General features: G+C 73.0%; 57 protein-coding genes (1 of these 57 only partly in view). 20 read left to right on the forward strand and 37 right to left on the reverse strand.

The annotated features are described in order from the left end of the window. The coding region (locus tag ABT048_RS35130; protein WP_350525660.1) for an N-acetylglucosamine-6-phosphate deacetylase at positions 1 to 615 on the forward strand (615 nt) is incomplete at its 5' end. Positions 616 to 723: 108 nt separating this feature from the next. Here the strand turns inward: ABT048_RS35130 and ABT048_RS35135 are convergent. Both ABT048_RS35135 and ABT048_RS35140 read right to left on the reverse strand, forming a co-directional pair. Next, complete coding sequence (locus tag ABT048_RS35135) at positions 724 to 1,725, reverse strand: hypothetical protein (RefSeq protein WP_350525661.1); 1,002 nt, start codon at positions 1,723 to 1,725, stop codon at positions 724 to 726. Positions 1,726 to 1,915: 190 nt separating this feature from the next. Further along, complete coding sequence (locus ABT048_RS35140; protein WP_350525662.1) at positions 1,916 to 3,715, reverse strand: GGDEF domain-containing protein; 1,800 nt, start codon at positions 3,713 to 3,715, stop codon at positions 1,916 to 1,918. Between the two features lie 363 nt (positions 3,716 to 4,078). On the opposite strand from ABT048_RS35140, the gene ABT048_RS35145 reads away from it, so the two are divergent. After that, a complete protein-coding gene (locus ABT048_RS35145; RefSeq protein WP_396549438.1) occupies positions 4,079 to 4,615 on the forward strand; it encodes a flavin reductase family protein in 537 nt (178 codons plus the stop codon). Between the two features lie 35 nt (positions 4,616 to 4,650). Here ABT048_RS35145 and arfB read toward each other — a convergent pair whose 3' ends face one another. Beyond that, positions 4,651 to 5,085 carry an alternative ribosome rescue aminoacyl-tRNA hydrolase ArfB gene (gene arfB / locus ABT048_RS35150; protein WP_350525664.1) on the reverse strand — a complete coding sequence of 145 codons (435 nt, stop codon included), beginning with the start codon at positions 5,083 to 5,085 and terminating at the stop codon, positions 4,651 to 4,653. A 141-nt stretch (positions 5,086 to 5,226) separates the two neighbouring features. On the opposite strand from arfB, the gene ABT048_RS35155 reads away from it, so the two are divergent. Further along, positions 5,227 to 5,724, forward strand: a complete 498-nt coding sequence (locus ABT048_RS35155) for a hypothetical protein (protein WP_402807475.1) — start codon at positions 5,227 to 5,229, stop codon at positions 5,722 to 5,724. Positions 5,725 to 5,860: 136 nt separating this feature from the next. Further along, entirely contained in the window at positions 5,861 to 6,436 is a 576-nt protein-coding gene (locus ABT048_RS35160; RefSeq protein ID WP_350525666.1) for a TerD family protein, read from the forward strand. A 79-nt stretch (positions 6,437 to 6,515) separates the two neighbouring features. On the opposite strand, the gene ABT048_RS35165 is transcribed toward ABT048_RS35160, so the two are convergent. The 7 genes from ABT048_RS35165 to ABT048_RS35195 all read right to left on the reverse strand — a co-directional run bounded on the left by ABT048_RS35165 (position 6,516) and on the right by ABT048_RS35195 (position 13,080). Then, positions 6,516 to 7,676 (reverse strand): hypothetical protein, encoded by a 1,161-nt coding sequence (locus ABT048_RS35165; protein WP_350525667.1) that lies wholly within the window; start codon positions 7,674 to 7,676, stop codon positions 6,516 to 6,518. Positions 7,677 to 7,798: 122 nt separating this feature from the next. Then, positions 7,799 to 8,287: a DUF3180 domain-containing protein gene (locus tag ABT048_RS35170; RefSeq protein WP_350525668.1), complete on the reverse strand. Its 489-nt coding sequence runs from the start codon at positions 8,285 to 8,287 to the stop codon at positions 7,799 to 7,801. A gap of 176 nt (positions 8,288 to 8,463) precedes the next feature. Beyond that, positions 8,464 to 9,063, reverse strand: a complete 600-nt coding sequence (folK, locus tag ABT048_RS35175) for a 2-amino-4-hydroxy-6-hydroxymethyldihydropteridine diphosphokinase (protein WP_350525669.1) — start codon at positions 9,061 to 9,063, stop codon at positions 8,464 to 8,466. Between the two features lie 43 nt (positions 9,064 to 9,106). Next, a complete protein-coding gene (gene folB / locus ABT048_RS35180) occupies positions 9,107 to 9,466 on the reverse strand; it encodes a dihydroneopterin aldolase (RefSeq protein WP_030059580.1) in 360 nt (119 codons plus the stop codon). 245 nt (positions 9,467 to 9,711) lie between these two features. Beyond that, complete coding sequence (locus ABT048_RS35185; RefSeq protein ID WP_350525670.1) at positions 9,712 to 10,209, reverse strand: nuclear transport factor 2 family protein; 498 nt, start codon at positions 10,207 to 10,209, stop codon at positions 9,712 to 9,714. A 10-nt stretch (positions 10,210 to 10,219) separates the two neighbouring features. After that, positions 10,220 to 11,092: a dihydropteroate synthase gene (folP, locus tag ABT048_RS35190; RefSeq protein ID WP_350525671.1), complete on the reverse strand. Its 873-nt coding sequence runs from the start codon at positions 11,090 to 11,092 to the stop codon at positions 10,220 to 10,222. A gap of 146 nt (positions 11,093 to 11,238) precedes the next feature. Further along, positions 11,239 to 13,080, reverse strand: coding sequence for a phosphatidylglycerol lysyltransferase domain-containing protein (locus ABT048_RS35195; protein ID WP_350525672.1), 1,842 nt, complete (start codon positions 13,078 to 13,080; stop codon positions 11,239 to 11,241). A gap of 396 nt (positions 13,081 to 13,476) precedes the next feature. On the opposite strand from ABT048_RS35195, the gene ABT048_RS35200 reads away from it, so the two are divergent. Both ABT048_RS35200 and ABT048_RS35205 read left to right on the forward strand, forming a co-directional pair. After that, positions 13,477 to 14,631: an alpha/beta hydrolase gene (locus ABT048_RS35200; protein WP_350525673.1), complete on the forward strand. Its 1,155-nt coding sequence runs from the start codon at positions 13,477 to 13,479 to the stop codon at positions 14,629 to 14,631. Positions 14,632 to 14,750: 119 nt separating this feature from the next. After that, positions 14,751 to 15,539 (forward strand): ferritin-like domain-containing protein, encoded by a 789-nt coding sequence (locus tag ABT048_RS35205; RefSeq protein ID WP_350525674.1) that lies wholly within the window; start codon positions 14,751 to 14,753, stop codon positions 15,537 to 15,539. A 37-nt stretch (positions 15,540 to 15,576) separates the two neighbouring features. Here ABT048_RS35205 and folE read toward each other — a convergent pair whose 3' ends face one another. The 6 genes from folE to dacB form a co-directional block, all read right to left on the reverse strand. Beyond that, on the reverse strand, positions 15,577 to 16,182 hold the full coding sequence (gene folE, locus ABT048_RS35210; protein WP_350525675.1) for a GTP cyclohydrolase I FolE: 606 nt from the start codon (positions 16,180 to 16,182) through the stop codon (positions 15,577 to 15,579). 107 nt (positions 16,183 to 16,289) lie between these two features. Further along, on the reverse strand, positions 16,290 to 18,344 hold the full coding sequence (ftsH, locus tag ABT048_RS35215) for an ATP-dependent zinc metalloprotease FtsH (RefSeq protein WP_350525676.1): 2,055 nt from the start codon (positions 18,342 to 18,344) through the stop codon (positions 16,290 to 16,292). 227 nt (positions 18,345 to 18,571) lie between these two features. Next, a complete protein-coding gene (gene hpt / locus ABT048_RS35220; protein ID WP_030059589.1) occupies positions 18,572 to 19,126 on the reverse strand; it encodes a hypoxanthine phosphoribosyltransferase in 555 nt (184 codons plus the stop codon). Positions 19,127 to 19,197: 71 nt separating this feature from the next. Beyond that, complete coding sequence (tilS, locus tag ABT048_RS35225; RefSeq protein ID WP_350525677.1) at positions 19,198 to 20,325, reverse strand: tRNA lysidine(34) synthetase TilS; 1,128 nt, start codon at positions 20,323 to 20,325, stop codon at positions 19,198 to 19,200. Positions 20,326 to 20,605: 280 nt separating this feature from the next. Beyond that, positions 20,606 to 21,775 (reverse strand): Rv3626c family coenzyme F420 biosynthesis-associated protein, encoded by a 1,170-nt coding sequence (locus tag ABT048_RS35230; protein WP_350525678.1) that lies wholly within the window; start codon positions 21,773 to 21,775, stop codon positions 20,606 to 20,608. Between the two features lie 312 nt (positions 21,776 to 22,087). Next, on the reverse strand, positions 22,088 to 23,704 hold the full coding sequence (gene dacB, locus ABT048_RS35235; protein ID WP_350525679.1) for a D-alanyl-D-alanine carboxypeptidase/D-alanyl-D-alanine endopeptidase: 1,617 nt from the start codon (positions 23,702 to 23,704) through the stop codon (positions 22,088 to 22,090). Between the two features lie 76 nt (positions 23,705 to 23,780). Between dacB and ABT048_RS35240 the strand changes: the two genes are divergently transcribed. Then, complete coding sequence (locus ABT048_RS35240; protein WP_030244505.1) at positions 23,781 to 24,272, forward strand: inorganic diphosphatase; 492 nt, start codon at positions 23,781 to 23,783, stop codon at positions 24,270 to 24,272. A 287-nt stretch (positions 24,273 to 24,559) separates the two neighbouring features. Beyond that, positions 24,560 to 25,228, forward strand: coding sequence for a biliverdin-producing heme oxygenase (locus ABT048_RS35245; RefSeq protein WP_350525680.1), 669 nt, complete (start codon positions 24,560 to 24,562; stop codon positions 25,226 to 25,228). Positions 25,229 to 25,425: 197 nt separating this feature from the next. Here the strand turns inward: ABT048_RS35245 and ABT048_RS35250 are convergent, their stop codons facing one another. The 3 genes from ABT048_RS35250 to ABT048_RS35260 all read right to left on the reverse strand — a co-directional run bounded on the left by ABT048_RS35250 (position 25,426) and on the right by ABT048_RS35260 (position 27,489). Then, a complete protein-coding gene (locus tag ABT048_RS35250; RefSeq protein WP_350525681.1) occupies positions 25,426 to 25,635 on the reverse strand; it encodes a dodecin in 210 nt (69 codons plus the stop codon). 202 nt (positions 25,636 to 25,837) lie between these two features. Continuing rightward, entirely contained in the window at positions 25,838 to 26,797 is a 960-nt protein-coding gene (locus ABT048_RS35255; protein WP_350525682.1) for an asparaginase, read from the reverse strand. Between the two features lie 74 nt (positions 26,798 to 26,871). Then, positions 26,872 to 27,489, reverse strand: a complete 618-nt coding sequence (locus ABT048_RS35260; protein WP_350525683.1) for an RsiG family protein — start codon at positions 27,487 to 27,489, stop codon at positions 26,872 to 26,874. A gap of 644 nt (positions 27,490 to 28,133) precedes the next feature. Here ABT048_RS35260 and dtd point away from each other — a divergent pair. Continuing rightward, positions 28,134 to 28,574, forward strand: a complete 441-nt coding sequence (dtd, locus tag ABT048_RS35265) for a D-aminoacyl-tRNA deacylase (RefSeq protein ID WP_350525684.1) — start codon at positions 28,134 to 28,136, stop codon at positions 28,572 to 28,574. A gap of 45 nt (positions 28,575 to 28,619) precedes the next feature. Here dtd and ygfZ read toward each other — a convergent pair whose 3' ends face one another. The 3 genes from ygfZ to ABT048_RS35280 all read right to left on the reverse strand — a co-directional run bounded on the left by ygfZ (position 28,620) and on the right by ABT048_RS35280 (position 30,800). After that, complete coding sequence (gene ygfZ, locus ABT048_RS35270) at positions 28,620 to 29,582, reverse strand: CAF17-like 4Fe-4S cluster assembly/insertion protein YgfZ (protein ID WP_350525719.1); 963 nt, start codon at positions 29,580 to 29,582, stop codon at positions 28,620 to 28,622. 19 nt (positions 29,583 to 29,601) lie between these two features. Beyond that, complete coding sequence (locus ABT048_RS35275; RefSeq protein WP_350525685.1) at positions 29,602 to 30,084, reverse strand: Fur family transcriptional regulator; 483 nt, start codon at positions 30,082 to 30,084, stop codon at positions 29,602 to 29,604. A gap of 113 nt (positions 30,085 to 30,197) precedes the next feature. Next, positions 30,198 to 30,800: a heme-binding beta-barrel domain-containing protein gene (locus ABT048_RS35280; RefSeq protein WP_350525686.1), complete on the reverse strand. Its 603-nt coding sequence runs from the start codon at positions 30,798 to 30,800 to the stop codon at positions 30,198 to 30,200. A 348-nt stretch (positions 30,801 to 31,148) separates the two neighbouring features. Here ABT048_RS35280 and ABT048_RS35285 point away from each other — a divergent pair, with 348 nt between their 5' ends. Further along, complete coding sequence (locus tag ABT048_RS35285; protein WP_350525687.1) at positions 31,149 to 31,511, forward strand: DsrE family protein; 363 nt, start codon at positions 31,149 to 31,151, stop codon at positions 31,509 to 31,511. Positions 31,512 to 31,548: 37 nt separating this feature from the next. Here the strand turns inward: ABT048_RS35285 and ABT048_RS35290 are convergent, their stop codons facing one another. The 7 genes from ABT048_RS35290 to ABT048_RS35320 form a co-directional block, all read right to left on the reverse strand. Then, complete coding sequence (locus ABT048_RS35290; RefSeq protein ID WP_350525688.1) at positions 31,549 to 31,821, reverse strand: DUF3099 domain-containing protein; 273 nt, start codon at positions 31,819 to 31,821, stop codon at positions 31,549 to 31,551. Positions 31,822 to 31,944: 123 nt separating this feature from the next. Next, positions 31,945 to 32,235, reverse strand: a complete 291-nt coding sequence (locus ABT048_RS35295) for a DUF1416 domain-containing protein (protein ID WP_030059605.1) — start codon at positions 32,233 to 32,235, stop codon at positions 31,945 to 31,947. 37 nt (positions 32,236 to 32,272) lie between these two features. Then, on the reverse strand, positions 32,273 to 33,106 hold the full coding sequence (locus ABT048_RS35300; RefSeq protein WP_350525689.1) for a sulfurtransferase: 834 nt from the start codon (positions 33,104 to 33,106) through the stop codon (positions 32,273 to 32,275). Positions 33,107 to 33,340: 234 nt separating this feature from the next. Beyond that, positions 33,341 to 33,421, reverse strand: a complete 81-nt coding sequence (locus ABT048_RS35305; RefSeq protein ID WP_350517234.1) for an Ms5788A family Cys-rich leader peptide — start codon at positions 33,419 to 33,421, stop codon at positions 33,341 to 33,343. A 310-nt stretch (positions 33,422 to 33,731) separates the two neighbouring features. Then, positions 33,732 to 34,466, reverse strand: a complete 735-nt coding sequence (locus ABT048_RS35310; RefSeq protein WP_350525690.1) for an LmeA family phospholipid-binding protein — start codon at positions 34,464 to 34,466, stop codon at positions 33,732 to 33,734. A 220-nt stretch (positions 34,467 to 34,686) separates the two neighbouring features. Next, positions 34,687 to 36,150 carry a hypothetical protein gene (locus ABT048_RS35315; protein ID WP_350525691.1) on the reverse strand — a complete coding sequence of 488 codons (1,464 nt, stop codon included), beginning with the start codon at positions 36,148 to 36,150 and terminating at the stop codon, positions 34,687 to 34,689. A gap of 5 nt (positions 36,151 to 36,155) precedes the next feature. Beyond that, on the reverse strand, positions 36,156 to 36,449 hold the full coding sequence (locus ABT048_RS35320; RefSeq protein ID WP_350525692.1) for a MoaD/ThiS family protein: 294 nt from the start codon (positions 36,447 to 36,449) through the stop codon (positions 36,156 to 36,158). A gap of 708 nt (positions 36,450 to 37,157) precedes the next feature. Between ABT048_RS35320 and ABT048_RS35325 the strand changes: the two genes are divergently transcribed. The 5 genes from ABT048_RS35325 (at position 37,158) to ABT048_RS35345 (ending at position 42,798) form a co-directional block, all read left to right on the forward strand. Beyond that, complete coding sequence (locus ABT048_RS35325; protein ID WP_350525693.1) at positions 37,158 to 37,889, forward strand: response regulator transcription factor; 732 nt, start codon at positions 37,158 to 37,160, stop codon at positions 37,887 to 37,889. A gap of 125 nt (positions 37,890 to 38,014) precedes the next feature. After that, the gene (locus ABT048_RS35330; RefSeq protein ID WP_350525694.1) at positions 38,015 to 39,076 is read left to right on the forward strand and encodes a LacI family DNA-binding transcriptional regulator; all 1,062 of its coding nucleotides are present in this window, start codon (positions 38,015 to 38,017) and stop codon (positions 39,074 to 39,076) included. A gap of 184 nt (positions 39,077 to 39,260) precedes the next feature. Next, a complete protein-coding gene (locus ABT048_RS35335) occupies positions 39,261 to 40,415 on the forward strand; it encodes a S1C family serine protease (protein WP_350525695.1) in 1,155 nt (384 codons plus the stop codon). Between the two features lie 68 nt (positions 40,416 to 40,483). Continuing rightward, complete coding sequence (locus ABT048_RS35340; RefSeq protein ID WP_350525696.1) at positions 40,484 to 41,254, forward strand: response regulator transcription factor; 771 nt, start codon at positions 40,484 to 40,486, stop codon at positions 41,252 to 41,254. Continuing rightward, positions 41,251 to 42,798 carry a sensor histidine kinase gene (locus tag ABT048_RS35345; protein ID WP_350525697.1) on the forward strand — a complete coding sequence of 516 codons (1,548 nt, stop codon included), beginning with the start codon at positions 41,251 to 41,253 and terminating at the stop codon, positions 42,796 to 42,798. The genes ABT048_RS35340 and ABT048_RS35345 overlap by 4 nt, the downstream gene beginning before the upstream one ends. 92 nt (positions 42,799 to 42,890) lie before the next feature. On the opposite strand, the gene ABT048_RS35350 is transcribed toward ABT048_RS35345, so the two are convergent. From ABT048_RS35350 to ABT048_RS35375, 6 genes are all read right to left on the reverse strand, one after another. Continuing rightward, positions 42,891 to 44,690 (reverse strand): bifunctional metallophosphatase/5'-nucleotidase, encoded by a 1,800-nt coding sequence (locus ABT048_RS35350; RefSeq protein ID WP_350525698.1) that lies wholly within the window; start codon positions 44,688 to 44,690, stop codon positions 42,891 to 42,893. Between the two features lie 186 nt (positions 44,691 to 44,876). Next, positions 44,877 to 46,226 (reverse strand): ATP-binding protein, encoded by a 1,350-nt coding sequence (locus tag ABT048_RS35355; RefSeq protein WP_350525699.1) that lies wholly within the window; start codon positions 46,224 to 46,226, stop codon positions 44,877 to 44,879. An 85-nt stretch (positions 46,227 to 46,311) separates the two neighbouring features. Then, complete coding sequence (locus tag ABT048_RS35360) at positions 46,312 to 47,886, reverse strand: SCO6880 family protein (protein ID WP_350525700.1); 1,575 nt, start codon at positions 47,884 to 47,886, stop codon at positions 46,312 to 46,314. A 7-nt stretch (positions 47,887 to 47,893) separates the two neighbouring features. Further along, positions 47,894 to 49,192, reverse strand: a complete 1,299-nt coding sequence (locus ABT048_RS35365; protein WP_502894111.1) for a hypothetical protein — start codon at positions 49,190 to 49,192, stop codon at positions 47,894 to 47,896. After that, the gene (locus ABT048_RS35370) at positions 49,182 to 50,000 is read right to left on the reverse strand and encodes a DUF8175 domain-containg protein (protein WP_350525701.1); all 819 of its coding nucleotides are present in this window, start codon (positions 49,998 to 50,000) and stop codon (positions 49,182 to 49,184) included. The genes ABT048_RS35365 and ABT048_RS35370 overlap by 11 nt, the downstream gene beginning before the upstream one ends. 167 nt (positions 50,001 to 50,167) lie before the next feature. After that, positions 50,168 to 50,518, reverse strand: a complete 351-nt coding sequence (locus tag ABT048_RS35375; RefSeq protein WP_350525702.1) for a DUF8827 family protein — start codon at positions 50,516 to 50,518, stop codon at positions 50,168 to 50,170. Positions 50,519 to 50,766: 248 nt separating this feature from the next. Here ABT048_RS35375 and ABT048_RS35380 point away from each other — a divergent pair, with 248 nt between their 5' ends. Both ABT048_RS35380 and ABT048_RS35385 read left to right on the forward strand, forming a co-directional pair. Next, positions 50,767 to 51,945 (forward strand): C40 family peptidase, encoded by a 1,179-nt coding sequence (locus ABT048_RS35380; RefSeq protein WP_350525703.1) that lies wholly within the window; start codon positions 50,767 to 50,769, stop codon positions 51,943 to 51,945. Between the two features lie 194 nt (positions 51,946 to 52,139). Continuing rightward, positions 52,140 to 52,862 (forward strand): phosphatase PAP2 family protein, encoded by a 723-nt coding sequence (locus ABT048_RS35385; protein ID WP_350525704.1) that lies wholly within the window; start codon positions 52,140 to 52,142, stop codon positions 52,860 to 52,862. A gap of 115 nt (positions 52,863 to 52,977) precedes the next feature. On the opposite strand, the gene ABT048_RS35390 is transcribed toward ABT048_RS35385, so the two are convergent. Then, entirely contained in the window at positions 52,978 to 53,166 is a 189-nt protein-coding gene (locus ABT048_RS35390) for a hypothetical protein (protein ID WP_350525705.1), read from the reverse strand. Positions 53,167 to 53,329: 163 nt separating this feature from the next. On the opposite strand from ABT048_RS35390, the gene ABT048_RS35395 reads away from it, so the two are divergent. Together ABT048_RS35395 and ABT048_RS35400 are read left to right on the forward strand one after the other, a co-directional pair. Beyond that, a complete protein-coding gene (locus ABT048_RS35395) occupies positions 53,330 to 54,226 on the forward strand; it encodes an SCO4651 family lipoprotein (RefSeq protein ID WP_350525706.1) in 897 nt (298 codons plus the stop codon). A 196-nt stretch (positions 54,227 to 54,422) separates the two neighbouring features. Continuing rightward, positions 54,423 to 54,611, forward strand: coding sequence for a hypothetical protein (locus ABT048_RS35400; RefSeq protein ID WP_350525707.1), 189 nt, complete (start codon positions 54,423 to 54,425; stop codon positions 54,609 to 54,611). A gap of 59 nt (positions 54,612 to 54,670) precedes the next feature. Here ABT048_RS35400 and ABT048_RS35405 read toward each other — a convergent pair whose 3' ends face one another. Further along, the gene (locus ABT048_RS35405) at positions 54,671 to 55,060 is read right to left on the reverse strand and encodes a metal-sensitive transcriptional regulator (protein ID WP_350525708.1); all 390 of its coding nucleotides are present in this window, start codon (positions 55,058 to 55,060) and stop codon (positions 54,671 to 54,673) included. 360 nt (positions 55,061 to 55,420) lie between these two features. On the opposite strand from ABT048_RS35405, the gene ABT048_RS35410 reads away from it, so the two are divergent. Next, on the forward strand, positions 55,421 to 55,710 hold the beginning of the coding sequence (locus ABT048_RS35410; RefSeq protein WP_350525709.1) for a DUF47 domain-containing protein. 331 nt of this gene lie beyond the right edge of the window; only the first 290 of its 621 coding nucleotides appear in the window; its start codon is at positions 55,421 to 55,423; its stop codon lies beyond the right edge, outside the window.

Below are 55,710 nucleotides of genomic sequence, written 5' to 3' on the forward strand. Positions count from 1 at the left end.
GCCGCCGTCGGCCACACCGACTCCGACTACGCCACCACCCTGCAGGCCATCGACGCCGGCGCCACCGTCGCCACCCACCTCTTCAACGCCATGCCCGCCATCGCCCACCGCGCCCCCGGCCCGATCGTCGCCCTGCTGGAGGACGAGCGGGTCACCGTCGAGCTGATCAACGACGGCGTGCACCTGCACCCCTCCGTCCTCGACCTCGCCCACCGCACCGCCGGCCCCCACCGCGTCGCCCTGATCACCGACGCCATGGGCGCCGCCGGCATGGGCGACGGCCTCTACCCCCTCGGCCCCCTCCAGGTCCGGGTCAGGGACGGCGTGGCCCGGCTGGTCGAGGGCGGCGCGATCGCCGGCTCCACCCTCACCCTGGACGTCGCGTTCCGGCGCTCGGTGACGGTCAACGGCCTGACCCTGAACCAGACCGTCGAGTCGCTGTCCGCCACCCCGGCCCGGCTGCTCGGCCTCGACGACCGCATCGGCTCGCTGGAGACCGGCAAGCTCGCCGACCTCGTGGTGGTCGACTCCGAGAGCTTCGAGCTGGTCGCCGTCATGCGCCGCGGCCGCTGGGTCGTGGGCGCCGACCGGTTCTCCACCGTGAAGCCGGCCTGACCGAGGCCTCCCGGGCGAACTGCCTGAAGGAGGCGCCCGGACAAAGCCGACGGCCGCCCTCCCCGCTGCGGGGAGGGCGGCCGTGGTGCGTCCGGAGGGCGGTCGGGCTCAGCCGCCCGGTTCGATGGTGATCTGGTCGATCAGGATCGACGCCCCGGCGGGCCCCGTGAAGGTCACCGAGTTCTGGCCGGCCTGGAACTGCGGCAGTATCCAGGTGGTGTACCAGGCCGACGCCTGGTCCTTGGGAGCGGGACCGTAGATCTTGTAGGTCACCCCGCTCGGCCAGTCCTTGCCGTTCACCGCGGCCGTGCCCTTGAGGTCGCCGCCCGAGTAGTTGTAGTGCACCGTCAGCTTGTACGTCCCGGCCGTGGCGATCTCACCGCTCCACGTCACCGAGCCGCCCGGCTGGAGGGTCAGGTAGCTGCCGTCGGCCGACTTGGCGCCCTTGACGGTGTTGCCGGAGGGCGCGTTCTGCGCCTGCAGCTGGCTCGCGTCCACGGTCGACGGGCCGGTGATCGGGGTGGCGCTCGCCGAGGGGCCGCCGCCGGCGGTCGAGGCGGTCGACCCCGGGGTGGCGGGGCCGGGCGCGGCGGTGGTGGCGGCGCCGCCCTTGGCGTTCTTGTCGCCGCCGTCCGGGTCGCCGCCCGTGGAGAGCGCTATCCCGGCGCCGATCGCGATGGCCGCGACCACGGCGACCGCGCCGATCACCGCGCCCTTGCTCCGGCCGCTGCTCGGCCGCTCGTCCCCCGGCTGCGGCCGGGAGTGCTCGGCGTAGCGGTTCTGCTGGGTGGGCGCGCCGCCGTACTCGGCCTGCTGCGGCACGCCGGGCTGACCGTACGGGGCCTGCGGCTGACCGCCCGGGTACCCCTGCTGCGGCATGCCCTGCTGGCCGTACGGCTGCTGCTGCCGCGGCGGGTAGCCGTAGCCGTACTGGGCGCGCCCGACCTCCATCGGCCGGTTGTAGGACGTGCGGGGAACACCCTGCTGCGGCTCGGCCGGCTGCCCGGTGGAGCCGTCGGCCGGGCGGTAGAGGTAGCCGAACGGGTCGTCGTCCTGCGGGGCACCGCCCCCCTGGCCCTCGGGCACTCCGTTGCTGCCGGCGGTCGTCACGGTGGTCTGTTCCCCCATCCGGTGCGCGCCGCCGGGCTGCGGGCGGCGCAGATCATGGACGCTGTCGTACCGGGCACCCTACCTGCCGCACGTGACAGCAGGAAAAGAACCCTTGACAACTCGCGGGTAACCGGGAACCCACCTGCGGTGTCGGGGGCGCCGGGGCCGTGTCGTCCGCCCGCGTCCGGTCTCAGCCCGCGCGCCGGTGCGAGCGCTCTCCGCGCGCCCCGCGCACCGCCCCGCCGCGGGCGCGCTTCTCGTCGTACATCCGCTCGTCGGCGGTCTGCAGCACCTCCTCGATGCTCATCCCGCAGCCCGCCCAGCCGATCCCGAGGCTCACTCCCACGCGCATCGCCCGGCCGTCGATCCGCATCGGCGGGATGATCGCGTTGCGCAGCCGGTGGGCGAGGTCCTTGGCCTCCTCGCGGCCGATGCCGTCGGCCAGCACCACGAACTCGTCGCCGCCGAGCCTGGCCACCGTGTCGCCGTCCCGGACGGCCTGGCTCAGCCGCCGGGCGACCTCGACCAGCACCGCGTCGCCCGCGTTGTGGCCGAACCGGTCATTGATCGACTTGAAGCCGTCGAGGTCGCAGAAGAGCACCGCGAGCCCCTTGTCCACCGCGGCCGCGCCGCCGGAGCGGAACGGGGCGGACCAGGCGTCGCCGCCCGGCCCGTGGTCGGCCGGGACGACCGCGTGCACGTGCTCCCCGTAGCCCTGGCCGAGGCCGGGCGGCGGGACGCCCTCGGGCAGCCCGTAGCCGTGCACCGCCCCGGCGTACGGGTCCGCGCCCTCCAGCCCGTCGTGGGCCGCGTGGGCGCTGTAGGAGCTGTAGGAGTCGGCCGGGTAGCCGTACGACGGCGAGTAGGCCGCCTCGGCGGGGCCGGGCGCGGCGCCGACCGGCTGCGGCTGGGCGCAGAGCCGGCGGGCCAGCCGGGCCTTGAGCTCGGCGCCGTTGGGCAGGCCGGTGAGCGCGTCGTGGCTGGCCCGGTGGGCGAGCTGGAACTCGTGCCGCTTGCGGTCCTCGATGTCCTCGACGTGGGTGAGCAGGAAGCTGGGCCCCTCGGCCGCGTCCGCCACGATCGAGTTGCGCAGGCAGACCCACTGGTAGCCGCCGTCCCGCCGGGACAGCCGCAGCTCCGCCCGGCCGCTCTCGGCGCTGGTGCGCTCCAGCAGGGCCCGGTCCTCGGGGTGGACGAGGTCGGCGAAGCTCTGCTGGCGCAGCACCGCGCGGGGGCGGCCGAGCAGCCGGCAGAGCGCGTCGTTGACCCTGGTCAGCTGGCCGCGCCCGGCGCCGTGCAGCTCGGTGATGGCCATCCCGCTGGGCGCGTACTCGAACGCCTGGCGGAAGCTCTCCTCGCTGGCCCGCAGCGCCTGCTGCTCCTTCTCCAGGCGGGCCAGCGCGCGTTGCATCTCGGCCCGCAGCCGGGCGTTGCCGATCGCGATCGAGGCCTGCAGCGAGAACATCTCCAGCGCCTCGCGGGTCCATGCGCCGGGGCGCTTGCCGCTGCGTGGGCGGTCCACCGAGAGCACCCCGAGCAGGTCGCCGCCGGCGCTGTACATCGGGGCGAGCAGCCCGTCGGCGGGGTGCCAGTCGTTGGCGTACACCGGCAGCGGGCCGTCCCCGATCCAGCGCGGGATGTCGCTGGCGACGGCCCAGCCGCGGTCGAACGGCAGGAAGCGCAGGGTGCCCCAGTGGTCGCTGACGCCGAGCAGCCGGTCCCAGGACTCCCGGGAGCCGACCTGGCCGAGCAGCACGGAGGGGCCGCCCATCGGGCTCTCCTCCAGCTCCCAGACGGCCGCCACCACGAGGTCGCCGTCCGGGCGGACCAGGCTGACCGCGGCGGCGTCGAAGCCGAGCCCGTGCACCGCGCCCTCGACGACGGCCTGCAGCGTGCCCGCCAGGCTGCGGGCAGCGTTGAGGTCCGCCACGACCCGGTGCAAGGTGCGGAGGGTCGCGAGACGGACGTACGGCTCCGACTCGGCTTCCATGCGGGGGCTCCCCGGCTGCTTCGGATAGTTCTTGATTGGTTATCGTCCGATTGCCAGAAGAACTGAATCACAGGGAGCACAGCGTTCGGCACGCTCGGTCAGCAATAGGGCGCCACTTGTGACTTAAATCACACGACACTAATGCGCCCGTAATCAGTTCATCCGCCCCATAACGGGACACAAAGTTCCATCCGGACCTTTTCTCCTGGTCGACCGCACCGGCCGCGAGCTGAAGCCGGCTGCACCCGCCGGTCCGTCCGCTTCACTCCTGCGGGTGAGTCCGACCGGCGACCGCGACCCCGCGGGCGCGCCGCCGGTCCTACGACCAAGGCCCGATGCCGTTTCCCGCGGGTGACGACTACCGTGCGGTACGTGTACCCGTCCCCGCAGCCCGAAGCTGCCCCCCACGCCACGCCCGACGAGTTCCGGGCAGCACTCTCCCAGCTCGCCGCCGGCGTGAGCCTGGTGACCGTCCACGACCCGGAGGACGGCGAGGACATCGGCATGACCGCGACGTCCTTCCTCTCCGTGTCGCTGGAGCCGCCGCTGGTGCTGATCTCGGTCCGCGAGGACTCCCGGATGGACGAGGTGCTCTCCCGGGTCGACACCTGGGCGGTCTCGGTGCTGACCGAGGGACAGAAGACGCTCGGCTCGCGCTTCGCCATGAAGGGCCGGCTCAGCGACCGGCTGCTGTTCGCGGACACCGCGCACCACCGCGGCCCGCGCACCGGCGCCCCGCTGGTCGAGGGCGCGCTGGCCACCGTCGAGTGCCGCACCGAACAGCGGATACCCGCGGGCGACCACACCCTGCTGCTCGGCCGCGTGCTGGAGGCCGTGGTGCCCGACCCCGGCGGCCGTCCGCTGCTCTACTTCCGCGGCGGCTACCGCACCCTGGGCTGAGCTGCGCCGAACCGGGCCGGGCCGAGCGGGCCTGGCTACTCGCCGCCCCGCGGCACCCGGCGGCCCTGCTTGACCTCGGAGCGGTGCCGCTTGTTGAACAGCCGGCGCTCGACCATCCCCCGGCTCGGCTTGGTCGCCCGCCGGGTCTTCGGCGGCGGCGCGCACGCCTCGGTCAGCAGCGCCGACAGCCGGGCCGCGGCCGCCTCCCGGTTGCGCCACTGCGAGCGGAACTCCGAAGCCTGGACCACCAGCACCCGGCCGTCCACCAGCCGCCCGGCCAGCCGCTCCAGGGCGCGCTCGCGCCACACCTCGGGCAGCGCCCCGGTGGACGCCACGTCGAAGCGCAGCTCGACCTTGGAGTCGGAGGTGTTGACGTGCTGGCCACCGGGGCCGGAGGAACGCGAGAAGCGCCAGACGAGCTCGGCGTCGGGGACGACCACCGACCCCCGTACGCGGATGGGCTCGGGCATGCGCCCATCATCCCGCGCTCGGCCGTCCGGGTCACCCGGTTAATCAGGCCCGCCTCCCCGGGCCCGGCACCCGGGCCGGGCACCCTGGTCGGGCACCCTGGCCGGGCACCCGGTTACCCGCACACGCCGCGAGCCCCGACAATGGCGTACGTGATCGAGCTCGGCTACTCCCTCTCCAACCGCTTCCCCGACCCCCCGCAGACGGACTACCGCACCGCGTCCGTGCACGCCCTGCGCTACGACCTGTTCTGCGGCGACGTCTACCTGGACGCCGAGGGCGCCGAGCTGTCCACCGCCTGGGGCTGGGTGCCGGTGCTCGACTTCGCCTGGGCGCTGTGCGACATCGCCGAGCACCTGGACCGCGACCCGGACGGCAGCCGGGCCGCCCGGGTGCAGACCGCCGACCTCGACTTCACCCAGAACACCGAGCTGCTGCGCTTCGCCCGCCGCTTCAACTGGGTCGAGGTCACCGCGACCTGGCTGCCGGACGAGCCGCCGGCCGTGGTCCGCCACAGCGACCTGCGGCGCGAGGCCCGGGACTTCCTCCAGGACACCCTCGCCGACCTGTTCGACATGCACCCCGACCTGGCCGACAATCCGAACGTCTGGTCGCTGCAGGGCCGGTTCCGCCGGATCTGACGGCCGTCTTTGCCAGGGCTTTGCCCCCGTGAATCACCCGCGCGAAGAATTCACGGACCCTGCGGAACCAAGCCGCCCGGGTATTGCGTTGTCCCGGGGAAAAGCGCACGAAGCGAACGAAGGGACAGCAAACGCCATGCCAGTGAGCCTCTCCAAGGGTGGCAACGTCTCGCTGACCAAGGAGGCCCCCGGCCTGTCCGCGGTCACCGTCGGCCTGGGCTGGGACGTCCGCACCACGACCGGCGCCGAATTCGACCTCGACGCCAGCGCGATCGTCCTGAACGCGGACGGCAAGGTGCTCTCCAACGCCCACTTCGTCTTCTTCAACAACACCAGCACGCCGGACAACACCGTCGTGCACACCGGTGACAACCGCACCGGCGAGGGCGCGGGCGACGACGAGTCGATCAACGTCAACCTGGCCGGTCTGCCGGCCGAGGCCACGAAGATCACCTTCCCGGTCACCATCTACGACGGCACCGCCCGCGGCCAGAGCTTCGGCCAGGTCCGCAACGCCTACATCCGCGTGGTGAACGCCGCCGGCGGCGCCGAGATCGCCCGCTACGACCTCTCCGAGGACGCCGCCACCGAGACCGCGATGATCTTCGGCGAGCTCTACCGCAACGGCAGCGAGTGGAAGTTCCGCGCCGTCGGCCAGGGCTACGCCTCCGGCCTGGCCGGCATCGCCCAGGACTTCGGCGTGCAGATCTGACGCACCCCTCCTGACAACGCCGCGGCGCGGGAAGCCGGTCCGTCCGACTTCCCGCGCCGCGGCGTTCGTGCGACCGGGCTCAGCGCGAGGCGCGCAGCTCCGGCAGCTGGATCAGCTCGGTCTCGTCCTCCGGCGTCAGGTCCACCACGGTCGGCTCGCCCTGCTCCGGCTCCCGCGCGTCCCCGCGCACCGCGGTCGACTCCGCCGCCCGGGCCTCGGCCTCGGCCTTCGCGGCCACGGCCTCGTCGCCCACCACGTCCGCCAGGTCGGCCCGCTCCCCGAGTTCGGCGACGCTGCCCACCGCCGACACCGGAGCCGCCGGGCGGCCAGGAGCGCCCGCGCCGCGGCCGAAGAAGCTGAACCCCTGCCCGCGCGCCTGCCCCGGCTGCGCCGGCCGCGGCCGCTGCCGCTCCGCCGGTACGGGCGCGGCGGCCGGCGCGGTCTGCGCGCCGCCGAGCTGACCGACCGTCGCCGTCAGCGCCGGACGCAGCGGAGCGGGCCGCACCGCCGGCTCGGCCACCGGCGCCGAGGCCGGCGCCGGGGCCGGAGTGGGCACCGCGGGCGCCACCGGGGCGGGCACGGCGACCGGCGCGGGCGCCGGCGCGGCCTGGCCCACCGGGGCGGCCGGGCGGATCCGCGACGGAGCCGCGGAGGCCCGCAGCGCGACCTCCGCACCCGCCGTCCGCGCCCGCTGCGCCTCCTGCTCCGCCGCGCGGCGCTCCAGCAGCCGCAGCACGGCCGCAGCCCGCACGTAGGCGGCCGGGCTGGCCGGGTACTTGGGACGGCTCGCGGCGAGCGCCCGCTGGGCCGCCTCGGCCTCCTTGAGCGCCTGCTCGGCCACCGTCACGGCCCGCTCCCGCAGCAGCCGGGCGATCTCGGTCTCCGCCTTGGCCAGCCGCGACTTCTCCGCGGTCAGCCGGCGCCCGAAGCGGGTGGCCCGCTCCTCGGCGACCTCGGCCGCGTACTCGGCCTCCGCCAGCTGCTCCTCGAACCGCTCCTCGGCCCGCATCCGCTGCGCCGCGGACATCTCGGCGGCCGCCCGGGCCGCCTTGTCCCGCTGACGCAGCAACAGCGCGAACCCGAGCGTGGCGATCAGTGCGGCGATGCCCACCGACCGCACCAGGATGGTGTCCTGACTGAAAAGCAGAGCGGCCAGAGCGGCTACCAGCAGTACGCCGGCGGCGGTGGGGGGAAAGACCCGGCCGAGGACGGAGGAATGACGGTGGCGTCCGCGAGACATGCCAAGAAACTAGCGTGCGAATTGGGGCTCTGTCAGCCCAGGGTCCCCTTCCGCCCTTGACAGGGGGCGGTTTTTACCGCACGTGCCCGGATTCTCACTCAAGATCACGAAGAAAGCCCTGCTCAGCGGTGGGACGCCGCCGGACCGCTCGGACCGTCGTGATTCTCGGGCAACTTGCAGACGTGCTGGAGCCAGAGCGCCGCGGCGATCACCGCGATCCCCGCCAGCACCGCGAAGCCCGCCGTGACGGCCTGGTCCTGGCGGGCCGGCACGTCCAACTCCCCCAGCAGGTAGATCCCGGTGCCCGCGTAGATGCCGGTGACGACCGCGGAGACCAGCGCGCTGGCCTGCCCCAGCACCAGCGCCCGGGCCGCGAGCAGCGGGTCGACCCCCTTCGCGCCGGGCTGGCGCTCGCGCGCCGCCTTCAGCCGGGAGCGCAGGGACAGCGCGGTCGCCAGCAGGATCACCGCCACCGCCGCCAGCACCACCGGCGCCGCGCCCGGCACCGCCGGCAGCGTGTCCAGGGAGGCCCACAGCTTGGAGCCGGCCCAGGCCAGCGCCGTCGTGGCGGCCGTGATGCCGATCAGCAGGCGGAGGCGAAGCAGCTTCACTCGGAGGAGGTCCTTCCCGGGGTTCCAGAGCCGGCCGACCGCCCGGTGACCCGACGCGGCGGCGCCAGGCCACCGTACCGGGCCCGGCCGGACGGACACCCGCGCGAACGGCGGACACCTACTGGTACGGCCGGGCCCCCGGTCGAGTTCCCTGATCAACGGCCCCGGGGGGGGGCCTACTCCGGCAGCGTCAGCCGGATGTCCTCGCGGCGCTTCACGCCCTGCGCGTCCGGGCCGCCGAGCGCCGCCAGCAGCGCGTCGACCCGCCCGTGCCCGGGCACCTCGGCCTCCGGCTGCGCGTCCAGCCACGGGGCGAGCACGAAGGCCCGCTCGTGCGAGCGCGGGTGCGGCAGCAGCAGCTGCGGGTCGTCGCTGAGCTCGCCCTCGTAGGACAGGATGTCGACGTCCAGGGTGCGCGGCCCCCAGTGGACCGTCCGCACCCGCCCGAAGGCGTCCTCGATCGCGTTGCCGCGCTCCAGGAGGTCCCGCGGGGGCAGCGAGGTGCGCAGCACGACGACGGCGTTGTAGTAGTTGGGCTGCTCCTCGGGGCCGCCGACGGCCTCGGTCTCGTAGACCGCGGAGACGGCCTTGATCTTCAGCCCGGGGGTGTCGGCGAGCGCGTCCACGGCGCCCTGCAGGGTGTCCAGCCGGTTGCCCAGGTTGCTGCCGAGCGCGACCACCGCGCAGCGCTGGCTGTGCAGTGTGGTGTCAGCGGAGTCCACCCGGCTCTCCAGGTCGAACGCGTTCGGCGTGGCGGTCGGGTCGCTGCTACTCATCGAAGTCTTCCCTCTGCATCGGATACCGGGCGCGCGGTGGGGGTCACGCGCGGCCCCGGTGGATGGTCACGGTCACGTCGTCGAACGGCACGGTGATCGGGGCGTCCGGCTTGTGCACCGTGACCTCGACCTCCTCGACCGCTTCGTGCTTGAGGCACTGGTCGGCGATGCGCTGGGCCAGGGTCTCGATCAGGTCGACCGGCTCCCCGGCGATGATCGCGGTGACCTCCTCGGCCACGATGCCGTAGTGCGCCGTGCGGGTGAGGTCGTCTCCGGACGCGGCGGGGCGGGTGTCCAGGTACAGCACGAGGTCGACGACGAAGGTCTGCCCCTCGACGCGCTCGCGCTCGAAGACGCCGTGGTGGCCCCGGGCTCGCAGCCCCCGCAGGGTGACGCGGTCCAGCAAACGAATCACTGCTCCCAGTCGGACGGGCCCCACCCGGAGAAAGGCATGGACGGGCAGGGCGAAGGCGGGCAGCGCCCGCCACTCCGTTTCGAATCTACCCGCGAGCACGGACAACGCCTGACCGTCCTACCCGGCAGGAAACGGCGCCACGCGCACCGGAATGGCGATTGACGTGAACGTTCGGTGACCACTCCGGAATTCCCGGGCGACGAACCGCCACCGCATTTCCGCAGCGGTCGGAATCAACTCTCGTCGTCCTCGTCGCCGCTGGTCAGAACGGGTGAACCGTGGTGCGACCAGAGCTTCCACCCGGCCGGGGTACGGCGGAACAGATTCGTCGACACGACCTTTCCGCCGACCAGCGGTCCGAGTTCGCCCTCCTCCTCCGCCTCGCCCCCGGACAGGATGTTCTCGGTGCACGTGACAAGGGCCACATCACCGTGGACCTCGGCCTCGACATCGGTCAGGAAGAACTGGATGTACTCCGTGTTCATCATGATCAGCATGTACGAACGGGTCACCTGGGCCCGCCCGCGCAACACCGGCCAGCCCGGGTGCACGCACACCACGCCGCCCTTGTCGTCGGCGTCCGCGGCGCCCAGCCAGGCGTCCTCGACCGCCTCCAGGTCCCCCCGTTCCAGCGCCTCGTAGAGCGCCCGGTTCGCCGCCAGCACGGCCTCCAGGTCCGCCTCGCGCGCCTGCCCGGCCGTTCCGCCGCTCAACCTGCCGTCACCCGTCACAGACCCTCCCTCACCCCAACCGCGCCGCGTGCTGCCACGCCGCGACGACCCGTACGGCGTCCGCCGTGCCGGCCACGTCGTGCACCCGCACCGCCCAGGCTCCGGCCCGGGCCGACAGCACCGACACCGCGGCCGTCGCGTCGTCGCGCTCCCGGGCCGGGCGCAGTTCCCCGGTTGCCGGGTCGGCGAGCAGCGTACCCAGGAACCGCTTGCGCGAAGCGGCCACGAGGACGGGACGGCCGAGCGCGGTGAGCGCGTCCAGCCGGGCGAGCAGCGCCCAGTTGTGCTCGGCGGTCTTGGCGAAGCCGAGCCCCGGGTCGAGGATCAGCTGGTCCTCCTTGACCCCGGCCGCCAGCAGCGCGTCCACCCGGGCGGTGAGCTCGGCGACCACGTCCCGCACCACGTCGTCGTAGACGGCCAGCCGGTCCATGTCGGCGGACTGCCCGCGCCAGTGCATCACCACGAAGGGCGCGCCGGTCTCGGCGACCACCCGGGCCATCGCCGGATCCGCCAGCCCGCCGGAGACGTCGTTGACGATCGCGGCGCCGGCCTCGACGGCCCGCTCGGCGACCGAGGCGCGCATGGTGTCGACGGAGACGGTCACCCCGGCGTCGGCGAGCTCGCGCACCACCGGGACCACCCGGCGCAGCTCCTCCTCCTCGGGCACCCGCTGCGAGCCCGGCCGGGTGGACTCGCCGCCGACGTCCACCAGGTCCGCGCCGCGGGCCCGCAGGGCGAGCCCGTGCGCGATCGCCTTGGCGGGGTCGTGCCAGAGCCCGCCGTCCGAGAAGGAGTCGGGCGTGACGTTGACCACGCCCATCACGGCGCAGCGTTCGAGCCGCGGCAGACCGACCGGGAGGGAGAAGGACGGTGTCTCGCTCATGCGCCCGCCCCGTTCCGCTCGGCAGGGGCCTGGGCCCGTGCGCGCCGTCCGGTGATCCGCTCGCTGCGCTCGCTCATGCTCCCCATTATCGAACGAGGCCCCCGCCGGGGATTCCCGGCGGGGGCCTCGTGCACGGCTGCGGTGCCTCAGGCGGCCTCGGTGACCTCTCGGGTCGACGGGACCGGCATCAGGCCCTCCCGCTGGCGCTTGCGGCCGAAGCGCGGCATGCCGAGGGTGATGAAGGCCTCCGCCTGCATCGCGGCGAAGCCGATCCGCGGCAGGTCCCGGGTGTTCGGGAAGACCAGGAAGCGCGGCTCCCACTCGGGCTGGAACTTGGCGTTGAACTTGTACAGCGACTCGATCTGGAACCAGCGCGACAGGAACACCAGCAGTCCGCGCCAGGCGCGCAGCACCGGGCCCGCGCCGATCCGCTCGCCGCGGGCCAGGGCCGAGCGGAACATCGCGAAGTTGAGCGACACCCGGCGGACGCCCAGCGCGGGCACCGCCTGGAGGGCGGCGACGATCAGCAGCTCGTTGAGGCCGGGGTCGGCGGCGCGGTCGCGGCGCATCAGCTCCAGCGAGATGCCGTCCGGGCCCCAGGGCACGAAGTGCAGCACGGCCTTCAGGTCGTCGCCGCTCTCGCCCTCCTCGGGGTCCTTGTGGGCGGTGACCACCACGCAGTCGTCGTCCAGCGGGTCGCCGAAGCGGCCCAGCGCCATCGAGAAGCCGCGCTCGGTGTCCGTGCCGCGCCAACGGGCGGCGGCGTCGGCGATCCGGTACTTCTCCTCCGCGGTGAGCTCGGAGACCCGGCGGACCTTGCAGGAGTAGCCGTTGCGCTCGATGCGCTTGACCATCTGGCGGACGTTGCGCATCGCCCGGCCGGCGAGCGAGAAGGTCGAGGTGTCGACGATCGCCTCGTCGCCCAGCTCCAGCGCGTCCAGGCCCGCCTCGCGGGTCCAGACCTCGCCGCCGACCTCGCTGCAGCCCATCACGGCCGGCACCCAGGCGTGCTCGCGGGCCTCGGCCATGAACACCTTGATCGCGCCCGGCCAGGCCTCGACGTCGCCGACCGGGTCGCCGGAGGCCAGCATCACGCCGGAGACCACCCGGTAGGAGATCGCGGCCTTGCCGGTGGGCGAGAACAGCACGCTCTTGTCGCGGCGCAGCGCGAAGTAGCCGAGCGAGTCGCGCTCGCCGTGCCGCGCGAGCAGCTCGCGGACCTTCTCCTCGTCCTCCGCGGTGAGCTCGGGCTTCGGCTTGCCCGGGCGCAGCGCCAGGTAGGCGGTGGTGAAGGCGGTCAGCAGCCCGAGCCCGCCGAGCAGGTAGGCGACCAGGTCGGACATCCGGATGTTGGTGTACCGGATCGGGCCCTCGAAGCCGAGGAGTCCGTAGCCGACGTGCTCCAGGCGCTGGGCCAGGCCCGGGTGGCCGATCTCGTACTTGGCCCGGGTGCTCACGATCAGCAGGCCGAGCAGCACGCTGAGGACGCCCATGACGACCAGGTTGGCCAGCGCCCGCCAGCGGGTGCGCGGGTCGGCCTTGGCGTAGAACTCGCGCCGGTGGAGGAGCATCACGGCGAGGACGACCAGCGAGACGACCGCCGGGCCGACCTGGTGCCAGCGCACGATGTGCAGCGCCGCGCTGAGCGGCAGCAGCACGCAGACCACCCGCCAGGCCCGACGCTTGCGACGGCGCAGCGCGTGGGCGAGCGGCACCAGCAGGATGCCGACCATCAGCGTGCCGACCGCGGCCAGGCTGGTGGTGCCGCCCGGCAGCTGCCCGGCGACCGTGTGCATCTTGGTGTGCCGGAGCTTGGGGAACACCGCGCTGGCGATGTCCACCAGCCCGATCAGCAGACAGGCGTAGCCGACCGCGCCCGGGAGCCAGGCCCTCGGAACAGCGGCTGCCTGGGTGCGCAGCGTCTGCAGGCCGCGGCGACGGCGCGGCGGCTGCTCGGGGCTCGGCTCAACGGACACGGGAACGCTCATGGAAGCTCAGCGTAGAGGCTGCGGTGCGGTGTCCCGTCACTCCGGGGGAGGACGCGTGATGGACCTTCATGCCTATTCCTTCATCAGGCAATGCGCATACCAAGGACCCGGAAACGGTCGGTAAACCGGGGCCGTGGACGCGCTGCGGGGTTGAGCCGGCGGTGGGAGCGGGGGGGTCGCCGCAGCGTGGCGCGGCAGCACCCCCCGGGACGCGTTACGTACGGTGGACGCCGCATTCTAGGGCGCCGGTTGCCTGCGACTTCCCCCCGCCCTTCCGGCCCCCGACCTTCCGGCCCCCGCCCGGGCGCCCGGACAGCCTAGCTGCGGTGGCCCGATCTGATGGGCCGCCAGACGATGAAGCCTGCCCCGCCAGTGTCCCACCGGAAGGCCGACCGCATGGAACTGACCAGCGACGCGTTGATGAACTCGCTGCTCGCACTCGGGACCGCGGCCCTGGTCACCACCCTGTGGGTCTGGCCCCGGTTGGCCAGACAGCGCCCCCTGCCCGTGCTCGGCCGGATCGGCCTGCTGACGGTCGTTCAAGTCTCGATCGTGGCCGTGCTCGCGCTGTCGGTGAACAACTCCTTCGGGTTCTACACGTCCTGGAACGACCTGCTCGGCCACAGCGGCGCCAAGCTCGCCCTGACCAGCAACGAGAACCACAAGGGCGGCACCCCGGTCGCCGACGCGCTGATCCAGCCCACCACCGAGGGCGGCCTGGAGACCGTCACCAACCTGCCGAAGGGCACCCCCGAGGAGGTCGGCAAGGTCGAGTCGGTCCAGGTCAGCGGCAAGGAGACGGGCTTCTCCGACCAGATGTTCGTCTACCTGCCGCCCGAGTACTTCGACCCGAAGTTCGCCCTGGTCCGCTTCCCCGTCCTGCTGGCCATCGCGGGCTACCCGGGCACGGCACTGAACCTGGTCAAGGACCTCTCCCTCCCCCAGACGGCGTACGAGCTGGAGCGCTCCGGCAAGATGCCGCCGACCGTCCTGGTGATGGTCCGCCCGGGGGTGGTCCCGTCCCGGGACACCGAGTGCGTGGACGTCCCCGGCGGGCCGCGCACCGAGGCCTGGTTCGCCAAGGACGTCCCGGAGGCCGTCCTGAGCACCTACCGGGTCGGCCGCACGGCCGGCTCCTGGGCCACCTTCGGCTACTCCACCGGGGGCAGCTGCGCGCTGCGCCTGGCGATGCGCTTCCCGAACGTCTTCGGCACCGCGGCCAGCCTGCACGGCGACTTCACCGTGCGCCAGGACGGCTACACCGGCGGCGACCTCTTCAACGGCGACAAGGCGCTGACCCAGCAGCACGACCTCGGCTGGCGGCTTCAGAACCTGCCGGTGCCGACGCTCAACGTCCTGGTGGTCTCCACCCGCAAGGAGTCGGACTACCCGCAGACCGTCCAGTTCGTCGACCAGGCCACCCAGGTCGCGGCGGCCAACCCGCAGTTCAAGGTCGACTCGCTCTACCTGGAGGACGGCGGGCACAACATCGACAGCTGGACCAAGGAGCTGCCGGCCTCGCTCGAATGGCTGGGCACGCACCTCGGCTAGCGCGTGTGAGTGATTACCCGCCGGTCGGCCCGGGCGGCCGACGGCCGGGGGGAACGCATCGAGGCCGTCCCGCCCGCCGCCCAGGCGCGCGGACGTCCCGGATCCGCGCAGGAGGCGCAGTGCTGAGCACCCGATCGCTCTTCAACGAGATCTACCGGAACGACCAGGCCTACCAGCTGTTCTGCAGCATCGCGGCCGGTGGTGAGGACCAGGGCGGCTGGGAGAACGAGCGGATCACCACGCTCACGCGGGACCCGGTCCTCGCCCCGAAGGTCGCCCGGCACGGCGCCGACGAGCGCAAGCACGGCCGGATCTTCACCCAGCTGCTGGCCAAGCGCGGCCTGCCCAAGGTGCCGGTCCCGGACGAGGCCGACTACTGCATGCTGCTGGAGCGCCAGGGCGTCGGCCTCTCCCACGAGCGGCTGAACAGCGACCTCCCGCTGACCGAGCGCGAGATCATCACCTACCTCGCGCACAGCCGGGTCACCGAGCAGCGCGCCGCCGAGCAGATGCGCCAGCTGGTCAAGGTGTACGGGGACAACCCCGACCTCGGCCGGGCGATGAGGATGATCTCCGCCGACGAGGACAACCACCTGGCGTACTGCCACGAGGAGCTGCTGCGGCTCCGGGCCGAGGGGCACGGCCCGTACATCCGGCACACCCTGGAGACCAGCGCCCGCGGCGAGATCCGCACCCACCGGGACGTCGGCCTCGCAGTCACCTCCCGGATGGCCCGGATCCTGCGCTGGCCGCGCTGGCAGCTGGCCCTGGTCACCCTCGGGGTGCACGCGCTGTACCTGTACGACCGCGCCTACGGCTGGCGCCGGATGGTCACGCTGCGGATGCCCGAGCGCCGCAACGCACTGGGCACCCCGGCTCCGCCGCACGCGGAGCACGAGGTGCCCTGAGAGCCGTTCCCGGCCGCTCGGCCGGGCCCTACCGGCCCTACCGGCCGATGATGAGGCTCATCGCCTCGGCCCGGGTGGCCGGGTCGCGCAGCTGGCCGCGCACGCAGGAGGTGATGGTCTTGGCGCCGGGCTTGCGGATGCCGCGCATCGACATGCACATGTGCTCGCACTCGACCACGACGATCGCCCCGCGCGGCTCCAGGATCCGCATCAGCGCGTCCGCCACCTGGCTGGTCAGCCGTTCCTGCACCTGCGGCCGGCGGGCGTAGACGTCGACCAGCCGGGCGAGCTTGGACAGCCCGGTGATCTTGCCGCTGAGGGACGGGATGTACCCGACGTGCGCCACGCCGCGGAACGGCACCAGGTGGTGCTCGCAGACCGAGGTCAGCTCGATGTCCTTGACCAGCACCATCTCGTCGTGGCCGAGGTCGAAGGTGGTGGTCAGGACGTCCTCGGGCTCCTGCCACAGGCCCGCGAATATCTCCTTGTAGGCCCGCGCGACCCGGGCCGGGGTCTCCAGCAGGCCCTCGCGGTCCGGGTCCTCCCCCACGGCGAGCAGCAGCTCACGGATGGCGTTCTCGGCCCGCTTCTGGTCGAAGGTCCCGACGGCGGGCGGACCGTCGAGCGTCACCGGGTCGATCATGCGGGCCTCGCTTACATGTGGGAAGACTCTGGCTGAACAGCACGGATGCCGCGCCTCCAGGGTACAAACCCTGGTGACGCGGCATCCATTCCCTACGGAACCGGGGGTCAGCCCTCGACCGGCGGCTCGGAGGCCGGCAGCGGCGGGAGCTTCACGACATCCACCGGAGCGGTGTCCCCGGAGACGGCGCCGTTGGTGAGCGCCAGCTCCTTGGGGGACTGCACCGGAGGCCGGGTGGACGGCGTGCGACGGGTGGAACCCGTCCAGGCCGGCCGGGTCGGGCGCTTGACGATCGGGGCGAAGATCTCGGCGATCTGCTCCTTGTTGAGGGTCTCCTTCTCCAGGAGCTCCAGCACCAGGTTGTCGAGCACGTCGCGGTTCTCGACCAGGATCTCCCAGGCCTCGTTGTGCGCGCTCTCGATGAGCTTCTTGACCTCTTCGTCGACCAGCGCGGCGACCTCTTCCGAGTAGTCGCGCTGGTGGCCCATCTCACGGCCCAGGAACGGCTCCGAGTTGTCGGAACCGAACTTGATCGCGCCCAGGCGCTCGGTCATGCCGTACTGGGTGACCATGGCCCGCGCCGTGGCGGTGGCCTTCTCGATGTCGTTCGAGGCGCCGGTGGTCGGGTCGTGGAAGACCAGTTCCTCCGCCGCGCGACCGCCCAGCATGTAGGCCAGCTGGTCGAGCATCTCGTTGCGGGTGGTGGAGTACTTGTCCTCGTCCGGCAGCACCATGGTGTAGCCGAGGGCCCGACCGCGGGACAGGATCGTGATCTTGTGCACTGGGTCGCTGTACTGGCAGGCCGCCGCGACCAGGGCGTGACCGCCCTCGTGGTACGCGGTGATCTTCTTCTCCTTGTCGGACATGATCCGCGTGCGCTTCTGCGGACCGGCCACGACGCGGTCGATCGCCTCGTCCAGGATGCCGTTGTCGATCAGCTTCTTGTCCGAGCGGGCGGTCAGCAGCGCCGCCTCGTTGAGGACGTTCGACAGATCGGCACCGGTGAAGCCGGGGGTGCGCTTGGCGACGGCCGAGAGGTCGACGTCGGGCGCGATCGGCTTGCCCTTCTGGTGCACCTTGAGGATGTCCAGTCGGCCCTGGAGGTCGGGACGCTCCACCGCGATCTGGCGGTCGAAGCGGCCCGGGCGCAGCAGCGCCGGGTCCAGGATGTCGGGGCGGTTGGTCGCGGCGATCAGGATCACGCCGCCCTTGACGTCGAAGCCGTCCATCTCGACCAGCAGCTGGTTGAGGGTCTGCTCGCGCTCGTCGTGGCCGCCGCCGAGACCCGCACCGCGGTGCCGGCCGACGGCGTCGATCTCGTCGACGAAGACGATCGCCGGGGCGTTCGCCTTGGCCTGCTCGAAGAGGTCGCGGACGCGGCTGGCGCCGACACCGACGAACATCTCGACGAAGTCCGAGCCGGAGATGGAGTAGAACGGCACCCCGGCCTCGCCCGCGACGGCGCGCGCCAGCAGGGTCTTGCCGGTCCCGGGCGGGCCGTAGAGCAGCACGCCCTTCGGGATCTTGGCGCCGACGGCCTGGAACTTGGCCGGCTCCTGCAGGAACTCCTTGATCTCGTGGAGCTCCTCGACCGCCTCGTCCGCGCCTGCGACGTCGGCGAAGGTGGTCTTCGGGGTGTCCTTGGTGAGCAGCTTGGCCTTGGACTTGCCGAACTGCATGACGCGGGAGCCGCCGCCCTGCATCTGGTTCATCAGGAACAGGAACACCAGGACGATGATCACGATCGGCAGCATCGACAGCAGCAGGCTGACGAAGGTGCTCTGCTTCTCGGGACTGACGGTGTAGCCCTCGGCGAGGGTGTTCGAGTCCTTGTCGTTGACCTGGGCCTGCAGCTTGTCGGCGATCGCGACACCCTGGTCGCCGATGTACGAGGCCTGGAACTTGGTGCCGGACGGGGTCTTGCCCGTACCGGCGCTGGGCAGCGTTGCGCCGTCCTTCAGCTGGATCTTGATCGTGTTCGAGTCACCGGTGGTGATCTGCGCCGACTTGACGTTGTGCGCGTCGATCGCCGCCACGACCTGACCGGTGTCCACCGTCTTGTAGCCGTTCGAGTCCGAAACGACCTGCATCAGTACGATGACGGCGAGGACGGCCAGCACGATCCACATGATCGGCGCACGGAAGTATCGCTTGACGTCCATCCATGCGGGGCGTTGCCGCCCCGTCCCTCCTGCCACTCAACGGCGCCGTGTGGCTGTCGGCCGCGGCGCATCCGGTCGGTGCTCATGTGAAGAGCGGTTTTATTGGACCGTACCGCAGTCGGACCCACCGATGGCGGGAGCGCAGCGGACACGGCTTGGTTCTTCGATCCCCCGGTCCAACGGGCGGGAACGACCTACTGTTCCCGCCCATAGCCCGAACGGAGCCCTCAGCCGCCGTAGACGTGCGGGGCGAGGGTGCCGATGAAGGGGAGGTTACGCAGCTTCTCCGCGTAGTCCAGGCCGTAGCCGACCACGAACTCGTTCGGGATGTCGAACCCGACGTACTTCACGTCGATCTCGACCTTGGCCGCATCCGGCTTGCGCAGCAGCGTGCAGACCTCCAGCGAGGCCGGACCGCGCGAGCCCAGGTTGCCCAGCAGCCAGGACAGCGTCAGACCGGAGTCGATGATGTCCTCGACGATCAGGACGTCACGGCCGGCGATGTCGGTGTCCAGGTCCTTCAGGATCCGCACCACGCCGGAGGACTTGGTGCCCATCCCGTACGAGGAGACGGCCATCCAGTCCATGGTGACCTGCGAGTGCAGGGCCCGGGCGAGGTCGGCCATGACCATGACGGCACCCTTGAGGACGCCGACGATCAGCAGGTCCTTGCCTGCGTAGTCCCGGTCGATGCGCTCGGCCAGCTCAAGGAGCTTGGCGTCGATCTCGTCCTTGCTGATGAGCACCTTCGCGAGGTCAGCGCCCATGTCGTTCTGGTCCACCGGGGATACGTCCTCAAACGTTCGGGGTCTGTGTGGCCGGCGGCCGGCTCCCCCGGGGCATGCCTCGCCCCTCAGTCGCCCTGCCGCCGAAAGACCAGCGTGCCACACCTGCGGGTGGCCTCGACGCCCCCGGGTAGGTGCAGCGGCCCCTGGCCGCGCCATCCGGTGACCAGCAGGTCGATCGTCTCCAGGTGCCGGGCGAAGAGGTCCCCGGCCGGACACCCCGCGCGCAGTGCGGCCCGGCGCAGCACCCGGCGCCGGACGGCCGGCGGCAGTTCGGCCAGTTTCACGGCGTCCAGGGCGCCCTCGCCCGTACGGAGGTCGCGTTCGGCCAGGGCGGCCCACTGGTCGAGGGCGTCGGCGTCGTCGCGGAACAGCCGGGCCGTGCGGGCCAGCGCCTCGACCACGCCGCCGCCCAGGTGCTTCTCCAGCACCGGCAGCACCTCGTGGCGGACCCGGGATCGGGTGTAGGCGGGATCACAGTTGTGCGGGTCGTCCCAGACCGGGATCGACTGGGCGGAGCAGGCCTGCCGGGTGGCGGCCCGGTCCAGCTCCAGCAGCGGACGGCGGTAGCGGCCCTTCTGGGCCGGCATCCCGGCCAGCGAACGGGCGCCCGAGCCGCGGGCCAGGCCCAGCAGCACGGTCTCGGCCTGGTCGTCCCGGGTGTGGCCGAGCAGCACGGCGACGGCGCCGTGGCGTTCGGCGGCCTCGTCCAGGGCGGCGTAGCGGGCGTCCCGGGCGGCCGCCTCCGGGCCGCCGGCCCGGCCGACGCGCACCGGGACCGCCTCGACCGGGTCCAGGCCGAGCGAGCGCAGCCGCTCCGCCACCTGGTCGGCGCGCTCGGCGGAGCCGGGCTGCAGGCCGTGGTCGACGGTGACGGCGCCGACCCGCAGGCCGATCTTGGGGGCTTCGAAGGCGGCGGCGATGGCCAGCGCCATGGAGTCCGCGCCGCCGCTGACGGCGACCAGGACCAGCGGCGAACCGGGCGCGGCCGGGGTGCGGGGCAGCCCGGACGGGTGGCGCGCGGCGTTGCCGATCAGGGTGGTGCCGACGGCGGCACCCACCAGCGGCGCCCCGGCCGGGCGCTCGCGGGGCTCGCGCACGGGCGCGGTGAAGGTGGTACCGGCCTCGGCGGCGAGGTCGGCGAGCGTGCGGCGAACGGCCAGGCGTATCGCGGCGACGGCGGGGTGAGGGCCCACGGCGAAGTCTCCTCGACGGAGGGGGACAGGACTGCGGCGGGCGGCGGGGACCGCACACTGCGTGCGCGCCCTGTTACCGGGCGCTCACAGATGGTGGCAGAAAGGAGCGACCCGCTACGCCACCCGCGCCACCGGTACGACCACCGTCCCACGTTCGGGTGAATGAAGAAACGCTTCTTCACGCACCATCTGCCCGATTGGACCACTCGTACGAGCGGGTTTGACCGCCGCGCGCCGCTTGCCGTCCGGCTGGCGGCGCGCCTGCGTCACGACGGGGAGCTCAGCGGGCCACCCGGGCCACCCAGGCGGCCGGGTCGTGGATCTCCTCCTTGGTCGGCAGGGTGTTCGGCGAGGTCCACACCCGGTTGAACCCCTCCATGCCGACCCGCTCCACCACCCCGCGCACGAACACCGCACCGTCCTGGTACTGGCGCAGCTTGGCGTCCATGCCCAGCAGCCGGCGCAGCAGCAGGTCCAGCCGGTTCGCACCGCGGTCCCGGCGCTGCTGGAACTTCTCCCGGATCTCCGCCACCGTCGGCACCACGGCCGGGCCGACGCCGTCCATCACCACGTCCGCGTGGCCCTCCAGCAGCGACATCACGGCCGTCAGCCGGGCGAGGATCTCGCGCTGCGCGGGCGACTGGACGATCTCCATCAGGTTCGACGAGGAGCCCTCCCGACCGCCGACGCCCGGCAGCCCGCCGAGCGAACCCGCCGCGTCCCGCAGCCGGTCCAGCAGCGCGCCCGGGTCGACGTCCGTCTCGGCGAGGAAGGACTGCACCTCGGACTGGATGTGGTCGCGCAGCCACGGCACCGCGGTGAACTGCGTCCGGTGCGTCTCCTCGTGCAGGCAGACCCAGAGCCGGAAGTCGGACGGGTCGACGTCCAGCTCACGCTCGACGTGCACGATGTTCGGCGCCACCAGCAGCAGCCGGCCCGGCCCGGGACCGTCCGGCCCCAGCCGCGGCTTGTCGAACAGCGCCGCCGGACTGTCCGGCGCCTCCAGCGAGGGCTCCGCCGGGGCGAAGGTCTCGTACTGGCCCAGCACCTTCGTCGCCAGGAACGCCAGCAGCGCCCCGACCTCGATGCCGGTCGCCTTCTCCCCCACGGTGCCGAACACCCCGGCCGTCGCGCTGTTCGTCCGGCGCGCCTGCAGCTTCTCCACCAGCGGCTGGACGACCGTGCGGAAGCCCGCCACGTTGGCCCGCACCCAGCCGGGGCGGTCCACCACCAGCACCGGCGTCGCCGCGGCCCGGGCCAGGCTCGACGACTGCATGCCGGTGAACGCCCGAACGTGCTCCTCCGCCTCCAGGGCGTGCCGGCGCAGCTCGGCGACCACCGCCGCCGCCTCCTCCCGGCTCACCTCCGGGCCCGGCCTCACCAGCCTGGTCGCAGTCGCGACCGCGAGGTTCCAGTCGACCATGTCAGCACCGCCACTCGCGCTCGTCATGCCCTCACCGTACGTGCTCCCCACCACCAACGGCAGCCACCCACCCGGAACACCTCGCCCCCGGCACCCCGGGGCGCGGCCTCCCAGCACCGGCCCCGACCCGGGCGGCACGCCAACTCCCGTGCCGCCCGGGGGCCGTGACGCTCCGCGCCGGGTGCACGGCGGGCCCGCCGGGGGGCGCGGCGGGGGCACCCGGGGCCGCGCGCGGGAGGGGCGGCGCCGCGCCTGGTCGCCGCCGTCCCCGCGGGAGGACCACGGCGACCCGGGGGCCGGCGCCGGGCGGCGCCGGCGGGGCGGGGACGGGCGGGTGGATCAGTGGCAGCCGCAGCCGGCGAGGTGGGCGGCTATGCGGTCCATGGCGGCGCGGGCGGTGTCGGCGGGGGCGGGGGTGCGGGTCATGACGGCGAAGGCGAGGAGGCGGCCGTCGGCGTCGACGACCGTGCCGGCGAGGGTGTTGACGCCGCGGAGGGTGCCGGTCTTGGCGCGGATCAGGCCGGCCGCGTCGGCGGCGCCGGAGCCGGCGCCGTAGCGCTTGCCGAGGGTGCCGGTGAAGCCGGCGACCGGGAGACCGGTGAGCACCGGCCGCAGGGCGGGGTGCTCCGCGGAGGCCGCCAGGGAGAGCAGCCGGACCAGCACGGCGGGCGGGATCGCGTTGCCCGTGTGCAGGCCGCTGCCGTCGTTGAGGACCACGTCGCCCATCGGCACGCCGAGCCGGGTGAGTTCCCGGGTGACGGCGGCCGCCGCCCCCTCGAAACTCGCCGGCTGGTGGGCCGCGAGCGCGGCCTGACGGGCGATCGCCTCGGCCAGCTGGTTGTCGGAGGTGGTCAGCAGGCGTTCGACCAGGCGGTCGAGCGTGGGCGAGTCGACCCGGCCGAGGACGGGCGCGTCGGCGGCGGCCGGCGCGGCGGCGGGCCCGGGCCCGCCCTGCACGGTGATGCCCTGGGCCTTGAGCAGGGCGGCGAAGGCCCCTGCAGCCGCGCCGGCCGGGTCGGGGACGCGGTCCGGCGCGTCCTCGCGGCTCTTCGGGTCCGCCTTGGCCTCGTCCACCATCAGCGGGACGACCAGGGCGATGTTCTGCCCGTCGTGGTTGTTGTGCTGCGGGTTGCCGGCGTACATCGACAGGTCGTAGTCCAGCTTGACCGTGGTGGTGCCGGCGGCGGCCAGGGCGGCGGCGGTCTGCCGGGCGAGGGCGTCCAGCGAGGCGGGGGCGGTGTCGGCGTCGACGGGCTGACCGCCGATCTGCACCTGGTCGGCGGGGAGTGCGGTGAGCGTCGGGTCGCCGCCCCCGACCAGCGTGATCGTGCCCGGATCCGCGCCGCGGACCACCCTGGTGGTCAGCCGGGTGTCGCCGGGGAGCAGGGACAGGGCTGCGATCGAGGTGGCCAGCTTGGTGGTGGAGGCGGGGGTGGCCGGGGTGTTCTCGCCCGAGCCGTACAGGAGTCGGCCGTCGGCGGCGTCCGCGACGGCGAAGGTGACGTCACCGAGGTTCGGGTCGGCGACGGCGCCGGCGAGCGCCTGCCGGAGGCCCTGCTCGGTGGGGACGGCGGCCGTCGGAGCGCCGTCGGCGGAGGCCAGGACGTCGCCCGCCGCGGGGGCCGGGCGCGCGGCGGACGGGTCGCCACCGGTGTTCGCGGGCGCGGGGGCCGCGGAGGGCCCGGACCGGCGGGCGGGTGCGGCGCTCGGACTGTCGCCCGGCCCCGGCTTGGCGCCGCCCTTCCCGTGGTCACCCTTCTTGCCGCCGTTGCCGTCCCGGCCGCCGTCGCGGTCGTCGTCCTCGCCGTGCCCGGTGCTGTGCCCGCCCGGGGGCGGTGAGGGCTGCGCGTACGCACCGCCCGAGGTCAGGACCGTTCCGGCGACCAGCAGCGCCGCTCCGAACAGCCCCGCGGCCGTCCCCCTGCGGCGGCGGACCGCCCCTCCCCCAGCGCTCACCGACCGGCCCCTTTCCCGAGCACCCACTCCCGTAGGAGACACTTGGATTCTGTCAGTCCCTACCTTGGAGGAACCGTTGGAGTTCGACGTCCTTATCGAAATCCCGAAGGGCTCTCGTAACAAGTACGAGGTCGACCACGAGACCGGTCGCCTGCGGCTCGACCGGATGCTCTTCACCTCGACCCGCTACCCGGCCGACTACGGCTACGTCGAGGGCACGCTCGGCGAGGACGGCGACCCGCTGGACGCCCTGGTCATCCTGGACGAGCCGACCTTCCCGGGCTGCCTCATCAAGTGCCGCGCCATCGGCATGTTCCAGATGACCGACGAGGCCGGCGGCGACGACAAGCTGCTCTGCGTCCCGGCGACCGACCCGCGCTGGGAGCACCTGCGCGACATCCACCACGTGTCGGAGTTCGACCGCCTGGAGATCCAGCACTTCTTCGAGGTCTACAAGGACCTGGAGCCCGGCAAGTCCGTCGAGGGTGCCAACTGGGTCGGCCGCGCCGAGGCCGAGGCCGAGGTCACCGCTTCGATCAAGCGCCTGGCGGAGCAGGGCGGCCACTGAGCCGTCGTTCCGATCTCGATCGATCAGGACCGTTCGAGGTAGGTCGGGACAGCCTGGGGCCGGGGTTCGCGGATTCGTCCGCGGGCCCCGGCCTCTGTCGTGCCCGGGGCCGGGCCGTCCGGTCCGGGCCGTTCCGATCGGGGCCGTTCCGTTTCGCGGAGCGGTGGCCGGGCCGGCTTGCCAGACTGGTTGCCGACAGACTGTCGGCACGATGTGAAGTCAGGTTAGCCTAACCAAAACTGTCGGGGCCGGATCCGACCCGGCCGCATCCGATCGCTGGAGGCCGCATGCCCGCGCCCGCGCCCGTCCCGTTCTCCACCGTGCTCCGCACCGCCAGCAGCGAGGAGCACGAGGCCGCCGAACACTCCTCGTTCATGAGCCACCTGCTGAACGGGCGCCTCGGGATCGAGGCGTACGCCGACCTCACCGGCCAGCTCTGGCACGTCTACCGGGCGCTGGAGAGCCGGACCGGGCAGCTCGCGGAGCACCCGCTGGCCGGCCCCTTCATCGACGGCGCGCTGCTGCGCACCGCCGCCATCGAGCGCGACCTGGCGCACCTGCGCGGGCCCGGCTGGCGGGACGGACTGGCGCCGCTGCCGGCCACCGCCGCGTACGTCGCGCGCGTGGAGGAGCTGGCCGCCGCGTGGCCCGCCGGGTACATCGCGCACCACTACACCCGCTACCTGGGCGATCTGTCGGGCGGCCAGATCATCCGGGGCGTGGCCGAGCGGACCTGGGGCTTCGCGCGCAAGGGCGACGGCGTGCGGTTCTACGTCTTCGAGGAGGTCGACAACCCGGCCGCCTTCAAGCGCGAGTACCGCGCCAAGCTGGACGCGGCCGGCGCCGCGATGGACGAGGTCGAGCGGCGCCGGGTGGTCGAGGAGTGCAAGCGGGCCTTCGTGCTCAACGGAGCGGTCTTCCGCGACCTGGACTCGCGCTACCCGCTCAGCGCGTAGGCGCCGCCCTCCGACGGCACCGGAGGCGGGCCGGCCCCGGCGGGCGACCGCCCGCCGGGGCGACGGTCACGGACGGGCCGGCCGCCGAGGTGCTGCGCGCACCGCTGCTCGGCGAGGTGTACGGCCACCCGGTGGAGGTGCCGGCGCACCTACGCACCGGGGTGCCGCCGGTGCTGCCGCGGCGCGGCTGAACCGGGTCAGTCCTCCAGCCGGAAGCCGACCTTGATGCAGACCTGGTAGTGCTTGATCCGGCCGTCCTCCAGATGCCCCCGGACCTGGGACACCTCGAACCAGTCGAGGTTGCGCAGCGTCCGGGCGGCCCGCTCCACCCCGTTGCGGATCGCGGCGTCGATGCTCTCGGTCGAGGACCCGACGATCTCGGTCACCCGGTACACGTGGTCGGTCATGGCGGACTCCCTCAGCTGTGCGACGGTCCCCCGGTCCACCGTGCACCGCCCCCGCCCCGCCCGCACCCCGACGGGCCGCCGCCGCCCCGAGCCGGGCCCCGGGACTCCGGGGGCCCTGCCCGGACAGGGGCCCCGAGGGCTCCCGGAGCGGGCCCCGGAGGACCGGCCCCAGGGCGCCGGGCCGGGCTCCCGGGCGCCGGGCCTAGAAGGCCGCCCGCACCTGTCCGACCGGCGCGCCGCCGCCGAACAGCGGGGCCGAGCCGATCCGCTCGACGGTCTCGTCCGCCCCGGCCACCCCGAGCCGGCGCAGCGCGGCCGCCAGCACCGGGCCGCGGGCGCGCTCACCACCGTCGTCGATCTTGAAGGCCAGTGCCCGCCCGTCCGGCAGCGCCACCACCTGGACGGCCTCGGCGCCCATCTTGGACAGCGCGCCCGGGATCGCCCGCATCAGCCAGGTGTCGGCCCGGCGGGTGCCGGCCACGTACTCGGGGTGGGCGCGCATCGCGTCGGCCACCCGGCGCGGCGCGGACCCCTCGGGGGCCAGCACCAGGCCGCGGTAGCCGCGGGCCAGGCCGGTCAGCGTGACGGCCAGCAGCGGGGCGCCGCAGCCGTCCACCCCGGCGTGCGCGGGCGTCTCGCCGGTGCCCTCCTCCAGGGCCTCGCGGGCCAGCAGCTGGATCGGGTGGGACGGGTCGAGGTAGCTCTCGGTGTCCCAGCCGTTGGCCACGCAGGCGGCCAGCCAGCCGGCGTGCTTGCCCGAGCAGTCCATCAGGATCGGGGCGCGCCGACCGCCGGCGCCGAGCAGCAGCTCCGCCTCGGTCTCGTCCAGCGGCAGGTCGGCCGGGGTCCGCAGGGCCGACTCGTCGAGCCCGGCGGCGCCGAGGATGGCTCTCACACCGGCGAGGTGAAACGATTCTGCAGAGTGACTGGAGGCGGCCAGCGCCAACAGCTCGGCGTCGATCGACAGCCCGGCCCGCAGGGTGGCCACCGCCTGGAACGGCTTGGCCGTCGACCGCGGGAAGACCGGTGCGTCCGGGTCGCCCAGCGCGAACTCGACCGAGCCGTCGGCGGCGAGCAGCACCAGGGAACCGTGGTGGTGGCCCTCGACGAAGCCCGATCGTATGACCTCGGCGAGCACGGGCACGGTGGCGAGCTGGGGCATGGGGGTTGAGCCTTCCGGGGCGAGGGTGAGCCGGGAGCGAGCCGGGCTCCACCCGCCCGCAGCGACTCACCCGGTCAGAGCGGCCCCCCTGCGAGCAGGTCGTCGACCCGTGCTTCCCCATCACGGTACCTGCGGGTGATCTCGGCATTGCAACCGTCGGCCGTGCGCAGCAGCCGCTGACGCCGTCCGGACACCTCCCGCTCGTGCGCCCGCAGCCGCTCCAGGGCGGCCAGCAGCTCCTCGGCCGGGTGCGCCGCCAGGTCGGCGAGCTGGACGTCGCCCATGAGCGCGTCCGCCTCCAGCCCGGACTCCCGGGTGCGCGGCGGGCCGAGGGTCACGTGCCGGGCCGAGCGCCGCACGGTGGAGGGCGCGTCGGTCAGGATGGCCGGCAGCCGGTCCAGCAGGTCGCCGGGGGCCGGGTCGGGGCCGGGCACGCCGGCCGCCCGGACCGGGCCGCCGGGGCGCCGGTCGAGCTCGGCGCGCAGGATGTCCATCCGCCCGTGCAGCAGCCGCCGCAGGTAGGACAGGTCGGCCTCCTGCTCCAGGGTCTCCCGGCGCAGCACCCGCAGCTGGTCCAGGCCCAGCCCCTCCAGATCGGGCTCGTCCTCCGCGTCCGCCACCGGACCGCACGGGCCCCCGGGGGCCGGCGCCATCCGCCCGGACCGGTCCCGCGCCGCGCTGCTCGCGTCCATCACCCAACCCACCTGCCGTCGTCGATCCCGCCCGCTCGCGGCAACCCCGTCCCTGCCGCCGGTCCGGCCCGTCCCCCGACGGGCTCGGCGTTCCGTCCCTCGGCACGCCCGGGAGCCCCCCGGAGGTTCCGCTCCCCGGTCGCGACCACCCGTCGGGGCGACACCACCAGAACGCCTGACCTACCGACTCGACCGCCCGGCCGAACCCGGGCCCGGCGCGGCGGACCTCCTGGCGCCCCGGACCCTTCGTACGGTCCACAGCGTGCCACCCCACCCGGCGCGCGCGCACCGCCCGTGCACCCGAACGGCCCCCTGGCGAACGGGGGTGGCTGATATGACCGGCCCTTTCCGCAGGAAGAGCAGCGCCCGAACCGGCGCAGGCGCCCACTTTGCGGCGTGCGCAACCATCGTGCGCGCCCCTCGTCTGCGCCCTGGGACGACCTCTGTGACGCACGTGGGGGATGCGGCGCGACGGGCGGCCGGCGCACGGGCAGCGACGTGCGGAAGCGGGTGCCGAGGGACGGGCGGACCGCCCGCGCAGCGCCCGTGGGGGCGCGCGACAGCGGGCGGAGCGCGGGACGGCGGGGCGGGCGCCGCGCCGGGGCCCCTCCGGTGGCCGCACCGCCCTCCGGCACAATGGCGGCATGCGAGCAGTGGTGCAGCGAGTGACCGAGGCCCGGGTGACCGTGGCCGGTGAGACCGTCGGCGCGATCGAGGGGCCGGGGCTCTGCGTCCTGGTCGGCGTCACCCACGACGACACCCCCGCCAAGGCCGCCCAACTGGCCCGCAAGCTCTGGACGCTGCGGCTGCTGCCCGCCGACGAGGAGGGCGTCGAGCAGAGTTGCTCCGACCTCGGCGCCCCGCTGCTGGTGATCAGCCAGTTCACGCTCTACGGCGACGCCCGCAAGGGCCGCCGCCCCACCTGGAACGCCGCCGCCCCCGGCCCGGTCGCCGAGCCGCTGGTGGACGAGGTGGTCGGCGCGCTGCGGGCGCTGGGCGCCAAGGTGGAGACGGGCCGGTTCGGCGCCGACATGCAGGTGGCGCTGGTGAACGACGGCCCGTTCACCGTCCTCGTCGAGGTCTGAGGCCGGAGGCCGGAGCCCCGCCGTGGCTCCGGAGCCCCGCCCCGGCTACTGCGGGACGATCACGTCCTGGGTGCCCGGCACCGTCCCGGCCAGCAGCACCGCGTCCACCGGGACGTTCCGCTTGACGATCGCCAGCGCGATCGGCCCCAGCTCGTGGTGGCGGGCCGAGGAGGTCACGAAGCCCAGCGACCGCCCGTCCGGGTCGGTGGCCAGCCGGACCTCGGTGCCGTGCGGGGGCAGCGACTCCTCGGTGCCGTCCAGGTGCAGGAAGACCAGTCGGCGCGGCGGCCGGCCCAGGTTGTGCACCCGGGCGACGGTCTCCTGGCCGCGGTAGCAGCCCTTCTGCAGGTGGACGGCGGTGCGCAGCCAGTCCACCTCGTGCGGGATGGTCCGGTGGTCGGTCTCGAAGCCGAGCCGGGGCCGGTGGCCCTCGATCCGCAGGGCCTCGTACGCCCAGATCCCGGCCGCCGGACCGTACCCGGCGGTGAGCTTCTCCAGGTCGGCGCGCGGCACGAACAGGTCGCGCCCGTAGGGGAGTTCGCGGACGGCCGCGGCGCCCTCGACGGAGCCGGTGGAGCCGGCCGGCAGGTGGACCACGGCGTACTCGGCGGTCGCGTCGGCGACCTCCACCCGGTAGAAGAACTTCATGCTCTCCAGGTAGGCGACCAGCGCGCCCTGGGTGCCCGGCTCGACGTGCGCCCAGGTGGTGGTGCCGTCGTCCACCAGGTAGAGCGCGTGCTCGACGTGCCCGTTCGGGGAGAGCACCAGCGCCTCGGCGGCCTGCTGCGGGGGAAGCTCGCTGACGTGCTGGGTGACCAGCAGGTGCAGCCAGGCGAGGCGGTCGGCGCCGGTGACGGTGACGACCCCGCGGTGCGAGAGGTCGACGAAGCCGGTGCCCTGCGCGAGGTGGCGTTGCTCGCGGAAGATGTCGCCGTAGTGGGCGGCGACGCCCTCGTCGGCCCCCTCGGCGGGGACGGCTCCGGGCAGGGCAAGCAGCGGGCTCTTCACACCGGTCATACCGGCCAGCTTACGACCGGCCCTCGGCGAGCTTGGCGGTGCAGTCGGCACAGCGGCCGAAGATGGCGAAATGCTTGAGGTCGGTGTCGAAGCCGTGCTGCGCGCGCAGGCTGTCGATCAGCGGCTGGGCGATCTCGGTGCCGGTCTCGGTGACCTTCTCGCAGTCCCGGCAGACCAGGTGCAGGTGGTGGTGGCGGCCGGCCAGGTGGTAGGTCGGGGCGCCGTGGCCGAGGTGGGCGTGCGAGACCAGGCCCAGCTCCTCCAGCAGCTCCAGGGTCCGGTAGACGGTGGAGATGTTGATGCCGCTGGCGGTCCGCCGGACGTGGCAGAGGATGTCGTCGGGAGTGGCGTGGTCGAGGACGTCGACGGCCTCCAGCACGAGCTGCCGCTGCGGGGTGAGGCGGTAGCCGCGCTCGCGCAGGTCGGCCTTCCAGCCGTCGGAGAGGTGCCAGTCGCCGGAGAGCTGCCAGTCGGTGGTGCCGGTGTCCGCCACGGTGCTGTCCCTGCCAAGGAAAGATGGAAAGTCGGGGTCCTGATGCAAGTGTAGGGACCGGCCCGGGGCCGGTCCCTACACTTGCACGGACTGCGCTGTTGCCGGAGCCGTGTCTACTTGAAGAACGCGATGCCGTCGTCCGGCAGGTCGTTGATGTCCTTGATCAGCTGGGCCGGGCTGAGCACCTTCTTCAGCTGCGCGGACATGTACGGGCGCAGCGGCACGCTCGGGGCGGCCTTCTCGCCGACCCACAGCAGTTCGCCGTTGACGAAGCCGTACAGCCGCTTGCCGCCCGAGTACTCCGGCGAGCCCTCGATCCGCGCCACCGCGTCGGTCGAGACGTCGACCTGGGGCTTGCCGTCGGCCAGCTCGCCGTACCAGATCTCGACCGTGCCGTCGTCGCGGACGGAGGAGATCTCGATCCCCCGGGCGCCGCTGGTGCCGTCGGGGTTGCTCGTGATGCGCCAGAACGCGTGCTCGTTCTCCAGCGGGCGGACCTTCTCGCCGTCGTTGTCCAGCACCCAGGTGCGGGAGCGGAACTCCAGGAAGGGCCGGCCGTCGTGGCGGATCACGATCTCCTGGCCGAAGTTGCACTTCTCCGCGCCCGGGCCCCCCTCACCCGGCAGAGGGGCGTACACGCCCGCGCCCTCCCAGGTGCCGAGGAGGAAGGCGAGCGGCACGACGTCCTTGTGGAGGTCAGAGGGGATCTCGATCATGTTCCTGGTCGCTGTCGTCGTCGGTGTGGGGCTGCCTCAACCGTACGGCAGGCTCAGCGCTGACCCTGGTACAGCTTCATCACCGAGAAGATGGCGAACCAGGTGATCAGCACGGCCATGAGGGCCAGCAGACCGTCGAAGAACATTTCCAGACCGGACACGGGGGGCTCCCAGGCGGCGACAGTGTGGTGGATTTTGCTCCGCTCACTCTATCCGTCGGGCTCCGGCCGGTCGCGGTGAGCCCCACCACGTCGCTGTTCGCGCCGGGGTTACCACGCCACCCGAGCTTTCCCCACGGGTTCCCGGGATGACGGCCGACGGGGGTGGCGGGACCTCTAAGGTGGCGCCATGTCGAAGAAACTGGTCATCAAGGTCACCGCAGGGGCGGACGCGCCGGAGCGGTGCTCGCAGGCGTTCACGGTGGCGGCGGTGGCCGTCGCCAGCGGGATCGAGGTCTCGCTCTGGCTGACCGGCGAGTCCTCCTGGTTCGCGCTGCCGGGGCGCGCCGCGGAGTTCGAACTGCCGCACGCGGCGCCGCTGCCGGACCTGCTGGAGTCGATCCTGGCGGTCGGTTCGGTGACGCTCTGCACCCAGTGCGCGGCCCGGCGCGGGATCGAGCAGAAGGACACCGTCGAGGGTGTCCGGATCGCGGGCGCGCAGGTCTTCGTCAGCGAGATCATGGCGGACGGCGTCCAGGCGCTCGTCTACTGACCGCTCCGCACCCGCCGACCGATTCCGTACCGGGGGGTCACGGACGCTGCTCGTGGTCGGGGCGGTCCCGGTCGTGGCCGGGCTCGTCCCACTTCGGGTCGTCCCAGCGCGGGTCGTTCCACCAGTCGTCGTCCGGGTCGCGCTTGTTGGCGAACACCGCGGCGGCCGGCGGGATCACCATCGCGACCAGGCACATGCCGATCGCCGCGCCCACCGAGAAGAACCGCACCACGCCCCAGGCCATGACGAACAGGCCCACGCACACGCCCATCATGGCGAAGTAGTAGCGACGCCGCCGTCTTGCCTGCACCCCTCCACGGTACGGCCGAGGGCCCCTGCTCGGCAGGGGCCCTCGGGGTGTCGTCCGCACTCCGGTCGACGCGCTCGCTCCGGAGCGGCCGACCCGGTCGGCCGCTCCGATCGACCGATCCGGTCAGACCGCGATCGCGACCTCGACTGCGGTGCCCTGGGAGGCCACCACCTGGCGGTCCACGGTCTGGCCCGGCACCAGCGCGCGCAGGGTCCACTTGCCCGGGCGGGCGAAGAACCGGAACTGGCCGGTCGCCGAGGTGGGCACCTCGGCCGTGAACTCACCGCCCTCGTCCAGCAGTCGGACGTAGCCGTTGACCGGCTCACCGTCGCGGGTCACCGAACCCTGGATGATCGTCTCGTTCGCCACGTCAACTCCTGCCAGGTCCGGGCCGCCGGCCTTCGCACCGCACATGTCTGTCTTCCCTTCTACTTACGGGTCGAGCCGGGGCTCAGTTGCCGAGCTCGATCGGCACGCCGACCAGGCTGCCGTACTCGGTCCACGAACCGTCGTAGTTCTTGACGTTCTCCTGGCCGAGCAGCTCGTGCAGCACGAACCAGGTGAGCGCGGAGCGCTCGCCGATGCGGCAGTAGGCGATGGTGTCCTTCGCCAGGTCGATGCCCTCGGCCTCGTACAGGGCCTTGAGCTCGTCGTCGCTCTTGAAGGTGCCGTCGTCGTTGGCGTTCTTGGCCCACGGGATGTTGCGGGCGCTCGGCACGTGGCCCGGGCGCTGCGACTGCTCCTGCGGGAGGTGGGCGGGGGCCAGCAGCTTGCCGGAGAACTCGTCGGGCGAGCGGACGTCGACCAGGTTGAGGCTGCCGATGGCGGCGATCACGTCGTCGCGGAAGGCACGGATCGACGAGTCGGCGGCCTGCGCCGTGTACTCGGTGGCGGGGCGGGCCGGCACCTCGGAGACCAGGTCGCGGGAGTCGAGCTCCCACTTCTTGCGGCCGCCGTCCAGCAGGCGGACGTCGCCGTGGCCGTACAGCTTGAAGTACCAGTAGGCGTACGAGGCGAACCAGTTGTTGTTGCCGCCGTACAGGACGACGGTGTCGTCGTTGGCGATGCCCTTGGCGCTGAGCAGCGCCTCGAAGCCGGCCTGGTCGATGAAGTCGCGGCGGACCGGGTCCTGGAGGTCCTTCTTCCAGTCGATCCGGACGGCGTTGCGGATGTGGTTCTTGTCGTAGGCGGAGGTGTCCTCGTCGACCTCGACGATGACGACCTTCGGGTCGTCCAGGTGGGCCTGGACCCAGTCGGCGTCGACCAGGACGTCGCTGCGGCTCATGGTGGTGTTCTCCATCCGAGGGCGGTTGGCGGAAGGTGCTGCTCAGGAGGTGCTGCAGGGGCACCCGGGCGGATGCGGGTCCGAACCGCTGTCCGAATAGTGGGACAGGGCGGGGGGACCGGGGCGACCGGGCAGGAGACTGCGGAGTACATCGGCGCCGACCCGCGAGCACAGCCGGGTACGGTCACCGGGAAGATCGGCGGCGAGCGTCAACTGCCCTGCCTGGATGCCGAGTCAGCGCATTCGACACAGACAGGCGGCCACGCGGCACAGGTCTACCGCCCGCCGCTTCGTGAGGTCCGTCTGTCGCTTCATGCCGACGATGCTAGGGACACCGACGGCCCGCTGTCATCAGCGTATCGAATAATGAGATCAAAACAGCCGCATCGCGAGATTTGGCTTCCGCGTGCCCTCTGCCCGGCCCGTCCGCCCCGGCCGGGCCGCCTTCCGGTGGCGCACAACGGGCGGAAACGACACCGCTCCGCGGTCCGCGCTGGACAGCGCGTCTCGCGGAGCGGAACGTTTCGGCGATCAGACGGCGGGTCGATCCCGGGACGGCGGGGCGGGCCGGGTGCGGGGCGGGCCGGGTGCAGGGCAGGCCGGACGGGACGGATCGGCAGGGGGCTCAGCCGAGGAGCTTGACGCCCTTGCCGTCGAAGGTCAGCTGGAGGCCCTCCGGGAGCGGCGTCACGCCGTCCTTGTCGCCGTCCTTGGCGGCCAGCTTCAGCCCGGCCGGCAGCGTGTCCAGCGTGAAGCTCATCGGCTCGATCTGCTGGTTGGTGATCCCGGCCATCATCCCCGCCAGGGCGCTCAGCCGGAAGCCGTCCACCGTGACGGTGTTCCCGTCGTTGTGCACGGTGCCCTCGCCGATCGCGATCGGCCCCAGCGAGGCCTTGACCTTGCCCGGCCCACCGTACGACAGGCTCAGCCTCGTGCTGCTGCCCACCGGCAGCTTGGTGCCGTGCAGCAGCTGGGAGGCCGGGGGCAGCAGCTGCGCGAGGTCCGGGTACGAGATCACCCCGCTGCCGGTGCCGCTGTCCACCGTGGCGCTGTTCATGCTGTCGCTCACCTTGACCCCGGCGAGCTCGGCCTTGAACGAGTGCAGCGCGACCTGGTGGCTGCCGTCGCCGACGGTCAGGCCGTCGGCGGAGATCCGGACGTCGTCCAGCTTCATCGACAGCACCTGGGTGAGGAACGGGAAGCCGTCGATCGAGACGTCCGGCCGCTGGCTCATCCGGCCGCTCTGCACGATCCGGTCGGCGGCCTCGTCCTCGGCCACGCCGACCGCGATGCGGTCGGCGCCCACCAGGAGGCCGGAGAGCACCACCAGGCCGATCGTGGCCTTCAGCCATCCGCGCATCGTGTCCCCCGTCGTCGCCGGTCGCTGTGGTCGTTCGCTTCGTTCGCTGTCGTTCGCTGTGGTCGTTCGCTGCTGTCCGCTGGTGGTCGTTCGCTGTCGTTCGTGGTCCCGCGGCGGCCGCCGAACGCGGCCGCCCCGCACGACGGTACGACGTCCCGCCCCGGAGCATGGTTCCGGGGCGGGACGTCGTGGGGAAGGGGCGGCTCGACGCCGAGGAGCGTCAGGCCAACAGGTCGGTGGCGATCCAGATCAGCGGTGCGGCCACCGCCAGCGGCAGCGCCACGCCCGCCGTCATGTGCACGAAGCGGGACGGGAAGTCGTACGCCGCGACCCGACGGCCGACCAGCGCCCCCAGCCCGGCGAGCGCACCGAGCGCCACCGGCGCACCCACCAGCAGGCCCAGCGCCACGGCCGCGACCAGGCCCAGGACCGGGCCGAGCTGCTTCGGGCCGGGCAGCGGCGCCGCGGCCAGCAGGGTGGCCAGCGCGACCGCGCCCACCCCGGCCGGCACCCAGTCGGCCAGCAGCAGCATGGTGCACAGCGCCGTCACCACGGTGGCCGAGCCCAGCACCGTCAGCGCGTAGAACCGCTCCTTCGGGTCCGACGGGCGGAACGTCTGCAGCACCAGGACCAGCAGGAAGAACCCGCCCAGGGTGCCCACCACCGCCGCCACGCCGCCGTCGGAGTCCGCCAGCAGCACCGCGACATCCGCGGTGAAGCCGGCCAGCGCGGCGAGCAGGATGCCCTGCCGGGCCGGCCACATGCCGTTCAGCCGGAACCAGCCGGCCGCCGTCAGCAGCTGCAGCAGCGCGACCACCAGGGCCAGCGCCACCTGCCCCAACGCGGCGCCGCCGGCCAGCAGCGCGGCCGCGCCGGCGGTGATCAGGGCCGGCTGCAGACCCGGGTCGATGATCGGAGAACCGGTCCGGCCCGCCGGGCCGGCGGGCGGCACGGGCTGCACGGGCGGAAGGGGCTGCGCCGGGACGGCCTCGAACGGCGGCGCGCCGGCGGCACCCAGCGGGCCCGCCGGACCCACCGGGCCGGGGGCGGGCGGGCGCTTGAGCGTCATGGTCGGCGGGTCGAAGGCCTCCGCCGACGGCTGCGCGGCGGCAGGCTGCGGCGCCTGAGCCGCGTGCCGGGCCCGCGCCCGGGCTGGCGGCTGCTGCTGCGGCGGCGGCGCGTGCTGCGGCATGTGCGGCGGCTGCGGCTGCTGCTGGGCGTGCTGCGGCACCGGCGGCTGGTACTGCGGAGCCGGGGCCTGGTGCCGCCCCGGAGCCTGCCCCGGGTGGAGCGGCGCCCCGGCGGGCACCGGGCCGGAGGCCGTCACCGGCGGCAGCAGCGTGGTGGCCGCGGCGTCGTCCATCGCGGGGACGGGCGGCAGCAGCGTCGTCGCCGCCGGGTCGTCCATCGCGGGAACGGGCGGCAACAGGCTGGTCGCGGCCGCGTCGTCGAACGCCGGTACGGGCGGCAGGACCGTGGTCGCCGCGGCGTCGTCCACCGGGTAGCCGTACGGCGGCTGCTGCGCGTGCGGAGCCTGCGGCGGGTAGGGCTGCTGGCCGTGCGGAGCCTGCGGCGGGTACGGCTGCTGCCCGTGCTGCGGGTACCCCTGCGGGGCCTGGGGGTGCCGGGGCTGCTGCGGCCACTCGCCGTAGGGGCCGCGGGTCGGGTCGTTCGTGTCGGTCACGCCGCTCACCCTCCCGCGAACGGCGGGAGGACCTCGACCGTCCCGCCCTCGGTCAGGGCGACGGTCGCGTGGTCCCGGCCGCCCACCTGGGCGCCGTCGACCAGGTACGAGCTGTGCCCGAACAGCCGGACGAGCTTCGGCTTGTCGGCGTGCCGCTCCTTGGCCGCCGCAAGCGCCTCCGCCAGGGTCGCCGCCTCGTACGGCTCCTCGGCCAGCCCGGCCTCGGACTTCGCAGCCGCCCAGTAACGGATCGTCCCGCGCACCCGGGCGCCGCTCGCGGGCTCGGTGGTAGCGCCCATCGGGCCACCCCTTCTCGTCGTCCTCGCCCGGCCCCGGTGACCCGGTCCGGCTCGCCACCGGGGCGGCCGCCCGACCACCCGAACGATGGACCCGCGATGCGCCGCCGATGTGCGTCCCATGATGGCGTGTCCGTCGCCACGAGCGGCAATCGCCCTGGCTCCGCCGGTGCGGAGCGGCGCTCGAAGCTGTGTCCAGGCTCACCCGGCGCACGCCCGAAATAGGTGAACCGCCGGATTCGAACACTCCCGGCGCGGCGGGAGGTCGGCTATCCTCGACCACCAAGAGGGATCCGGGCAGAGTCGCCCCCGGGTCCTTTTGTGCTTTCAGGACGCCAGTACGGACGTTCTTGCGATTCGTCGGCCCACCCCCGGCGCAGCGCGGGAACCGCCCCGTCCGTCGCGGCACAACGACGTGCCGCGGCCGGCCGGGACGTCGCCACCGGGCACCGGGCCGCCGCCCGGGGACCGGAACCAGACCGGAGGGTTCACGGTGATGGACAGGGCAGGAACGGTGCGCCAGGGGTTGCGGGACCCCCGGCGGGTCCGCCATTCCTTTTGCACCGACTCCTCCTTCGCCCTGCACGCCGTCCGCTCCCCCGGTACGCCCCAGGCGCCCGTCCTCCTCTCCTCCCCCTCAGCACGTGCGCCATCCGGCTGTGGCGGCAGCCGTAACGCGACCGCGACGACCCGGAAAGGGGACCACCGGGTATGAGTTCTCTCCTCCTCCTCACCAACGCACTGCAACCGTCGGCCGAGGTACTGCCCGCCCTCGGCCTGCTGCTGCACAACGTCCGGGTGGCCCCCGCCGAGGGCTCCGCCCTGGTGGACACGCCCAGCGCGGACGTCATCCTGGTCGACGGCCGACGCGACCTGCCGCAGATCCGCAGCCTGTGCCAGCTGCTGCGCTCCACCGGCATCGGCTGCCCGCTGATCCTGGTGGTGACCGAGGGCGGCCTGGCCGCCGTCACCGCCGAGTGGGGCATCGACGACGTCCTGCTGGACACCGCCGGCCCGGCCGAGGTCGAGGCCCGGCTGCGGCTGGCCCTCGGCCGTCTCCAGGTCACCACCGACGACAGCCCGATGGAGATCCGCAACGGCGAGCTCTCGGTCGACGAGGCCACCTACTCCGCGAAGCTCAAGGGCCGGTCGCTCGACCTCACCTTCAAGGAGTTCGAGCTGCTCAAGTACCTCGCCCAGCACCCCGGCCGGGTCTTCACCCGGGCCCAGCTGCTGCAGGAGGTCTGGGGCTACGACTACTTCGGCGGCACCCGGACGGTGGACGTCCACGTCCGTCGTCTGCGCGCCAAGCTCGGCGTGGAGCACGAGCAGCTGATCGGCACCGTGCGCAACGTCGGCTACCGCTTCGTCGTCCCGGAGAAGCCCGAGAAGGGCGAGCGCCCGGAGCCCTCCCAGCGGCCCCCCGCCTCCCTGGAGGCGTGACCGGCGAGCCGGGCGGGCCGTCACCCGCCCGGCTTGTCCGGTTCATCCCGGAGCCGCCCGCCGTCCACCGACGGCGTCCCCCGGTCCCACTGCCGCCCCGGTGACCACACGCGTAGACTCCACTCGTGGCCAAAGTGACGCGCGACGATGTAGCCCGGCTGGCTGGTACCTCGACCGCGGTCGTCAGCTACGTCATCAACAACGGACCGCGCCCGGTCGCGCCCGCGACCCGGGAGAAGGTCCTCGCGGCGATCGAGCAGCTCGGCTACCGGCCGAACAGCGTCGCCCAGGCGATGGCCTCCCGCCGGACCAACCTGATCGGCATGGTCGTCCCGGACGCCCGCCAGCCCTTCTTCGCCGAAATGGCGCACGCCGTGGAACGCGCCGCCTCCGAGCGCGGCAAGCTCGTGCTGATCGGCAACTCCGACTACGTGGACGACCGCGAGGTCCACTACGTCCGCGCCTTCCTCGGGATGCGCGTCTCCGGCCTGATCCTGGTCAGCCAGGGCCCCTCGCAGCGTGCCGCGGAGGAGTTCGCGGCGATGGAGGGCGCCAAGGTGGTGCTGCTGCACCGCCGCCCCGAGGCGATCGACGACGTCGCGGTGGTCACCGACGACGTGGGCGGCGCCGAGGCCGTCGTCCGCCACCTGCTGGAAGTGCACGGACACCCGTACGTCGCCTGCTTCGGCGGCCCGGTCGAGTCCCCCGCCCCCGGCGACCCGGTCATCGACCACGTCGAGGGCTGGCAGCGCGCCATGGACGCGCACGGCGTCCCCACCGAGCCGCACCTGATCGACGCGCCCTTCCACCGCTACGGCGCCTACGAGGTCGCCCTCTCCGTACTGAGCTCGCCGGACCGGCCGCGGGCGGTCTTCTGCTCCACCGACGACCAGGCCATCGGCGTGCTGCGGGCCGCCCGCGAGGTCGGCCTGCGCGTCCCCGAGGACCTCGCCGTGGCCGGCTTCGACGACGTGCCAGAGGCCGCGCTCGCCGACCCGCCGCTGACCACCGTCGCCTCCGACCGCGACGCGATGGCCCGGGCCGCCGTGGACCTGGTGCTGGACGACTCGCTGATGGTGCCCGGTTCGGACACCGAGCGGGTCCGCAAGTTCCCCTCCCGCCTGGTCATCCGCCGCTCCTGCGGCTGCGACGGGGCGGCCCCGGGGGCGGGCACCGCCGCGCAGTAGCGGGCGCAGAAGACCGGCAGGTAGCACGCGGACCCGAGCGGCGGGTCGGGCCGGGCGCACCCGGAGCCGTCGATTCCGCTCCGCAGGGTGCCTGACCAGGCTTTATGAGAACCCAACGGGCTTCTCTCCCCGTTCTGAGCCGGTTCTCATCCAGTCCTCATCCACCGGGCGGAGCTTGGTCGGCATGAGCGAACAGCAGCAGCACCCCGACGACCGGTACCGCGACCAGTACGGCCCCTACGAGCCCCGGGTGATCGAGGGCACCGTGCTCGGCAGCGGCCCCGCGGGCAGCACCGACCCGGCCGGGTACGCGTACCACGAGGACCACTCCGGTGGCAGCTTCGACGGACCGCCGCCTCCCCCGCCCATCCCGCCCGAGCCGCCGACCGTGCTCGGCCCCGGCTCCCCCGACGGTCCCGACGGCCACGGCCGCCGCAGCCGGGCCCGCAGCGGCCTGCTGCGCGGCCGACTCGCCCTGGTGACCGCCGTCGCCGCGGTCGCCGCCGTCCTCGGCGGGGTCACCGGCGGGGTGGTCGCCGCCGACCGGCAGTCCGCCGACACCCGGGTCGCCACCGTCGCCAGCCCGGTCTCCGCCCGCAGCGACGGCAGCGCCGACGTGCCGGCCATCGCCTCCGCCGTCTCGCCCAGCGTCGTCCAGATCACCGTGAAGAGCGGCAACGGCACCGCCACCGGCACCGGCGTCGTCCTGGACAAGGACGGCCGGATCCTCACCAACTACCACGTGATCGACACCGCCGGCGCCAGCGGCCGGATCACCGTGACCTTCAAGGACGGCTCCACCGCCCAGGCCACCGTCACCGGCACCGACAAGGCCCTCGACATCGCCGTCATCACCGCCACCGGCGCCGGCAACCTCACCCCCGCCGTCCTCGGCGACTCCTCCACCGTGGCCGTCGGCGACCCCGTCGTCGCCATCGGCAACCCCGACGGGCTCACCGGCACCGTCACCTCCGGCATCATCAGCGCCGAGAACCGCGACGTCACCGTCCAGCTCGACGAGGGCAGCACCAGCACCAACGGCGGCTTCGGCCTCCCCTTCCTGCCCGGCACCCGCGGCACCGCCCCGCAGTCCGGCAGCAGCACCACCTACAAGGCCTTCCAGACCGACGCCGCCCTCAACCCCGGCAACTCCGGCGGCCCGCTGATCAACGCCAACGGCCAGGTCATCGCCATCAACTCGGCGATGTACGCACCCAGCGGCAACGGCAACGGCTCCGGCGGCAGCAGCTCGGCCGGCAGCGTCGGCCTCGGCTTCGCCATCCCGATGAACGACATCAAGCAGGTCCTGCCGAAGCTCGAAGCCGGACAGAACCTGTAAGCCACAATCCCTACGACGGACAATTGGCCCCAGCAGGCCCTCCACCCGACGAGAAAGGGCACCCGCCCATGACCCCGTCCGCCGACGACCGCACCCCCGCCGAGCCCGGCCACCCCGCCGCCCGGCTCCTCGTGGTCGACGACGAACCCGCCCTCCGGGACGCCCTGGAGAGCAGCCTCGCCTTCGAGGGCTACGAGGTCTCCACCGCCACCGACGGCTACGAAGCCCTGGAAACCGTCGAACGCGAACGGCCCGACCTCGTCCTGCTGGACATCATGATGCCCCGGATGGACGGCCTCACCGCCGTCCGCCGGATGCGCTCGCGCGGCGACACCGTCCCGGTGCTGATGCTCACCGCCCGCGACGCCGTCGGCGACCGCGTCACCGGCCTCGACGTCGGCGCCGACGACTACCTCGCCAAGCCCTTCGAGCTCGACGAACTCCTCGCCCGCGTCCGGGCCCTGCTGCGCCGCAACGCCCTCGCCGCCGAGGCCGCCGCCCGCGCCGCCGCCGAGGACGAGAGCGAGGTGCTCTCCTTCGCCGACCTGCGGATGAACACCGCCACCCGCGAGGTCACCCGGGCCGGCAAGCCCATCGAACTCACCCGCACCGAGTTCATGCTGCTGGAGATGTTCCTCTCCCACCCCCGCCAGGTCCTCACCCGGGAGCAGATCCTCAAGGCGGTCTGGGGCTTCGACTTCGAGCCCTCCTCCAACTCCCTGGACGTGTACGTGATGTACCTGCGCCGCAAGACCGAGCAGGGCGGCATGCCCCGTCTGATCCAGACCGTGCGCGGCGTCGGCTACGCCCTGCGCGCGGCCGCCGGCGTCGGCGCGTGAACGAGCACGCCGAGCGGGCCGAGCAGGGCGTCCGGAGCGGCAACGTCCCGCCCCCGCCCCTGGCCCCGCCCCGCGCCCCCGGCCGCCGACGGCGCCTGGTCCACTGGCTCCGCTCCCGCTCGCTGCGCAGCCGCCTCACCTTCCTGAGCGCGGCGGCGGTGGCGGTGGCCATCGCACTGTCGGCGCTGGCGTGCTGGTTCATCGCCCGCGAGCGCATGTACGGGGTCATCCGCAGCGATCTCCAGAGCGTCAGCGTCCCCCTGCGCCTGCCCAATCCGCCCGACTGCGCCGCGAGCCCGCAGGCGGCCCTCAAGAACGTCCAGAGCAACCCCCGCCAGCCCCCGATCGGCGGCCCGGCTCCTCGCGACACCCAGTACGTCCTGGTCAGCCAGAGCGGCAGCACCCTGGTCTGCCTGCCTCCGAGCGCCACCAAGGCCATCTTCACCCAGAGCAGCGACAGCAAGGCGCTGCAACTGAGGCCGGGGCAGTCGATCATCCGGGACGGCCACTACACCAACGGCACGCCGGCCATGGTGCGCGTGACCGCCGTGGGCTCGGAGGTGCCCGGATACCCGGCGGCCCTGGTGATGGTGGCCGGTTCCACCCAGGTGGTCGAGGAATCCCTCCAGGGCCTCGCCATCCTCCTCGGATCCGTCTCCGTCGGCGGCATCCTCCTCGCCGCCATCGCCGGCCGCCTGGTCGCCCGCTCCGCCCTGAAGCCGGTCGACCAACTCACCGACGCCGTCGAGCACATCGCCCGGACCGAGGAGGTCGGGACCACCATCCCCGTCCACGGGCACGACGAGATCGCCCGGCTCTCCACCTCGTTCAACTCGATGAGCACCTCGCTCGCCAACTCCCGCGAGCGGCAGACCCGGCTGATCGCCGACGCGGGCCACGAGCTGCGGACGCCGCTCACCTCGCTGCGCACCAACGTCGACCTGCTGATCCGCAGCAACGACACCGGTCGCCCGCTCCCCCCGGCGACCAAGACCAAGCTGCTCGGCAACATGAAGGCGCAGATGCAGGAACTCACCGTCCTGATCGGCGACCTGCTGCAGCTCTCCCGGCCCGACTCCCCCAAGGCGGGCCCGAACCTCGCGGTCGTCGCCCTGCACGAGATCGCCGGGCGGGCCGTGGAGCGGGCGAAGCTGCGTGGCCCGGGTCTGGTCTTCGAGACGAGCACCGAGCCCTGGTACGTGCACGGCGACGCCGCCGGGCTGGAGCGGGCCGTGATCAACCTGCTGGACAACGCGGTCAAGTACAGCCCGCCCGGGGGGACGGTCGAAGTCCGTTTGCAGCAGGGCGTGTTGACCGTCCGGGACCACGGCCCGGGCATCCCGCCGGACGAGCTCCAGTACGTCTTCGACCGGTTCTGGCGTTCGCCGTCCTCGCGGCAGCTGCCGGGCTCGGGCCTCGGGCTGTCGATCGTCGCGCAGAGCGTCCGGGAGGCGGGCGGCGAGGTCACCCTCGGCCCGGCCGCGGACGGCGGTCCGGGCGCGCTGGCCACCGTCCGGCTGCCCGGCGGGCCCGCCCCCGAGTAGGCCCGCCCCGAGCCGGAGCGGCCCCGGACAGGGAAAGGGGCGGGTGGGGCGCCCCGACAGCGCCCCACCCGCCCCTCAGGGCCGGCTCACGGTCAGTCGATGTCGCTGCCCGGGCCGATGATCTTGATCCGGTCCTGCGCCGGGGCCTGCAGCGGCGCGCTCGCCGAGCTGTGGGCGCCCAGGTAGGCCGTGAAGAGGTCCAGGTCGGAGGCGCCGACGAGCTTGTCGGTGCCGGCCGCGAAGGCCGGGAAGCCGTCGCCGCCGCCGGCCAGGAACTCGTTGGCCGCGACGCGGTACTTGGCGGCCGGGTCGACCGGCGCGCCGTTCAGCCGGATCGAGTCCACCAGGACCCGGTCCGCGCCGGTCTTGCGCATGTCCAGGGTGTAGTGCAGGTTCGACGACACCTGGAGGACCTTCGGCGCGGCGTCGTTGGAGCCGCTCACCTGCTGCTGGAGCAGCTGGACCAGCTGGGCCCCGGTCAGCGTCTTGACCTGCATCATGTTGGTGAACGGCTGGACGGTGAACGCCTCGCCGTAGGTCACCACGCCGTCGCCCTCGCTGCCCGAGGCCTTGTGGACCAGGTCGGAACGGATGCCGCCCGGGTTCATGAAGGCGACCTGCGCACCGCCCTTGTCCGCCGGGGTCAGCCCCGCCAGCTGCGCGTCGGCGATCACGTCACCGAGCGGCTTCTCCAGGTCGCTGCTGCCGCGGCCGTTGATGTCCGAACCGATCCAGCCGATCGGACGGTTGGCGATCGGGGCGGCCAGCTTCTGGTAGTGGTCGACCAGCGCCGTCATGTCGGGCGCCTTCTCGACCGTGCGGCGCACCACGTGGTTCTCGGCCTTGACCGAGGGGCGCACGATCTCGCCGGTGGTCTTGTCCAGCTTCATGTCGATCTCGGTGAAGAGCCGGCCGAAGGAGGCGGCACTGGTCACCGAGCGCGGAACGCCGTTCGGGTCGGGGATGGTGCAGGCGTACGCGTTGTGGGTGTGGCCGGTGACGATGGCGCCGACCGCCGGGTCGATCTTCTTCGCGATGTCGACGATCGGGCCGGAGACGCCCTGGCCGGCCGCACCGCAGTCGTAGTTGTAGACGGAGCTGGCCGGGTAGCCGCCCTCGTGGATCAGCGCGACGATCGAGTTGACGCCCTTGGCCTTGAGCTCGGCGGCGTACTTGTTGATCGTGGTGACCTCGTTGGCGAACTTCAGGCCCTTGACGCCCTCGGCGGTCACGATGTTCGGCGTGCCCTCCAGGGTGACGCCGATGAAGCCGACCTTCACGCCCTGGGACTTGGTGATCCAGTACGGGGCCAGCAGCGGCTTGCCGGTCTTCTCGTCGGTGACGTTCGCCGACAGGTAGTTGAAGTTGGCGCCCTTGAAGGTGCGGCCGGGCTCGTAGCAGCCGTCGGTCGGGTGGCAGCCGCCCTCCTGCATGCGCAGCAGCTCCTGCGCGCCCTCGTCGAACTCGTGGTTGCCCACGGAGGTGACGTCCAGGCCGAGCTTGTCCATCGCCTCGATGGTCGGCTCGTCGTGGAAGAGCGCCGAGGTGAGGGGGCTGGCGCCGACGATGTCGCCGGCCGCGACGGTGATCGAGTCGTCGGCCGGTATCCGCGCCTTGCGCAGCTCGGTGGCCAGGTACTCGATGCCGCCGGCCGGGGTGGCGACCTCCTTGCCGGTGGCCGGGTCGATCTCCTTGATCGTGCCGGACGAGCCGGCCGGAGGCTCCAGGTTGCCGTGGAAGTCGTTGATCGCCAGCAGCTGGAGGTTGACGGTCTTGTGACGCTTGGAGTTGGCGTCGGCGGCCTGGGCGGCCGTCGGCACGACCACCGTGCCGAGCAGACCAGCGGCGGCGACGACGGCGAGCGCCGTCCGTCGGGATCTGACGGTGAGCATGAGAGGGGTCCCCTGCACCTCGGAGGAGCACCGGCTGTGGGACAGCATCGGCGTACGGGCATGTGTTGCGCGTGTGAAGCCTAGGGTCAACGCGCGTAGCTGTCAGGACGTCGAACGTAACGAGAGGATTACCTCCTGACGAACCGTCGCCGTCCGCGGGGTGCGGAGACTGCGCAGGGGCGGGCCTCAGACCCCCGGCTCGGCGGCCAAGTGCCGCTCCGCGCGCACCCGTTCGGCCACCGCGTCCTCGGTCATCGCGCGGTCGGTGTACACCAGTGGTCGCTCGGTCTCGGTGATGATGTGTTTGACCACCTGGACGTTCCCGTTGACGTCCCAGACCGCGATACCCGGCGAAAGTGTGGGAATGATCTCCACCGCCCACCGCGGCAGACCCAGCACCCGGCCGGTGGCCCGCGCCTCCTCGGCCTTCTGCATGTAGATCGTCCGGGTGGAGGCCATCTTCAGGATCGCCGACGCCTCCTTGGCCGCCGCACCGTCCACCACGTCCGACAGGTGGTGCACCACCGCGACGAAGGAGAGCCCGAGCCGGCGGCCGAACTTCAGCAGCCGCTGGAACAACTGCGCCACGAACGGGCTGTTGATGATGTGCCAGGCCTCCTCGACCAGGAAGATGCGCTTCTTCCGGTCCGGTCGGATCCAGGTGTGCTCCAGCCACACCCCGACGATCGCCATCAGGATCGGCATCGCGATCGAGTTGCGGTCGATGTGCGAGAGGTCGAAGACGATCAGCGGCGCGTCCAGGTCGATGCCCTCGGTGGTCGACCCGTCGAACATGCCGCGCAGGTCACCGTCGACCAGCCGGTCCAGCACCAGCGCCACGTCCAGGCCCCAGGACTGCACCTCCTCCACCGCCACGCCCAGCGACTCCACCGAGGACAGGTCGGGGTTGCGCAGGGTGTCGATGATGTCGTTCAGCACCGGCTGGCGGTCCGTCACCGAGGCCACCACGTGGGCGTGCGCCGCCTTCAGCGCGAAGCCGGCCCGCTCCTCCAGCCCTCGCCCCATCGCCACCTCGATGATGGTGCGCAGCAGCGACAGCTGGCCGGTCTGGGTGATCGCCGGGTCCAGCGGGTTGAGCTTCACCCCGCCGTCCCGGGCGGCCATCGGGTCCAGCCGGATCGACTTTATGCCCAGCGCGTCGGCGATCAGGTTCCACTCGCCGACGCCGTCCTCGCCCTGCGCGTCGAGCACCACGACCTGGCGGTCGCGGAACCTCAACTGCCGTAGCACGTACGTCTTCTCCAGCGCCGACTTGCCGTTGCCGGACTCGCCGAGCACCAGCCAGTGCGGAGCCGGCAGCTGCTGCCCGTACAGCTGGAAGGGGTCGTACACGTACCCCTTGCCGCTGTACACCTCACGGCCGATGATCACGCCCGAGTCGCCCAGCCCCGGCGCGGCGGTGGGCAGGTAGACCGCCTGCGCCTGGCCGGTGGAGGTGCGCACCGGCAGGCGGGTGGTCTCCACCTTGCCGAACATCAGGCTGGTGAACGCGTCGGTGAGGTTGCCGAGCGCCATGTGCGGCCTCCCTGAGTCGGCGGAACGGTCGGACGGGTGCGGAGGTCCGCGGCGGCGTCTGCGGCCGCGGAGGTCCGCGGCGGCGTCAGCGGCGGATGCCGGTGGCGAACGGAAGGGTGTTGACGAAGGCCCGGTGGTGCTCGCGGTCGCACCACTCCAGCTTGAGGTAGCTCTTGCCGGCCGAGGCCCGGATGGTCCGCTTGTCGCGGGCCAGCGCGTCGGGGTTGCGCGAGGAGACCGTGATGTAGCCGACCAGGTTCACCCCGGCCGCGCCGGAGGCCAGGTCGTCACCGCGCTGGTCCACCCGGCCGGTGTGGGCCAGGTCGCGCGGGTCGACCGTCCGGTTCATCTTGGCGGCGCGGCTGGCCTCCGCCTCGTCGTTGGTCTTCTCGGTCAGCATCCGCTCGATCGCGACGTCGGTGGGCTCCAGGTCCATCGTCACCGCGACCGTCCGGATCACGTCCGGGGTGTGCACCAGCAGCGGCGCCAGGAAGTTGACGCCCACCGGGGTGAGCGGCCACTCCTTGATCCAGGCGGTGGCGTGGCACCACGGCTCCCGGGTCGCCGACTCGCGGGTCTTCGCCTCCAGGTACTGCGGGTTGGTCGCGTCCAGCTCGGCCGGCCAGGCGTTGCGCCGGGACATCGCCTGGATGTGGTCGATCGGGTGGTCCGGGTCGTACATCGAGTGCAGCAGCGAGGAGAGCCGGGCCTGGCCCAGCGGCTGGCGCACCCGGATGTCCGCCTCGGCCAGCCGGGCGCAGATGTCGGTCAGCTCGCGCGCCATCACGGCGGCCAGCCCCTCGTCGTCCCGGGCCCGCCGGCCGGTGGCCGTGCGGCCCATCGCGTGCGCCTCCGCGGCCAGGTCACGGGTGTAGTGCATGCAGGCCACCAGGTACGCCCGGTGCTGCTCGGACGACGTCGACACCATCGACTGCAGCTGGTCGTAGGAGTCCTGCAGCCAGCGGGGCGAGGACGGATCGCCGCGGCGCTCCACGTCCTTGGCGTGCGCGTCCGGGTCGGCCGGCAGGGTCCGGGCCAGGATCTGCAGCCGGGTCACGAAGCCGTCCCCGTTGGCGACGTGCTTCAGCAGCGTGCCGAACCGGTCGACCAGCGCCTCCTGGTCCTCCGAGTCGCGCAGCCCGACGCCCGGGCCCTCGATCTCGATCGCGGCCGTCACCGTCCGCCGCTCCAGGTGCATCAGCACCCCGACCTCGTCCGGCCCGAACGGCGCGGTCAGCCAGCGCAGCCGCCCGACCCCGGGCGGCGGCCCGACCTCCACCTCCCGGCCGTCCATCCGGGTGCCGGCGTCCATCACGTCCGAGCGCCACACCGCCCGCCCGCTGCGGATCGTCCGGCGGTAGGTGCGGTTGATCTCCACCCACTTGTAGAACGTCCGCTTGCGGTACGGCACGTACACCGCCGCGATGGCGAGCGCCGGCAGGCCGACCAGACCGCCGATCCGCAGCGGCAGGATCGGCATCAACAGGCCCCAGAGCATGCCGAGGAACGCCCCGAAGATGATCAGCAGGATCTCGCCGGACTCCCGGTTCCGGCCGATCGGCGCGTTCGGGCGGGCCTTGCCGATCAGGTAGGTGCGGCGCTGGTGCACGTACGGCTGGGCGTACTGGGCACCGTACTGGCCGAGCGGTTCGCTGCTCACTTACCCGTCACCCTCCCTTCGCTGGATTGCTGTCGCGGATCGGAACCGGGGCGGCCTGCGGCGGCCCGGCCTGCGGCGGTGGGGCGGGCGTCCGGCCGGCGTGGGCGGCGATCCCCGGCGCGACCGAACCGCCGCCCGCGCCACCACCACCGCCACCCGCGCCCGCCGGCCCGCCGCGGTCGCCGTGGGTGGTGATGCCCTGCTTCATCAGGTTCGCGGTGCCGTTGATCATCGCCGAACCCGCCTGCACCGCATTGGCCCGGGCCTGACGCATGTTCAGGATCTCGTCGCCGAAGCCCGGCACGAAGCGGTAGATCGCGGCACTGGCGAAGATCGACAGGAACAGGATCGACAGCCCCGACAGCACCCGGGCGAAGTCGTCGCTCGCCCCGGCCCCGCTCGCCACCGCGCCCGCCAGGCCCAGGATGATCACGATGATCGGCTTCGCCAGGTCCACCGCCAGCATCACCCCGGCCCACCGGCGCACGTGCTTCCACAGCTGCTTGTCGACCAGCCCGGCGTACACCGCCGTCCCCAGCAGCGCGCCCACGTACAGCATCGCCGCCCGGATCAGCAGCTCGATCCAGAGCACCGCCGCCGCCAGCACCGCGACCAGCGACACCAGCACCAGGATCAGCGGACCGCCGCCGACGTTCCCCTTCTCCAAGGTGTCCGCGAACCCGCCCAGATACGACCCGGTGTCCGTCTTCGTGCCGACCGCGATCGCCTTGGTCAGCCCGTCCGTCACGCTCACCACGGTGTAGAGGATCAACGGCGTGAACGCGGACGCCACCACCGTCAGCCACAGGAAGCCGATCGCCTCCGAGAACGCCGTCGTCAGCGGCGCCCCCCGCACGGCCCGCTTCGTCACCGCCAGCAGCCACAGCACCAGCGTGATCACCGTCGACACCGCGAACACCACGGCGTACTGCTGCAGGAACGACGCGTTGGTGAAGTCCACCTGCGTCGTCCCGTCGATCGCCCCCGACAGGTTCCGCACCACCCACGCCGCCGCCTGCGCACAGCTCTTCGCCAACGCCCCGAGCGGATCGGTCACATTGCTGACGGTGTTGCTGCCGGGGAGCGAGCCGCCACCGGGCTTGTCGACACAGAGGATGCCGTTTCCAGAGATCGGCAGGTCGGGGCAGTTGGCGTTGGGAGTCCCGCTCGGGGCCGGAGTGGGCGCCGGATCGGCGAACACCCGCTGGGCGGCGAGCATCACCGTCACCTGCAGAGTGGCCAGCACGCCGGCCACCGTGCCCGCACGGCGTGCGGTCCTTCGGCGCGAGGTCTGGTCAACGGGCATAGCGGAACCCCCCGAACTGCTGCACGGCGCCGGTGATCTCCTCGGCGGTTGCGGCCTGCTGGTCTCCGGGCATCGGCGCGGGGCCCTGCCTGCTGGTGAAGTCGGTGAGCTTCCAGTCGCCGCCCGTCCAGTGCAGCGAGAGCGTGAGGGTGAACCAGTTCGTGGTCACCGGCTGGACGGAGCGCTCGCCGGCGAGGCCGGTGAGGCCGGTGCACCACACCTCGACCTTGGCGTCGCTGTCGGTGTAGCCGGTCGACTTGGTGCCGACCGGGACGGTGCGGCTGACGAAGGTGAGGCCCTTGGGGGCGCGGCCCTGGGCGTCGAGGCCGTAGCGGGCGACGGTGTCGCCGCCGAAGCCCTGGTCCAGTCGGCTCTGCAGGGTCGGCGCCGCGCCGGGGTCGGCGATGGTGGCGACGATGGTGTGGCGGCTGTCCGCGCGGAACATGTCCGCCGAGCCGATCGCCACCGCGTAGTTGGCCGCGGCGGACTGGGCGCCCTGGTCGCTGTGCGGGAAGCCGGAGGCGATGCCGTTGACGGTGGTGCCGACGGGCTGGTCGCCGCTGGGGGCGGGGCCGGCGCCGGAGGGTGCGCTGGGGGCGGCGTGGTCGGCGGAGCGGCCGCCGTCGCTGCCGGTGCCGGGCTTGCCGCGGTTGGCGATGGCGATGGCCACGACGAGCAGGGTGACGACGACGAGGACGGTCAGCAGGGTGCGCAGCGGTCGTGACTGACGGAGGCTCGGCTGCGGGGAGGGCTGTTCGCCGACCGGTAGCCGCGTACGGGTGTGCGGCTGGTCGTCGGACAACGGCACGGCGGCCCTCCTGGTGCGGGGAGCCGGGGGCGGCTCCGGGGGCCCTCCACCCGGGGGCGGGCGCGGACGGAGGGTGGGAACGGGGGTGGAGTCCTGGCAGGCCGGCCGCTGGAGGGGGTCCGGACGGGGACCCGACCTCGGACGGGCGGACTACTGCTGTCCGATCGTCAGATCGCCATGCCGTAGACAATGGTGAACAGAGTGCCGAGTGATCCGATGATGAACACGCCGGTCAGTCCGGCCACGATCAGCCCCTTGCCCTGTTCGGCTCCGAAGCTGTCGCGCATCGCGGTCGCACCGATCCGCTGCTTGGCGGCGCCCCAGACGGCCAGGCCGAGGCAGACGAGGATGGCGACGGCCATGATGACCTCGACCATCACCCGGGCCTCCGACCCGAGGCTCGCGAACGGGCCCCAGTCCGGGGCGATCCCGCCGATGATGGTGTCGATATTCGGCTTCTTCGGTGGGTCATCGGCCAGGTGGCCGACCGCATAGGTGTGCACGCTGCTCAGGTTCATTTCCATCTCACCGCCCGATCAGGCAAATTCAAGGGCCCGGACCCCGCCCGCGCGAAGGGTCGGTGCCTATTCTTGGCCAGATCTGATGTCGACTTGGCTACTTCTCGCGGATTGGTCGTGAGGCATCGGACACGTACGCGAGGATGTCCACCGTACGAAGGATAGCGCTCACTCCTTGTATCTCTGATGATTGCGGTGAGCAACGCCTTCCGGGACACTTCGACTGACGAATCGTCGGGATGGTGCTGATGGTACTCCGGAAGGCCGGTGCGGCCGCCGTCGCTGCGGGAGTTGTTTCGTTCGGGCTCATCGGGCTGGTGACGATGGGGACTTATGCGGCGAGTGGGACGGCACAGCAGGCGGCGAATCGTTCCGCCCTCTCCCCCGGAACGGTCCCCGCGGCCTACCAGGACGCGATCCAGAAGTGGGGCGCGCTCTGCCCGGAGATCTCCCCGCCGATGCTCGCGGCGCAGCTGTACCAGGAAAGCGGATTCGACCCCAAGGCCCGCTCCGGTGTCGGGGCGCAGGGAATGGCGCAGTTCATGCCGGGCACCTGGGTGACGTACGGAACGGACGCGAACGGTGACGGCCGGAAGGACGTCTGGGACCCGTACGACGCGATCGCCTCGGCGGCGGTCTACGACTGCGCGCTCGCCAAGGACGTCTCGAACGTCCCGGGCGACCCGCAGGCCAACATGCTGGCCGCCTACAACGCCGGTCCGTACGCGGTGACGAGCAACCGGGGCATCCCGCCGTACAAGGAGACCCAGGGCTACGTCCGGAGCATCCAGGCGATGGCGCGCAGCTTCACGGCGCCGACCGCGCCGTTGGAGGTGTCCGCGCAGTCGGCGGCGGCGATCTACTTCGCGCAGACCAAGCTCGGCACCCCCTACCTGTGGGGCGGCGAGGGCCTGCCCTCGCAGAACGGCCGGTTCGACTGCTCGGGCCTGACCCAGGCGGCGTACGCCAGCGTGGGCATCACGCTGCCCCGGGTGGCCAACGACCAGTGGTACGCGGGCCCGCACCCGACGCGCGATCAGTTGCGGCCCGGGGACTTGGTGTTCTTCGCGACGGACCTGAGCGACCCGCGGAGCATCCACCACGTGGGGATCTACGTCGGCGGCGGCTACATGATCAACGCGCCGCACACCGGCGCGGTGATCCGCTACGACAAGATCGACACCAAGGAGTACATCGGCGCGACCCGGGTCACCTCGGACGGCGCCCAGGCGCTGCCGAGCCGGAACAGCGACGGATCGGTCAACGCCCCGAGCCGGCCCGGTTCGACGGCGCCGGCGAGCCCCGTCTCGAACCAGAGCGGAACCCAGGGCGGCACGCAGGGCGGCAGCCAGGCGGTCTCCGCCCGGCCCGCGGTGGCGGCCCCGCCCGCGCCGACCGGGCCGGCCCCCGCCGGGGCGGGCCGGTAGGCCGCGGTGCGGCCGGGCCGCCCGGGACCTGTGTGCGCACTGTGGACGCTGAGTCAAGTTTCGATAACCGCGCGTTTCCGTGGAACGCTGTATCCCGGAAATGACGTTTCTTCCGGTGGCCCCTCGTCAGCAGTCCGCGCCGGGCGGGCCCCGGCGGGAACCCACAGGTGCAGCGGACCAGAAGGAGGTGCGGCGTGTCGACGCCGCTTGCCGACACGACCAACCCCGACCTCGGCCTGCTCTACGCCGTCAACGGTCTGGCCAAACGCTCCCCGCAGTGGCTGGACCACCTGGTCTCGTGGATCGGCGAGTACGGCATCCTGATCGGCCTGGGCATGCTCGGTCTGGTGGCCTGGCTGCAGGCCAGACGCCGCCCGGACGCGCCGGTGGCGGTCGCCGGGCTGCTCTGGGTGCCGCTCTCGGTCGCGATCGCCGAGCTGGCCAACCTGCCGATCGCCGCGATCGTGAACCGTCCGCGCCCGTTCGTCGACCACCCCGGGCTGCTGGTGCTGGTGGACGGCAAGGCCGGCACGCACTCCTTCGTCAGTGACCACTCGACGATGACGATGGGCGTCGCGGTGGCGCTGTTCCTGGTGAACCGGAGGCTCGGCTGGATCGCCGGCGGCCTGGCCCTGTTGCAGGGCTTCTGCCGGATGTTCATGGGCGTCCACTACCCGACCGACGTGATCGGCGGCTTCGCACTGGCCGTCGCCGTGGTGCTGCTGCTGGCGCCGATCGCGATGGCGGTGCTGGTCCCGTTCTGCCACGCGCTGAGCCGGACGGCCGTCGCGCCGCTGATCCGGGCTCCGGAGCGCGCCGACGCGGCCCGCGGCGGGGCCGCTCCGCGCGGCCGTCGGCGCGGGCGCGGGCCGGTGCGGGCCGAGGAGCAGCCGCCGGAGTCCGACCTCGCGGCCTGACCCACCGCACCGGTGGCACGGCCGGGAAACCGTCCGGCCAGGAAACGGTCACGCCCGGAGGCGGCCCGGGTCGGGTCCGGCCCGGCCGCCAGCCCCGGTCAGTCGCCCCGGTCAGTCAGTCCGACGCCGTGCCGTTCTCGGCCAGGTGGCCGGCCCCCTCTCGGCGGGCGAGGTCGCGGGAGCGTCGGGCCGGGGAGTACCAGCCGCAGCTGCACGTCGCGTAGGCGAAGGAGCCGCGCTCGCTGATCGCGACGCGGTGCTCGGGCATCCGGGTGCCGGGCGCGGCCGACAGCTCACTGTGCACGTAGTTCACCGTAACGCGCCGGACGCCCGGTGCGCGACGCCCTCCGGCCGGCGGGCACCCGTAACCCTTTCCGGCCCAACTCGTTTGCCCGGAAAGAGCTCTGCCCACCCGGTGGTGTCCCGGCAGGGCAGTCGGGCCCGAGGGGGTTGTCGCGAGGATGAAGATGACCGACCAGCAGCGCACCGGGCGGCCAGCGCGCCGTCCGGGTCCGCACCTGCGCTCGGCGGCCGGGGCCGCCCTGCTCGCCGTCGCGCTCGCCGCGGGCGCGGCCGGCTGCACGGGATCCGGCGGCGGTTCCTCGGACCAGCAGTCGAACGCCCCCGACCAGCTCGCCGCGGACCCGCTGACCGCGGTGCGCAACGCCGCCGACATCACCGGCCGCACCGGCTCCGCGCACACCGCCACCGAGCTGGTCACCGAGTCCGCCGAGAAGAAGGCCTCGTTCAGCGGCACGGGCGGCTACGACTACGTGAAGCGGATCGGGCGGCTGGAGGTGCAGGTCCCGCCGGGCGCCGCGACCACCGGGAAGATCGTCGAGGTGGTCCTGCCTGGCACCGTGTACCTGCAGAACAGCGGCGCCAAGGTGCCCGAGGGCAAGTGGGTGAAGCTGGACGTGCGCCAGCTGCCGGACGGCAACCTGGTCAGCAGCGGCGCGACCGACCCGGCCTCGGCGGCGGGGGCGCTGCGCGGGGCGCAGAAGGCGGACGCGGTGGGCACCGAGACGGTCGACGGCGTCGCACTGCACCACTACCGCGGCACCCTGGACCTGGCCAAGGCCGCCGACGCGACCGGTGGCCGGGGCGGGGACGGCCTGCGGATGGGCGCGCAGACCTTCACCGTCAAGGAGGTCCCGTACGACGCCTGGCTGGACGACCAGGGCCGGCTGCACAAGGTGGTCGAGGTGTTCACCTTCGCCGGGGTGGCGGGGTCGAAGGAGGCCAAGGACCAGGTGAAGGTGACGTCGACGACCGCGCTGGCGGACTTCGGCAAGCCGGTCGAGGCGGCCGAGCCGTCGGCCTCGGACATCTACCAGATGAAGCCCACGGAGAGCCCCAAGTAGGTCGTCCGGGCAGCGCTCCGGCGCCGGGGCGAGACGGGGTGCCGTCGGAGCGGGTGGCCGTCCGGGGAGCGGCGGTCACCCGTTTCGGCGGCGCCGAGATGGTCCGTCCGTGCCATGTGGACGGGCCCCGGAGTGCCTAGGCTGGACGTCGGGTGGCTGCCGCCCGGGCTGGCGAGGCACTGAAGGGGTGGTGCAGGTGGTGTCGTCCACGGGCGGCCGCAGCGGCGGCCACGACGACGCGGCCCTCGACGAGATCGAGCTGGCCGGCGAGCTGATGATCGCCGCGACGGCCAGCTCCGGCGAGCGGCTGCCGACCGAACGGATCGACGAGGTGCTGCTCGACCGGGCCGATCCCCGGTCCGCCGACCGGGACGCCGACGGCTAGCGGGGCGGCCCGGACCACCCGCAGGGCCGTGGGGCTGTGGGGCCCGTGGGGCCGTGGGCTCAGCTGCGCAGCAGGCGGCTGATCGCGGCGGTGGCCTCCGCCACCTTGGCGTCCAGTTCGGCCCCGCCCTCCTCGGCGGCGGCGGCGACGCAGTGCCGCAGGTGCTCCTCCAGCAGGGAGAGCGCGAAGGACTGCAGCGCCTTGGTGCTGGCCGAGACCTGGGTGAGCACGTCAATGCAGTAGACGTCCTCGTCGACCATCCGCTGGAGGCCGCGGATCTGGCCCTCGATCCGGCGCAGCCGCTTGAGGTGCGCGTCCTTCTGGGCGCTGTAGCCGTGCGGGCCGTGCCCGCCCTGGTGTCCGGTGGCGGCCGCGGGTGCGGCGTGGCCGGCGTGCGGGTCGGCCCCGTGCGCGTGATCCGGCTCGGTGCGCGCTTGCGTCGTGGTCATCGGCCCCGCCTTCGTCTGAGTGCCTGGTGGCTGCGTCGGCCACCAGTGTCCAACACCGGGGCCTCCGGTGGTGTTCCGGCGGCCGATGCGGCATGTGCCGCCGAGCTCGGGCGGGGCCGTCCGGCGGGTTCACCCGTCTGAGCGGCGACCCGGCCCTCCGTGCGCACGACGGGGACAATCCGGGCGAGGTTCCGTCAGACTGGGGGCCCGCGTCCGTACGTGGCGGTGCGGCCGGGCCGGCCGATGCAGCAGCCGAACGGAAGGGGAGGCTCCGGCTCCGTGCTCGGCACCCCGTTTGCGTGATTGCGCTCGGTTGCACCTAGCATCGTTCAGTCCCTACCCCGCACATCGGAGATTTCCGTGCGTTTTAGCCTGACCCCGAAGGAGACGAGCTTCTACGACATGTTCGCCGCCGCGGCGGAGAACCTCGTCGTCGGATCGAAGCTCCTGCTGGAGCTTCTGGGATCGGACGTGTCGGCCCGCACGGAGATCGTCGAGCGCATGCGCGCCGCCGAGCACGCCGGGGACGACACCACCCATGCCGTCTTCCACCAGCTGAACTCGTCCTTCATCACGCCCTTCGACCGCGAGGACATCTACAGCCTCGCCTCGTCGCTGGACGACATCATGGACTTCATGGAGGAGGCCGT

The sequence above is a fragment of the Kitasatospora sp. NPDC096140 genome, from assembly GCF_040303045.1.
In the GTDB taxonomy this organism is placed as follows: domain Bacteria; phylum Actinomycetota; class Actinomycetes; order Streptomycetales; family Streptomycetaceae; genus Kitasatospora.

Coding starts and splice junctions, on each gene's coding strand:
- ABT048_RS35140 (WP_350525662.1), bottom strand. CDS start 3,715: ATGGAAGCCGAGTCGGAGCCGTACGTCCGTCTCGCGACCCTCCGCACC.
- arfB (WP_350525664.1), bottom strand. CDS start 5,085: ATGCCCGAGCCCATCCGCGTACGGGGGTCGGTGGTCGTCCCCGACGCC.
- ABT048_RS35155 (WP_402807475.1), top strand. CDS start 5,227: ATGGCGTACGTGATCGAGCTCGGCTACTCCCTCTCCAACCGCTTCCCC.
- ABT048_RS35160 (WP_350525666.1), top strand. CDS start 5,861: ATGCCAGTGAGCCTCTCCAAGGGTGGCAACGTCTCGCTGACCAAGGAG.
- ABT048_RS35165 (WP_350525667.1), bottom strand. CDS start 7,676: ATGTCTCGCGGACGCCACCGTCATTCCTCCGTCCTCGGCCGGGTCTTT.
- folK (WP_350525669.1), bottom strand. CDS start 9,063: ATGAGTAGCAGCGACCCGACCGCCACGCCGAACGCGTTCGACCTGGAG.
- folP (WP_350525671.1), bottom strand. CDS start 11,092: ATGAGCGAGACACCGTCCTTCTCCCTCCCGGTCGGTCTGCCGCGGCTC.
- ABT048_RS35195 (WP_350525672.1), bottom strand. CDS start 13,080: ATGAGCGTTCCCGTGTCCGTTGAGCCGAGCCCCGAGCAGCCGCCGCGC.
- ABT048_RS35200 (WP_350525673.1), top strand. CDS start 13,477: ATGGAACTGACCAGCGACGCGTTGATGAACTCGCTGCTCGCACTCGGG.
- folE (WP_350525675.1), bottom strand. CDS start 16,182: ATGATCGACCCGGTGACGCTCGACGGTCCGCCCGCCGTCGGGACCTTC.
- ftsH (WP_350525676.1), bottom strand. CDS start 18,344: ATGGACGTCAAGCGATACTTCCGTGCGCCGATCATGTGGATCGTGCTG.
- ABT048_RS35230 (WP_350525678.1), bottom strand. CDS start 21,775: ATGACGAGCGCGAGTGGCGGTGCTGACATGGTCGACTGGAACCTCGCG.
- ABT048_RS35245 (WP_350525680.1), top strand. CDS start 24,560: ATGCCCGCGCCCGCGCCCGTCCCGTTCTCCACCGTGCTCCGCACCGCC.
- ABT048_RS35250 (WP_350525681.1), bottom strand. CDS start 25,635: ATGACCGACCACGTGTACCGGGTGACCGAGATCGTCGGGTCCTCGACC.
- ABT048_RS35255 (WP_350525682.1), bottom strand. CDS start 26,797: ATGCCCCAGCTCGCCACCGTGCCCGTGCTCGCCGAGGTCATACGATCG.
- ABT048_RS35260 (WP_350525683.1), bottom strand. CDS start 27,489: ATGGACGCGAGCAGCGCGGCGCGGGACCGGTCCGGGCGGATGGCGCCG.
- dtd (WP_350525684.1), top strand. CDS start 28,134: ATGCGAGCAGTGGTGCAGCGAGTGACCGAGGCCCGGGTGACCGTGGCC.
- ABT048_RS35280 (WP_350525686.1), bottom strand. CDS start 30,800: ATGATCGAGATCCCCTCTGACCTCCACAAGGACGTCGTGCCGCTCGCC.
- ABT048_RS35285 (WP_350525687.1), top strand. CDS start 31,149: ATGTCGAAGAAACTGGTCATCAAGGTCACCGCAGGGGCGGACGCGCCG.
- ABT048_RS35295 (WP_030059605.1), bottom strand. CDS start 32,235: ATGTGCGGTGCGAAGGCCGGCGGCCCGGACCTGGCAGGAGTTGACGTG.
- ABT048_RS35300 (WP_350525689.1), bottom strand. CDS start 33,106: ATGAGCCGCAGCGACGTCCTGGTCGACGCCGACTGGGTCCAGGCCCAC.
- ABT048_RS35305 (WP_350517234.1), bottom strand. CDS start 33,421: ATGAAGCGACAGACGGACCTCACGAAGCGGCGGGCGGTAGACCTGTGC.
- ABT048_RS35310 (WP_350525690.1), bottom strand. CDS start 34,466: ATGCGCGGATGGCTGAAGGCCACGATCGGCCTGGTGGTGCTCTCCGGC.
- ABT048_RS35320 (WP_350525692.1), bottom strand. CDS start 36,449: ATGGGCGCTACCACCGAGCCCGCGAGCGGCGCCCGGGTGCGCGGGACG.
- ABT048_RS35325 (WP_350525693.1), top strand. CDS start 37,158: ATGAGTTCTCTCCTCCTCCTCACCAACGCACTGCAACCGTCGGCCGAG.
- ABT048_RS35335 (WP_350525695.1), top strand. CDS start 39,261: ATGAGCGAACAGCAGCAGCACCCCGACGACCGGTACCGCGACCAGTAC.
- ABT048_RS35340 (WP_350525696.1), top strand. CDS start 40,484: ATGACCCCGTCCGCCGACGACCGCACCCCCGCCGAGCCCGGCCACCCC.
- ABT048_RS35350 (WP_350525698.1), bottom strand. CDS start 44,690: ATGCTCACCGTCAGATCCCGACGGACGGCGCTCGCCGTCGTCGCCGCC.
- ABT048_RS35355 (WP_350525699.1), bottom strand. CDS start 46,226: ATGGCGCTCGGCAACCTCACCGACGCGTTCACCAGCCTGATGTTCGGC.
- ABT048_RS35365 (WP_502894111.1), bottom strand. CDS start 49,192: ATGCCCGTTGACCAGACCTCGCGCCGAAGGACCGCACGCCGTGCGGGC.
- ABT048_RS35375 (WP_350525702.1), bottom strand. CDS start 50,518: ATGAACCTGAGCAGCGTGCACACCTATGCGGTCGGCCACCTGGCCGAT.
- ABT048_RS35380 (WP_350525703.1), top strand. CDS start 50,767: ATGGTACTCCGGAAGGCCGGTGCGGCCGCCGTCGCTGCGGGAGTTGTT.
- ABT048_RS35395 (WP_350525706.1), top strand. CDS start 53,330: ATGACCGACCAGCAGCGCACCGGGCGGCCAGCGCGCCGTCCGGGTCCG.
- ABT048_RS35405 (WP_350525708.1), bottom strand. CDS start 55,060: ATGACCACGACGCAAGCGCGCACCGAGCCGGATCACGCGCACGGGGCC.